Genomic DNA, 52,678 nt, shown 5'->3' with positions numbered 1-52,678 from the left:
CTGTTCGTGCATAATTCCCCGCGGGTCGCCCCTCCCCGGGCGCGGGGGGTGGGTTGTGTAGACCGTTTGCTCGTGGACGGGGGTCTCTATTTCGCCCGCCCGGCGGTTTGGGTCTCGACTCCGCTCGACCAGCGGTGAATGAGGCACGACCAGCAGTCGGGCTCTCAGTCCAGACAGAATTCGTTCCCTTCTGGATCGGCCATGACGATGTGGCCGTGCCCCATCGGGGGAGCGGGCTCTACGCGACGAGTTCGCGACGCACCGAGCGCTACGAGGGCGGCGGCGCGCGCTTCGAGCGTCGACATCCGCTCGTCACCGACGAGGCCGGGAGCAGCACGCACATCCAAGTGGATGCGATTCTTCGCGACTTTGCCTTCGGGGACCTGTTGGAAGAAGAGGCGGGACCGAACGCCGGCGGGATCTTCAGCAGCCGAATTGGAGTTCCACTGCTCGACCGGAATACCTGCTCTTGCCAGGAACTCGTCCCAGGCAGCGAACGGATCGTCGGGGTCGGAATCAACGCCTGGCGGCCCGGGAACGACGTAGCCGAGGGCGGCGCACCAGAATTGGGAGAGGCCGCGTGGATCGTGGGCGTCGAACGTGATCTGTATGTCGGGACTCGGCGGAACGCTCATGCGGTTCAGCGTAGGTCGCCCGAACGGTGCGTGGGCCGCGTCGCCGATCTGGGCCCGTAAACTGGAAGCATGTCGTTAACGGTGATCGGTACCCCGCTGAGCCCCAGTGCGGTCAGAGTGCTCCTTCTCGGCTCCGGCGAACTCGGTAAGGAGGTGACGATCGCACTGCAACGGTTCGGTGTGGAAGTCGTCGCCGTGGATCGCTACGCCGACGCGCCTGCGCACCAGGTGGCGCACCACGCCGAAGTGATCGACATGACCGACGCGGCGCAGGTGCGCGCCGTGATCGACAAACACGATCCGCACTATGTGCTCCCGGAGATCGAAGCGATCGCCACGGAGGCCCTCGAAGACGTCGAACGTGATGGTGTCGCCGAAGTGATCCCGAGTGCCAAAGCCGTGTCGGCGACGTTGAACCGTGAACGGATCCGTCGCCTGGCCGACGAAGAACTCGGGCTGCCGACGTCGCCGTACCTGTTCGCCGGATCGCTCGAGGAGATGCGTCGGGCGGTCGAGAGCGTCGGCTATCCGTGCGTGGTGAAGCCCGTCATGTCGTCGTCCGGAAAGGGGCAGAGCGTTCTGGAGGGACCCGACGACGTCGATGCGGCGTGGGAGGCGGCCCGCTCCGGGGCGCGAGTAAACAACGACCGGGTGATAGTCGAAGGCTTCGTCGACTTCGACTACGAGATCACGCTGCTCACCGTGCGTGCCATCGATCAAGAGACGGGCGAGCTCGCGACCTACTTCTGCGATCCGATCGGCCACCGCCAGGTATCCGGCGACTATGTCGAGAGTTGGCAGCCGCAGCCGATGAGCGAGACCGCCTACGGCACAGCACGTTCGATCGCAGCGCGGATTGCCACGGCGATGGGGTCCGGGCGCAGCGAGTTCAGTGGTCGCGGCGTGTTCGGCGTGGAACTGTTCGTCCACGGCGACGAGGTGTACTTCTCCGAAGTCAGTCCACGGCCGCACGACACCGGCCTGGTGACGATGGCGTCGCAGCATCTGTCCGAGTTCGAGCTCCACGCCCGCGCAGTCCTTGGACTGCCTGTCGACACCGGGGCGGTGGCCCCGGGCGCATCCGCGGTGATCTACGGCCGCCACGACGCCGAAGCGATCAAGTTCGCGGGTGTCGCCGAGGCGCTGGCGGATCCGGCCGTCGACATCCGACTGTTCGGCAAGCCCGAGAGCTTCGCGCGACGCAGGATGGGTGTCGCAGTGGCGACGGGACCCGACACCGAGATCGCGCGCCAGAAAGCCACCTGGGCAGCCGAGACCGTTCAGCCGTTGCTCGCCGACGCCGACGCGGACGCGGCAGATGCGATAACGAGCGACGGGAAGACCGCCGCCATTCCCCGACCCGACCGCAGGCCGTCGCCCGCGACTGTTCCGCCCGCGCCTGTTCCAGCACCGCCTCGGGGCACGCACCCCGGGCCTCCGCCCGCGCCGCGTCCACATCCTGGGCCTCCGCCTCCTCATCTGAGGCGCCCGGGGCCCGGCCGGCCCGGCCCGGGCCCGACCGGTCCGGCAGGTCCGCGACCGCAGGGGCCGCCTCCGCAAGGACGGCCCCCGCAAGGTCCTGCTCAACAAGGTCCTGCTCAGCAAGGTCCTGCTCCGGGACCTCGGCCACCGCATCCCCAAGGGCCGCCAGGACACTGATCCTGAGCATTTACTGAACAATTCGGTAACACCTACATGTTGAACCATCGATAGACGGGTAAGGGTGAAAGAAGACTCCGTCTACGCGCTGCGATTCACAACGTATTGCGGCTAGGTGAAACGAAAGGTATTCAACATGAGGAAGACCCTGACACGTGCAGCGGCGAGTATCGCCGCAGTCGGCGCCGTCGGCGCCGGTACCCTCGTCGCAGCTCCGCAGGCGCATGCTGCCGATCCCGGTGACCTCCAGATCATCGGCGGCGTGAACTGCACTTTCAAGGCGTGGGGCCCCAACTGGTCCGACGGCCCGCAGTGGCAGATGCACCGCTGGATGGGCGTGACGAACACCGGGGACTTCACCATGCACAAGGTGACCGTCACCGAGTTCGGCGGTCCGACCAAGTGGGTTCCGGCGAGCAAGGAACGCAAGACCAAGGTCGGCGATCTGCAGAAGGGCCAGACCGCGGTCCTGTTCTCCACCAAGTGGAAGGGCTGCTGGCCGTCCTCGATCTCCGGCTACACCATCAGCGAGCAGGTCGAGAACCCGCTGAACAACGCAGGATTCTGGCAGAATGTCCGCCGGGCCGCGCCCAAGGGCGGGGACAACGCGAAGATCGTCGAGCCGCCGAATGCCGATACCTCCGACGAGTAGCAACGAGAAAAGGATCCGCCCCGACACGATGTGTCGGGGCGGATCTTTGTAGGGGACCCCTGCGCGGAGCCGCTACTTCTGAATCTTGTGCGGCTCCGCAGCGGCCAGCATGTCGTCGCGCTCGACGACCTTGATGCGCTCGCGGCCCACCGCGGCGCCGAGAGCGCGCTCGTGTTCGTCGAGGCGGTACCAACCGTCCCACGTGGTGAACGGGACGCCGCGCTCTTCCAGGAGTGCGACGATCGCATCCTCCTCGGGCGTCTCGGGTGTGTTGAGCGTGTCGGCTTTCATGTCCTCGAGGATGCACTCGACGGTCTCATTCGCATCGCCTTTGGTGTGGCCGATGAGACCGACTGGACCGCGCTTGATCCAGCCCGTCGTGTACAGCCCGGTCAGATGCTTGCCGTCGTCGAATACGCGGCCTGCCTCGTTCGGGATCACGCCGGCCTGATCATCGAACGGAATCTCCGGGAGGTTGTCCGACAGGTAGCCGACCGCACGGTAGATCGCCGTGACGTCCCACTCGCGGACCTGGCCGGTCGGCTTCACATTGCCGGTGCCGTCCAATTCGGTGCGCTCGGTGCGCAGACCGACGACCTTCCCGTCCTCGCCGAGCACCTCGACCGGGTTCTCGAAGAAGTGCAGGAACAGCTTGTGGATCGCGTCCTGCTTCGGCTCGCGGATCGCGTAGTTCTCGATGATCGTCGCGACCTGGTCGGTGATCTTGCTGCTGCGTCGAGCGACGGCGGAGCCCTCGTCGTACTCGATGTCTTCGGGGTCGACGATGACCTCGATGTTCGGCGAGTGATCGAGTTCCTTGAGTTCGAGCGGAGTGAACTTGGCCTGTGCGGGGCCCCGCCGACCGAACACGTGGACCTCGATCGCCTTGTTGGCCTTGAGGCCTTCGTAGACGTTGTCCGGGATCTCGGTGGGGAGCAGTTCGTCACCGGTCTTGGCGAGCACGCGGGCCACGTCGAGGGCGACGTTGCCGACACCGATGACGGCGACCTTCTCCTCGTCCAACGGCCAGGTGCGGGAGAAGTCCGGGTGGCCGTCGTACCAGGCGACGAACTCGCCTGCGCCGTAACTGCGCTCGAGGTCGACACCCGGGATCTTCATGCCGCGGTCGTCGGTGGCGCCGGTCGAGAACACGACGGCGTCGTAGTGCTTGCGCAGATCGGCCAGCGTGACGTCGGTGCCGTAGTCGATGTTGCCGAGCAAGCGCACCTGCGGCTTGTCGAGCACCTTGTGCAGGGCGTTGATGATCCCCTTGATGCGCGGGTGGTCGGGCGCGACGCCGTAACGGATCAGCCCGAATGGTGCGGGCATGCGTTCGTAGAGGTCGATGCTCACGCCGCGCTCGCCTGCGGTGTCCGACTTCATCAGGGCGTCCGCGCAGTAGATGCCAGCCGGTCCGGCGCCGACGATCGCGACCCGCAACGGGCGGTTGGTGTCAGTCATGAGCTCGTGTTTTCCTCAGCTTTATGGAACCTTGTCCCCTCTACGTTAAATCGTGGGCGTGCCGGACCAAAATCTGTAAGTGAGGCGAACCTCAGTAGGCGGGCGGTGATCGAAACTCTTGACGCGTGGCGCGCCGTGTGCCGTCGTCGTGCCAGGGCAGACGCGTTGCGCGCCCAGAACAGACAGGTCATAGACTCGGAAGTCATGAGCGCGAAGCCAGCCGACCCTGCACCACAGGACGACCCGCCGAACCCCGAACACGAACCCCGGTCGTGGCGGGCGGCTCTGCCGTTCATCATCGCGTTCGTTCTCATCGTGGTCGTCGTCGCATGGATCGCGCTGTCGCACCTTGTCCGCCCGTCCGAGGAGCGCGTCAGCGAGGACACGAAGGTGCAGTACGTGGTCAACGACCTGTACAGCGCCCGGAACTCGCTCAACTACGACCTGTACCGCAGCGCTCAGTGCGAGGCGAACGTCGCGTCGAAGGATTTCCCGACCGCGGCGCAGTTCGCCGAAGCCAACCGGGGACCGCTCGAACGTGACGGGAAGGTCGTCGTCCCCGAGATGGATGTCGAGGTGACCGGCTCGCGCGCGGCCGTCACTGTCCATGAGCACCGCGAGAACACTGAAGACAAGAAGACGACGACGGATCTGATCGTCGTCAAACAAGGCGACGACTGGAAGGTGTGCGCATCGTGACCTACGCAGGCGACATCACCCCACGCGAGGCGTGGGATCGGCTGACCGACAACCCGCGAGCCGTTCTCGTCGACTGTCGGACCCGGGCGGAGTGGAGCTTCGTCGGCGTCCCGGACGTGAGCCCCCTCGGCAAGCAGACGGTGTTCGTCGAGTGGGTCGACTTCCCCGACGGCGCCCGCAATCCCCAGTTCGTCGACGACCTCCGGTCTGCGGGAATCACCGACGAGGACGAAGTCCTCTTCCTGTGTCGATCGGGCCAGCGGTCCATCGGTGCCGCAGAGGCGGCGACAGCCGCCGGGATCGGCGCGTCGTACAACGTGCTGGACGGTTTCGAGGGCGCCGTGGACGCGTCCGGGCATCGTGGTTCCGTCGGGTGGCGGGCGCAAGAACTTCCCTGGCGACAGTCGTAGAGGAGCAGCGAACAGTGAGCAACGAACTTCCAGATTGGGTGTCGCCGGAGACCGTCGCGGTGCGGGGCGGCCTCATGCGGTCCGGCTTCTTCGAGACGTCCGAAGCCCTCTACCTCAACAGCGGTTACGTGTACGAGTCCGCGGAGGCCGCCGAGCGCGCGTTCACCGGTGAAGACGAGCGCTTCGTCTACAGCAGGTACGGAAATCCGACCGTCGCGATGTTCCAGGAGCGACTGCGTCAGATCGAGGGCACCGAGGCGTGCTTCGCGACGGCGAGCGGTATGGCGGCCGTGTTCGTGGCGCTCGGCGCCCTGTTGAAGAACGGCTCGCGTCTGGTCGCCGCCCGAAGCCTGTTCGGCTCGTGCTTCGTGATCTGCAACGAGATCCTGCCGTCGTGGGGCGTCGAGACCGTCTTCGTCGACGGTGACGATCTCGCACAATGGGAGGCGGCGCTGTCCGAGCCGGCAGATGCGGTGTTCTTCGAGACGCCGTCGAACCCGATGCAGGCGGTCGTCGACATCCACAAGGTGGCCGAGATGGCACACGCTGCCGGAGCGAAAGTGGTGCTCGACAACGTGTTCGCGACGCCGCTGCTGCAGCGCGGTCTGGAACTCGGAGTCGACGTCATCGTGTATTCGGGAACCAAGCACATCGACGGCCAGGGCCGCGTGATGGGCGGGGCGATCCTCGGCACCGAGGAATACATCCAGGGGCCGGTCCGCGAGTTGATGCGGCATACCGGTCCCGCGTTGAGCCCGTTCAGCGCGTGGGTGATGCTCAAAGGCCTCGAAACGATGAAGATCCGGCTCGACCAATCGGTGTCGGCCGCTCTCCGGATCGCCGAGTTCCTCGACGCCGACCCGCGCGTCGCGCGCACGATCTACCCGTTCCTGCCGTCGCACCCGCAGTTCGACCTCGCGACGTCCCAGATGTCCGGCGGCGGCACCGTCATCACGTTCGAGTTGGCGGGAAGCCCGGCTCAGACCGGCAAGGAACGCGCTTTCGAAGTCCTCAACGGACTCAGCGTCATCGACATCTCCAACAACCTCGGCGATGCGAAGAGCCTGATCACGCATCCGGCGACCACCACGCACCGCGCGATGGGGCCCGAAGGCCGTGCAGGCATCGGCCTGACCGATTCGATGGTCCGCCTCTCGGTCGGTCTCGAAGCGGCCGACGACCTGATTCGGGACCTGGACGCCGCGCTGGGCTGAGCTGCGGCCGTCAGTCGAGGCCGAGAGTGCCCAAGACCGTGCGGAACTTCGCGTCGGTTTCGGCGACCTCTGCATCGGGGTCCGAGCCTGCGACGATGCCGCCGCCGGCCCACGTCGTGACACCGGTGTGGTCGGCGTCGAGTTCGAGGCAACGGATCGACACAGTCCACTGGCCGTCGCCTGCGGCGTCGCACCAGCCGACGGCGCCCGCATAGAAGTCGCGGGAGCCTTCGAGATCGGCGATGAGCGCGGCTGCCTGGTCGCGCGGTGTCCCGCAGACCGCGGGCGTCGGGGACAGCAAGGCGGCGAGATCGAGGGCGGTGACGGACTCGTCGGCGAGCTCGCCGCGGATCGGCGTCGCCAAATGCCAGACCGTTGGTGTCGACTCGATCCGGGGTTCGTCTGGCACGATCAGTTCGCGACACAGCGGCGACAGCGCGGCGACGATCGAGTCGACGACGAAGGCGTGTTCGCGCAAGTCCTTATCGGACGTACGCAAGCGCTCCACTGCGGCCCGGTCCGTCTCGGGGCCGACACCGCGCGGTGCGGTGCCCGCGAACGGGTGGCAGGTGACGACACGGCCGGACCGTCGGACCAGTAGTTCGGGACTGGCGCCGATCAACCAGCGCCCGCGCCGTCCGGCAGCGGGGTCCAGCGGTACGGCGAACGCAGTCGTCGACGTGGTGGCCCCGGCGGCGAAGCGTCCGAACAAGTCGATGGGATCGATCGGCCGGTCGAACGTCAACTCGGCGGCACGGGCCAGCACGACCTTCTCCACCCGGCCGCTGTCGATCGCGGTGAGAGCCGACCGCACGCGCTCGGCGTGATCGGCGGCAGGTGTCGTCGACGATGACGCGATGCGGGCCGGTAGCGGCGACAGTGGTGCGGGCGCAGCGGGCGAGCCCGCGCGAGCGACGACGTCGAACGACTCCGGTGCGATGAGAGCGGCGTCGCCGGACGGAGTGAAACCGAAAGCGCCGGTGACCGCGCTGACCGAACCCGAAGCCAGTGCTTCGCGGGCCGCATCGACCGTCGAGAACTCACCGAGCCGGCCGGTGCCCCGCCACGAGGCGTCTGCGGTCGCGAACAGGGAACTCGGGAGAATCACTCCGCCAGGTTACTCGGCGGATCCTCCCGATCATGACGCTCGGCGGGCTGTTGGGACGTGACGTCCGGCACGGGTGGAGCAGTCGGCGGTGCAGCACGGTCGGCGATACCGCCCGCAGTGTCCTGCGCCCGTCTCACCGCACCGTCGCCTGGTTCGAGCGCGACCGATGCGGCCGACGCCTCGAGGGCTGCAACGGCATCCTCGACCTCGGCCAACGGCTGCTGCTTCGCCGATGCGGGCAGCGACCAGATCGTCACCAGACGTTGGTCGAGTTCTTGCGCCGACACCATCAGGCGGGCTCTGTCGTCGATCTGCGCGACTCCGCTCATACCGATCGTGTCGTCGAGGGCTCTCACCGCGTCACGGATACGTCGGTGCAGGCGGGCCTCCGGATCGTGCGAGCCGCCCCACGATGCGGGTACCGCGACGTCGACCCCGGGAATGGCGGCGTTCGCCGCCATAGCCGACTTCGATGACCGTGCGAGCGAGAACACGAACACACCCGCGCCGATGACGACGAGTAGGACGATCACCAAGAGCAGGATTGCGACGGTCGTCATGCGGGTCTCCGATTCCGTGAACTGCACTGGTTCACTGTCTTCCCCAGATCAGGTAGGCGAGCACGCAGGCGACGACGATTCCCGCGATCACGGCGGCCGCGATCTTCACCTTGCTCCAGGGTCGGTCACCCTGGACTTCGCCGGTGAGGCCGTTGACGAACACCTGGAACGGCTTGCCGTCGTAATTGACCGTGAGCAGCCACATCGGCAGCAGCAGATACATGAACTGCAGCATCCCGTACGCGGTGTTCTTGTTGCCGATGCGCTGGTGGTCACCGCCGATGTCGCGGCGGATGCTGAAATCGATCTGATCGTCGATGCGAGGGCGCGCATTCCGGGAGAAGACGTCCTGTGGGTCCCGGTCGTACGTCCGTGACAGATGGCCCGCCACGAACTCCGGCGTATACGGAACAGCGGCTTGGATCGGCCACGGTTCCAGGTCGCGGATCCGTGACCCGTCCATTCCCGTATTCGATAGTTCCGGCAGATCACGGATGTTGTTGCGGACGACGCCCGACGCGGGGCGCCACCGGATGCGGGTCTCGGTATGCCGATTCTCGCCGGATCCGACGACAACCGTGTACGTGTCGCCACGCTGCCCGTGATAGCTCGTCGTGGTGTCGGCGTCGTACGAGTAGTAGGAGAGGTACACGCTCGTGAACGATCCGAGTGTCCGGTACTTCTTGAACTCGCGCGGCGCGAACCACCGGCTGTTGATCCATTTCTCGATCGACTCCCGCGCCTGCGGTTCGCCGACGTGCAACGGCACGATCGCGTCGAGTGCGAACCGCTCGGGCGAGTTCTGGACGTCGTCCCGTTGGATGGGCGTCGCACAGTACGGACACCGGGTCGCGGTGAGGCTGCCGTTGAAGATGGTCCGACCCCCGCAGGACTGGCAGAGGACCTCGTGCTCGTCGCCGCCGACCGACGCGAGCCCGACGGATCCCGCCGCGAGCTCAGACATCGCCGTCTGGAGGTCATGTTTGACGATGACGGCCGCGGGGTCGAGTTCGATCGGGTACGCCCGACCGCATGCCCCACACGACAGATCCTGCCGTTCCGGGGAGAACGTCAGCGGAGCACCGCACGACCCACACGGATACGTGCGGGTCTGCTCGGTGACGTGCTGCCGAGCCCGATCGGACGCGCTCGGCACATGCGGCGTCGGAGACGGCTGGCCCTGCGCGGGCAACGGCGGCGGTCCCTGCGGCTGTGCGTTCTGTGGATGGGGGTGGGGGTCTTGCGGCGGTAACGGAGGCGGCTGCGTCATGTCACTGAGTGGGCGGAGTCGGCGGTGCGGGAGGTGCGGGCGATGCAGGCGGCTCCTGAGACGGCAGCGGCGGCGGACCCGACGGTGCGAAGAGCGGCGCGAGCGCCGCGACCTGACCGGCTGCCGTCCATGCGGCCATGCCGGTCGCCCAGACGAGGGTCGTCGGGGTGATCGAGCCACGCAACTGGTCGACGGTGTAGGGGCCGGCGGCCGCACCGTTCTGCTCGATGTGGAACGTCTGCGCAGTCGGAATCGGTGGCGGGCCGCTCGACGACGGCTGCTGTTGCTGCTGGTTGAACTGGTTCGCGAACTGTCCTGCCATCGCCAGACCCATGCCCGCACCCATCATGTCGCCCATCGCGCCGCCGCCCGGATTCTGTGCGGCGGCGAGCATCGAGTCGGCTGCCTTCCCCTGCTGATACTGGTTGAGGTCGCCGACGTTGTTGAGGAATCCGCGTTCCTCGACACCGCGAGCCACACCGCGGGTCATCGCCTCGGTGATCTCGTCGGGCAGCGAGATGTTCATGGTGACCGAGTCGACGTGGAGGCCGAACTCGTCGTCGACGCGCGTCTGAACGTATTCGCGCAACTTGTCGCTCAACTCGACCTGCTTGCCCTGTAGGTCAATGGCGCCGACGCCGGTCTCGAGGATCATGTCCGAGAACGCCGTCGAGATGACCCGGCGCAGAAGTTCGGCGATCTCGTCGGCGTTCACCTGACTGTCGGCGCCGATCACCTCTCGCAAGAAGATCGCCGGATCGGCGATCCGAATGACGCACAGGCCGTTGGCGCGGACCTGAACCATCCCGAAATCGGGGTCCCGCAAGGTGATCGGGTTCGGGGTGCCCCACCGGAGGTCGGTGACCGGCCGACGGTTGATGAAGTAGACCTCGCTGCGGAAAGGGCTGTTGAACCCGTGCTTCCACCCCTGGATCGTGCTCATGATCGGCAGGTTCTCGGTGGTCAGCTCGTAGTGCCCGGGCGCGAACGAGTCGGCGAGCTGCCCGCGGTAGACGAAGACGGCCTGTTGGCCCTCGCGCACGATCAGCTGCGCACCGTTCTTGATCTCGTTGTTGTAGCGCGGGAACCGCCACGCGAGGGTCGAGCGCGAATCGTCGACCCATTCGATGATGTCGACGAGTTCTCCGCGCATCCTGTCGATGATGCCCATGGTGTCTCCGTTCAGCTCGGTGAGGTCAGGCGGCCTTGGCCGCGGTGATCGATTCGTCGGCGACGAGCTTCCGTGCCAGGTCGGATGCGGTGGACTCGACCGTCACCGTCGACCTGCCGAAGTCGATGCCGACGAGCTGGAAGCAGTAGGTCTTGTCGACCCGAGTCACCGCGCTGTGGCGGTAGGTCTCGGCCTTGTCGTTCCGGTCGTGGCCCGAGTCGGGACGCCACTGGCCGGCCGTCAGATCACTGAACTGGGCTCCGCACGTGTCGGCCAGACCGATCATCGCGTGGATGGGCTCGGCGTCCTTGCCGTCATCCATGGCATCGCCGTCGTCGTCTACCTGGGCGATCGAGCGGTCGTCGGACTCCGGGACGAGCATCAGCGACTGCGATCCGTTGAAGTCGCCGGTCTCGATCCGCCAGCCGGCGGGGACGTCGACGTCGACGCTCACACCGTGGCCGAGGGCCACCGTCTCGTGGTGCGCCTCGTCGGAGTCGTCCGAACTCCACGGCGCGACGACGAGCAGGACGACACCGACCACCGCGACAGCGATCACGGCCACTCCCGCAACCAACAGCCCGGTCCGGGACTTGCGGGGCGGCAACGGCGGATACGGGTTCTGAAAGTTCTGGGGGTAGGGGGCGTATTGCTGCGGTGGGTATTGCTGCGGTGGGTATTGCTGGGGCGGGTATTGCTGGGGTGGGCCCTGCTGCGGTGGGTATTGCTGCGGCGGACCCTGCTGGGATGGGTGTTGCTGGGATGGACCCTGTTGGGGCGAGAACTGCTGCGGGGGAGGGTAACCGGGTCGCTGGGCGTTCGGGCCCCAGGGATTCGTCACGGTTCGGCCTTCCACGTCAGTCAGGGGCGCCGTCGGGCGACGCCGGATCAGTACCCACGACTCTATCCGCCCGGTGTGGTGCACGGAGCGGCGTCGACACCGACCGAATGACGGCGATTGCGCGCACCGTGCATTTAACCCTCGACTGAACGGCGACGGTAGGGGAACGTTGTGCACGGGTCACGAGTACCAGCGACAAGCCCCGGCTCGCTGGACAGCAACCCTCCGCCACGGTGGGGTGCTCCGGGTGACGACCCGGCCCGCGTCGACCGACGCAGGCAAGTGTGGAACCTCAAGGAGTCTTGTCATGACCGCTGTTCTCGATGCACCCGTTTGCCGCTGGACTCATATCGGCGCCCTCGCGTCGGTGATTGGCGCCGACGTCACGGTGCCGATCGCCGGATCTGCCCCCTTGCCGTATGCCAACCTGGACTATGCGGCGTCCGCGCCCGCGCTCACCTCGGTGGCCGAACAGACAGCGAATGCACTCACCGAGTACGCGAGCGTTCACCGCGGTGCCGGGCATCTGTCCCAGATCACCACCGCCCGTTACGAGCAGGCGCGGGAGACGGTCCGCGCGTTCGTGGGCGGGCGCGCCGACGACACCGTGGTGTTCACCCGCAACACCACCGACTCGATCAATCTCGCCGCGTCCATCACCCCCGGCGACGTCGTGGTCCTCGACATCGAGCACCACGCGAACCTGCTGCCGTGGGCAAGGGCGGGCCGCGTGCGCGTCGTGTCGTCGAAGCCCACCGTGGACGAGACGATCTTCGCGTTGGACGCCGAACTCGCCGCAGCGCCTACCTCGCTCCTCGCGGTTACCGCGGCGTCGAACGTGACCGGAGAGGTTCTGCCGATCGCCAGGCTCGCTGGGCTGGCGCACCGGCACGGCGCACGGATCCTCGTCGACGGAGCTCAGCTCGTCCCGCACCGCGCCGTCTCGATCGCCAGCTTCGGTATCGACTACCTGGTGTTCTCCGGGCACAAGTTGTATGCGCCGTTCGGTGCAGGCGTGCTCGTCGGACGTTCGGACTGGCTCGACGCCGCGGAGCCGTACCTCGCGGGCGGCGGCGCGAGCGCTGCCGTGGACCTCGACCACACCGACTGGCATACCGGGGCCGCTCGACACGAGGCCGGATCGCCGAACGTGCTCGGCGCTGTCTCGATCGCTGCCGCCGCCGAAGCGTTGTGGGACATCGGGTTCGAGCGCATCGGTGAACATGAGGAAACCCTGGTGCGCCGTCTCGACGACGGCCTCGACGCATTGCCGCATGTCCGCCCGCTACGGGTCTTCGACGATGCCTACGGCCGCGTGGGCATCGCCAGCTTCGTCGTCGACGGCTACTCGCCGCGTCAGGTGGCCGAGTATCTCAGCACGCAGCACGGCATCGGTGTACGTGACGGAAAGTTCTGCGCGCACCCGCTGCTCGCCAAGCTCGGATACCCCGACGGTGCGGTGCGTGCCAGTTTCGGAGTAGGTGTCGGATCCGACGACGTCGACCGACTTCTGGCGGCGCTCGCGGAATTGGCGACGCCGCACCACTGACGGGGTTCGACGAGGGCCGGATGCGTGTCGATGGACACACATCCGGCCCTTCTTGCTGTCGTCTGGGGCCCGATCTGTCGGGAATCACGCCCGTCATGGGTGCATACGCGTGTTTCGGTCGCTTTCGGCGGGGTTGCCGACGGGGCGGACGGTAGTCATCCTTGACCGGCAGTTAGTTGTAGTGCGCAAGTAAATGGAGGGGCGATGCCGTCGGCGGAACACATCGATGACGTGTTTCTGGCGTTGGGCAAACTCGTTCGGATCCGTGCGCGAGCAGCCTCCGCGTCAGACGGCGGTTCGGAGACCGCGGCCAAGCGGGCGCTGTTCGTGTTGCGTCACGGCCCGATCCGGACGAGTGAACTCGCGGCGGCGATGTCTGCCGACACGTCGACGACGAGCAGACATGTCGCTCGTCTGGTCGAGGACGGCCTGGTTCGACGTGAGCCAGATCCGGACGACGGGAGGGCGTGCCTGCTCGAACTGACCGGCGAGGGGATCGAACGGGTCGGCGAACTGTCGGCGCGGAGACGTCAGGTCATCGGCTCGTTCGTCGCCGACTGGCCAGACGCGGACTTCGGCACGTTCGCCGAACTCCTCACCCGGTTCGTCGACTCGGTCGAAGCGCACACGGCCACAGAAGACGCGAAAGGCGACCAGAAATGACGGACTCCACCCCCGGGGACTTACCCGGCAGGGGACTGACGCATCGTCAGATCCTTACCGTGCTGGCCGGTCTGATGATCGGCATGTTCTTGGCAGCACTCGACCAGACCATCGTGTCGACGGCGATCCGAACGATCGCCGACGACCTGAACGGGTACGACATGCAGGCGTGGGTGACCACCGCGTACCTGGTGACATCGACGATCGTTACGCCGCTCTACGGCAAGCTGTCGGACATCTACGGGCGAAAGCCGTTCTTCCTGGCGGCGATCACGATCTTCATCATCGGTTCTCTCGCATGCAGCATGGCGACGTCGATGTACGAGTTGGCGGCGTTCCGCGCGGTGCAGGGCTTGGGAGCGGGCGGTCTGATGACGCTGGCGCTCACGACCATCGCCGACATCGTGCCACCGCGCGAGCGGGCGAAGTACCAGGGCTACTTCCTCGCAGTGTTCGGGACCTCGAGCGTGCTCGGCCCGGTGCTCGGCGGCCTCTTCGCGGGGGCGGACCAGATCATTGGAGTCTCCGGATGGCGGTGGGTGTTCCTGGTGAACGTGCCGATCGGCGTCATCGCGCTCGGCGTCGTATACAAGGTGCTCAACTACCCTCAGCAGAGACTCGTGGGTCACCGCACCGACTACTGGGGCGCCACCGCAGTGGCCGTCACCGTTGCGCCCGTGCTCATCGTCGCCGAGCAGGGGCGCGAATGGGGGTGGACGTCGGGTGCGGCGATCATCTGTTACGCGATCGGCCTGGCCGGGCTCGTAGCCTTCATTCTCGTCGAGAGGGCAATGGGCGACGAGGCGATCATCCCGTTGCGCGTCTTCTCCAACCGAATCTTCAGTCAGGGCGTGGCGATCTCGGTGGTCGTCGGCGCGGTGATGTTCGGCGGCATCTCGATGTTGCCGCAGTACTTCCAGGTGCTCCGCGGGTCAAGCCCCATGGTGGCCGGCCTGCAGATGCTCCCGATGGTGCTCGGGATGATGTCGGCATCGATCCTGTCGGGCCAGTTGATCTCGCGGACCGGCCGCTACAAGATCTACCCGATCATCGGGTCCGTCCTGATCACTGCGATGGCGTTTGCGCTGCACTTCGTGAGTACGCAGACACCGCTCTACCTCGTGATGCTCGCGGCCGCCGGTCTCGGCTTCGGTCTGGGCAACCTGATGCAGCCGATGATGCTGGCGATGCAGAACATCCTGCCGATGCGTGACGTCGGTATGGCGACCGGTACCGCGACGTTCTTCCGCCAGATCGGCGGGACCCTCGGTGTCGCCGTGTTCTTCTCCCTGCTGTTCTCGACGATGGGCGTCAACATCACCGAGGAGATGACCGAGGCCGCGAAGCACCCCGAGTTCAAGGCCGCCGTCGTCGAAGCCGCCCGTAGCGACGACCAGGACGTCGCCGGATTCGGGAGGGCGCTCGCCGCGGCCGGTCAGGACAACGCGGCGGGCGACGCGACCGACACGAGCAGCGTCATGTCGGACACGACGATCATCGAGAAGTTGCCCGACGACATCTCACATCCGATCAGACAGGGTTTTGCCGACTCGATGGACAAGGTGTTCCTATCGGTCTCGATCCTGTCGTTGCTGTCGATCATCGGCACCGTCACGTGGACCGAGGTCCCGCTGCGGACTCGAGCTCCGAAGCCCGACGAGGAGTCGGAGATCCCGGCCCAGGAGTGATCGGCAGGCAGTGCATAGAACGGGCCGTGTACCAGGTTCCAACGGAAGTGATTCCGCGGGAACTGTGTACACGGCCCGTTCAATGAGCGAGCGTCGCGAAGTGGGCGTGGCCCGCTTCGAGGATGATCAGGCGCTGTAGCGCTCCACGGCGGCCTGCGCGACCTTGAGGGCCTCGTCCTTCCCGACCCAACCGCCCGGAGTGACCGACTTACCCGGCTCCAGATCCTTGTAGCGCTCGAAGAAGTGCGCGATCGCCTTCAGCTCGAACTCGTTGACGTCGCTGATGTCCTCGATGGCATCCCAGCGTGGGTCGCCTGCCGGGACGGCCAGCAGTTTGTCGTCTCCGCCTGCCTCGTCAGTCATCCGGTACATGCCGACGATGCGCGATTTCACAATGACCCCCGGGTAGACGGACTCGGGTAGCAGGACCATCGCGTCGAGAGGGTCGCCGTCCTCGCCGAGGGTGTGGTCGATGTACCCGTAGTCGGCCGGGTAACCCATCGACGTGTACAGGTACCGATCCAAGTAGACTTTGCCGGTCTCGTGGTCGATCTCGTACTTGTTGCGAGCACCCTTGGGGATCTCGATGGTGACTTCGAATTCCATGCGTTCTGACTCCTTCTCGTCTAAGACTCAACGTCACAGTCGACGGTGCGCGACCGGCGACAGACACGTGCAACGGGACACAACGATACTGTTAGTTCTGTTCCGTGCAGTCCCCAGACCGGAGGTTCCGTGGCCCAGCCGACACCACCGATGGTGGTCCCGCCTGCCTCGCAGCCGCCGAAGCGGCGTCGCCGAGGCTTGCGCATCGCCCTCGTCATCGTCCTTGTCGTACTGCTCGCGGGCGGCGGAGTCGCAGGTTGGTGGGCCTATACACACCGATCCGACCCGGTGCCCGACGGCACGCCCGCGCAGCCGTCGCCGGTCGCGGTCGCCCCGGTCATCAAGCCCGTGCCGTCGAACGCGCCGACGCCGACCGCAGCCGGAGTGCGCAAGCAGCTGGCCGAGCCGGTCAAGGACAAGGCGCTCGGCGAGTTCACCGGGCAGGTCTCCGATCCGACCACCGGAGCCGTGCTGTGGGGAGACGGGGCGGGCGAGGCGCGCACGCCGGCGTCCAACGCGAAGATCCTCACCGCGGCGGCCGTCCTGCTGACCCTCCCGCACGATAAGACGATCACTACGAAGGTCGTGCTCGGCGACGACGGTCAAGCGGTGCTCGTCGGCGCCGGTGATCCGACGCTCGCGACGGCGGGTGAGGACGATGAGACGTTCTACACCGATCCCGCCCGAATCGCCGACCTCGCCGATCAGGTCCGGGCATCAGGGCAGCGAATCACGTCGGTCGCGTACGCGACTCCGGGTTTCGAAGGGCCGAACATGGATCGGACCTGGGACAAACGCGACATCGAAGGTGGCGACATCGCACCGTTGTCGTCGCTGATGGCCGATGCCGGGCGACGCGACCCTCTCGACGAGTACTCGCCGCGCACCGACGATCCCGCAGCCGACGCCGGTCGCGCCCTCGCCGATGCACTGGACGTGCACTCCGAGGTCAAGTCGGTCGATGTCCCGTCCGGCGCTCGGACCGTCGCCACCGTCCAATCGGCGCCGTTGGTGACCCGGGTCGGCGACATGATGCGGTTCAGCGACAACGTCCTTGCCGAGATGTTGTCGGTGGAACTCGCGGAGGCGACCGGACGCGAGCCGAGCCTGTCCGGCGGAGTCGACGCGGTTCTCGCCGCGCTCGGAAAGGCCGGATTCGACGTCGGCGACGTCGCCCTGCGCGACACCTCGGGGCTCTCGTACGGCGACAAGGTACCTGCGGCGGTCCTCGACCAGGTGATGTCGGCGACGGTCGCCGGAGACAACTCGGCGAAACTGCGGTCCCTGCTCGACACACTGCCCGTCGCGGGCGGAACCGGCACCCTCGCCGACCGATTCGATCCCAAGGACAACGCGGGAGCGGGGTGGGTACGAGCCAAGACAGGAACACTGACGGGCGTCACATCGTTGACCGGGATAGTGCAGACCGTCGACGGCCGTGTGCTGTCGTTCGCATTGATGTCCGGCGGCACGTCTCCGGAGGACGCGCGTCCTGCGGTCGACCAGGTCGCAGGCGCCCTCCGGGAGTGCGGTTGCCGTGGTTGACGAGACCGCAGAATCAGGAGCATCGATGCAGACAGCTGTGACAGCCCAGGACACGCCGACGACATCGGACGACGCCTCGTCGAGTGAGGCGCTCCCCGTCGACATCGACTGGGCGACGGCGGCGTCGGTCGGGCGCAAGGTGGCCCGACCCGGGCCCCGGATCACCCGGTACACGAGTGTGCAGGCCCGCGTCGAGCTCATCGACGCCGCAGTACGCGCCGAGTCACCGGTTCGCGAAGTGACCGGACTGGCCGACGGCCTGCCCGTGCCGAGTGCCCGCGTCGTCGATCGAGCAGGCTGGATCGACGCCGCCGCCGACTCGATGCCCGCGATGATGGCCGACGATGCGGAGTCCGCGACCGGCTGGTCGGCGAAGCTCGCCGGTGTGCAAGCAGGCGGGATGCTCGCATTTCTGTCCAGCGCGATCCTCGGCCAGTACGACCCGTTCAGCGTCGACCCGGAGACCGGGGAGCCCGGAGTCCTGCTGTTGGTGGCGCCGAACATCATCGGCGTGGAACGGCAGTTGCGCGTGGTGCCGTCGGATTTCCGTTACTGGGTGTGCCTTCACGAGGTAACCCATCGTGTCCAATTCTCGGCGAACCCGTGGCTCGCCGGATACATGCGCGACAACGTCGCGGGTCTGGCCGACGGCGACGAGGACTCGGTGACCGAGATGCTCGGCCGAGTCACCGAGAGCCTGCGCGGCGGCAAGCCCCGTGAGAAGGGCGTGATCGGCCTGATGCAGCTTCTGCAGTCGCCGGAGCAGTTCGCGGCGTTCGAACGAATGCTGTTGCTCGGCACCCTGCTCGAAGGGCACGCCGACCACGTGATGGACGCCGTCGGCCCGGCCCATGTCCCGACCGTCGACGCCATCCGCAAGGCGTTCGACGCTCGCCGGTCCGGACCGCGGAACCCATTGCAGCGGCTGATCCGCGCCCTGATCGGAATGGACGCCAAGATCGCCCAGTACGTGCGCGGCAAGGCGTTCGTCGACGAGGTCGTCGGGACTGTCGGCATGGAACGCTTCAACACGATCTGGACTTCGCCTGAGACCCTGCCTCTCGCGAACGAGATCGACGACCCGAGCGCATGGATCTCCCGAGTGCTGTGAGCCCCCGCTCGACCAGCGACAGCAGCAGCGGGAGCGCGGCGGAGCGCGCACTGGTCTCTGCGGTCCGTGCTTTCGCGGCGAAGCATTTGCACGCCGATCACGTCTGCGTCGGACTCTCCGGCGGCGCGGACTCGCTCGCGCTGACCGCGGCAACGTTGCGTGCAGGGCTGAACGTCCATGCGATCGTCGTCGATCACCGGCTGCAGGAGGGGGCGGCTCAGGCCGCTCGGGACGCGGCGGAGACGGCCTGCGATCTCGGCGCGACGGCCGAGGTCGTATCGGTCACGGTCGACGGTCCGGGCGGAACCGAGGCCGCGGCACGAGACGCGCGGTACGGCGCTCTCGACACGGCGCGAGCCGGCAGGCCGGTCCTGCTCGGCCACACGCTCGACGATCAAGCGGAGACCGTCCTCCTCGGCCTCGGCCGAGGGGCGGGCGCGCGCTCGCTCGCGGGCATGCGGGAGTGGTCGGAGCCGTGGGGGCGTCCGCTGCTGGGGGTCCGCCGCGCACAGACCCGCGCTGCGTGTGTCGGCTGGGGCCTTCCGGTGTGGGACGACCCGCACAATGACGACCCGCGATTCACACGCGTCCGCGTTCGCGGCGAAGTGCTGCCGCTCCTCGAAGACGTGCTGTCCGGGGGAGTGGCGCAGGCGTTGGCGCGGACGGCGATACAACTCTCCGACGACGCGGACGCACTCGACGCGATCGCCGCACGCAGACTTGACGGTGCACGGAGCGGGGACTGTCTCGACGTCGACACTCTGCTGCGCGACGCGCCCGCGATCCGCACCCGTGTCGTCCGACTCTGGCTGCAGTCCGTCGGCGTCGACGCTCCGACCTACCGCGTCGTGCGGTCGGTGGACGCCCTGATCGACGAGTGGCACGGGCAGGGGCCGATCGCGATCGGCGGCGACTCGCGCAGTCGGCTCGTCGTAGCGAGGCGCGCTCGGGAGCTACAGGCGAGACGCATTCCGCGATGACGGTGCCGTCATGCTCGGACGCCGTGCGCCGAGAGCTCGGGAGCCGATGTCTCCTTGTCGGCGCAGGCGTGACAAGCTAGACGGCGTGGCACGCGACGACAACGGCTTGGGTTCGGAAAGCGGTTACGGCGGAGACATCGAATCCGTCCTGATCGACGAGGGACAGATACACGCACGCACGGTCGAGATGGCGCAGGCCGTCGGCGAACGGTACAAGGACGCCGAGGAAGACCTCGTCCTCGTCGGCGTCCTCAAAGGTGCGATCATGTTCATGACTGATTTTGCTCGCGCACTGCCGATTCCGTCTCAGATGGAGTTCATGGCGGTGTCGAGCTACGGATCGTCGACGTCGTCGTCGGGCGTCGTTCGGATCCTCAAAGACCTGGATCGGGACATCGCCGACCGGGACGTTTTGATCGTCGAGGACGTCATCGACTCCGGACTCACCCTGTCGTGGCTGATGAAGAACCTCGCGACTCGTTCCCCGCGGTCGCTCGAGGTCGTCACTCTGCTGCGCAAGCCCGACGCGATGCGTGCCGTCATCGACGTCGCGGACGTCGGCTTCGACGTCGGCAACGAGTTCGTCGTCGGCTACGGACTCGACTACGCCGAGCGATACCGCGATCTGCCGTACATCGGCACCCTCCACCCGGACGTCTACTCCGAGTAGAACCGTGGACTCCGACCAGGTGTCACGCAGGGGGAACAACGACGGGTCCTCGAACGTTGACCTGTAGCCTCGTATTCGTCAGTCGACGGGAAGGACTAGGGGTTCAGTGGCACGGCCCGGCGCTCTCGCCGTTCCGCGTCGAGCACCCTCACGCGAATATCCATGAACCGTAAGAAACTGTTCCGCAACCTGGCCATCGTGGCCGTGATCCTGCTCGCCCTCTGGGGCTGGAGCGTGCTGCGGAACTCCGACCGCGAATACGCGGGCATCGACACCTCGGTCGCGATGACGCAACTCGACCAGAAGAACGTGAAGTCGGCACAGATCGACGACCGTGAACAACGTCTGCGACTCGAGCTCAAGAAGCCGATCAAGGTCGACGACGCCGAACAGACCAAGGTGACCACTCAGTACCCGTCCGGGGTGATGCCGCGGATCTTCACCGCCGTGCAGGATTCGGGCGCGCAGACCTACCAGACGAACATCACCAAGGATTCGGGGATCTGGCAGTCGATCCTCATCTTCGTCCTGCCGATGCTGATCCTGTTCGGTCTGTTCTTCTTCTTGATGAGTCGAGTCCAGGGCGGCGGACGCGGCGGCGTGATGGGCTTCGGCAAGTCCAAGGCCAAGCAACTCACCAAGGACATGCCTAAGACGACGTTCGCTGACGTCGCGGGCGCCGACGAGGCCGTCGAGGAACTCGACGAGATCCGCGACTTCCTGCAGAACCCGGCTCGCTACCAGGCACTCGGCGCGAAGATCCCGAAGGGCGTCCTCCTCTACGGACCGCCCGGAACCGGTAAGACCCTCCTGGCGCGCGCCGTCGCAGGCGAGGCGGGCGTCCCGTTCTACGCGATCTCCGGATCGGACTTCGTCGAGATGTTCGTCGGTGTCGGTGCGTCCCGTGTACGCGACATGTTCGAGCAGGCTAAGGAGAACAGTCCCTGCATCATCTTCGTCGACGAGATCGACGCCGTCGGCCGCCAGCGCGGCGCGGGCATGGGCGGCGGCCACGACGAACGCGAGCAGACCCTCAACCAACTGCTCGTCGAGATGGACGGATTCGGTGAACGCGCGGGCGTCATCGTGATGGCGGCGACCAACCGACCCGACATCCTCGACCCGGCACTGTTGCGTCCGGGTCGTTTCGATCGGCAGATCCCCGTCTCGAACCCGGATATCGCCGGTCGTAAGGCGATCCTCGCGGTCCACGCCAAGGGCAAGCCGATCGCGCCGGACGCCGACCTCGACGGGCTCGGCAAGCGCACTCCAGGGATGTCGGGCGCCGACCTGGCGAACGTCATCAACGAGGCCGCGCTCCTCACCGCTCGCGAACACAAGAACGTGATCACCGGCGAGATCCTCGAGGAGGCGGTCGACCGAGTGGTCGGCGGCCCGCGCCGCAAGAGCCGGATCATCAGCGAGCAGGAGAAGAAGACCGTCGCCTATCACGAGAGCGGTCACACACTGGCCGCGTGGGCGATGCCCGATCTCGACCCGATCTACAAGGTCACGATCCTGGCCCGTGGACGGACCGGCGGTCACGCGCTGGCGGTCCCCGAGCAGGACAAGGATCTGATGACTCGCTCGGAGATGGTGGCGCGACTGGTCATGGCGATGGGTGGCCGTGCTGCGGAGGAACTCGTCTTCCACGAGCCCACCACCGGTGCGAGCTCGGACATCGACCAGGCCACGAAGATCGCGCGAGCCATGGTCACCGAGTACGGCATGAGCGCGAAGCTCGGCGCCGTCCGGTACGGCCAGGAGCAGGGCGACCCGTTCATGGGTCGCGGGATGGGCAACACCGTCGAGTACTCGTCGGGCGTGGCAGCCGAGATCGACGCCGAGGTCCGCGAGCTCATCGAGGCTGCGCACACCGAGGCCTGGGCCATCCTGAACGACTATCGGGACGTCCTCGACGTACTGGCCGGTGCACTGTTGGAGAAGGAGACGCTGGTCCGCAAGGATCTCGAGAAGATTCTCGACGGCGTCGACAAGCGGCCGCGCATCACCAAGTTCGACGTCTTCGGTGATCGGACGCCGAGCACCAAACCGCCGATCAAGACTCCGGGCGAGTTGGCGGTCGAGCGCGGTGAGCCGTGGCCCCCGGTTCCCGAGACCGTCAAGCCGGAACCGACCTGGCAGGATGCGAACGGCGCGCAGCCGAACGGTGTTCCGGTTCCGCCCCAGTACGGACACCCCGAGAACGAGCAGCCGCAGAACGGTGCTCCCCAATACGGTCAGCCCCAGCAGCCTCCATACGGGCAGCCGCAGTACGGTCAGCCGCAGTATGCGCAGCCCCAGTACGGTCAGCCCCAGTACGGTCAGCCCCAGTATGGACAGCCGCAGTATGGTCAGCCCCAGTATGGACAACCGCAGTACGGGCAACCCCAGAACGCTAATCCCCAGCAAGACGCTCCTCAGAGCGGTCAGCAGCCGGCGCCGGGGTATCAATACCCGGGTACGCGACCGGATTACGGCGCCCCGCGGGACTGGTCTGCGCCGGGCTGGCCTCCAGAGGAGTCGCAGGGGCCCGCGGATCAGACGGGTGAGGAGCGACGATGACGCGTGCCGACGATGTGCAGGTCGGGATAGACCGGATCGACCGCAGCGGTGGTTCGATCGGCGAGTTCGATCAGGCGCGTGCCGAAGCGGCCGTCCGTGAACTGCTGATCGCGATCGGCGAGGACCCCGAGCGCGAAGGACTCAAGCGGACACCGCACCGGGTGGCCAACGCATATCGGGAGATGTTCGCCGGTCTGTACACCGAGCCCGACGAGGTCCTCGCGACGGTCTTCGACGAAGGCCACGACGAATTGGTCCTCGTGAAAGACATCCCGATGTACTCGACATGCGAGCACCACCTGGTCTCGTTCCGTGGCGTCGCGCACGTCGGTTACATTCCGGGCGAGTCCGGCCAAGTGACCGGCCTCTCGAAGCTCGCTCGCGTCGTCGATCTGTACGCGAAGCGACCGCAGGTGCAGGAACGTCTCACCAGCCAGATCGCCGATGCGTTGGTGCGCAGACTCGACCCGCGCGGCGTCATCGTCGTCATCGAGGCCGAGCATCTGTGCATGGCGATGCGCGGGATCCGCAAGCCCGGCGCGACCACTACGACGTCGGCGGTGCGTGGGCTGTTCAAGACGAGCGCGGTCTCCCGCGGCGAAGCTCTGGACCTGATCACGCGGTGATGGCGGGCCGGGATCTCGATCGCACCCTTGTGATGGGGGTGCTGAACGTGACCGCCGATTCGTTCTCGGACGGCGGACGGTATCTCGACGTCGACGACGCGGTGCGGCACGGACTCGAATTGGCTGCCGCAGGGGCGGACATCGTGGACGTCGGAGGCGAGTCGACTCGACCCGGTGCGATTCGCGTCGATTCGGGTACTGAAGTCGAGCGTGTGACGCCGGTGATCGCCGCACTGGCCGCGGAGGGCGTGCGGGTCTCGGTGGACACCATGCGTGCGTCGGTCGCGGCAGCAGCACTGGAAGCCGGGGCAGGCATCGTCAACGATGTGTCCGGCGGACGGGCGGACGTCGACATGGGCCGAGTCATCGCCGACACGAAAGCCCCGTGGGTCCTCATGCATTGGCGGCCGGCGGGCGACGAGCCGACGACCGACCGGCACTTCACACATCGGGTCGAAGACGAGGGCGGCTACCGGGACGTCGTCGCCGAGGTATCCGGTGAACTACTCGGGCAGGTGGACGCAGCGGTCGCCGCGGGCGTCGACCCCGACCTCATCATCTTGGATCCCGGCCTCGGCTTCGCTAAGACCGCTGAGCACAACTGGGCGTTGCTGCATGCACTTCCGACGCTCGTCGGACTGGGTTTCCCGGTCCTCATCGGTGCATCCCGTAAACGATTCCTCGGCTCGCTGCTGGCCGCAGACGGCGTGGACCGTCCGCCGGCCGGACGCGAGGTGGCGACCGCTGCGGTCTCCGCTCTGTCGGCGGCAGGCGGCGCCTGGGGCGTGCGTGTGCACGACGTGGCCGCGAGCAGGGATGCGATCGAGGTGGCCGCCGCATGGCGACGCGGAGGACGGAGAGGAAGCCATGGCTGACCGGATCGAGTTGCGCGGCCTGCACGTCCGCGGCAATCACGGGGTCTTCGACTACGAGAAACGCGACGGACAGGAGTTCGTCGTCGACGTGACGCTGTGGATCGACCTGCAGGATGCGGCGCGCAGCGACGATCTGGCCGACACCGTCGACTACGGTGTTCTCGCGCAGTTGGCGCACGACGTCGTGGCCGGCCCGTCGCGCGACCTCATCGAGACAGTCGGCGGCGAGATCGCCGACGCGATCATGGCGCACGAGGATCGGGCCTGTGCGTGCGAGGTGACCGTGCACAAGCCGTCGGCACCGATTCCGTTGACGTTCGACGACGTCGCTGTCGTGACTCGTCGTTCGCGGAAGCCTCGCGGGGCGTGATGACGTCCCGGGCGGTGTTGTCTGCGGGGTCGAACATCGGCGACAGCGTCGGTCTCCTTCGGTCGGTTCTCGACGCTGCGGGCGACGATCTGGTCGCGACGTCGGACGTCTATCGGACCGCGCCGTGGGGCGGCGTCGAACAGGACGATTTCGTCAATGTCACGCTCATCGTGGCAGGGGATCGGACACCGCGAGAGTGGCTCGAATTCTGCCGAGAGTGCGAGCGTGCCGCAGGCCGGGTCCGTGACGTTCGGTGGGGTCCGCGAACCCTGGACGTGGACGTTGTCCACGTCGACGTCGACGGCGAACCGGTGACCTCCGATGACCCGGAACTGACCCTGCCGCATCCGCGCGCCGGACAGCGAGCGTTCGTGCTGGTCCCGTGGCTGCAGATCGATCCAGATGCGGAGCTTGCAATCGAAGGGGAGCGACGCAGGGTCGTCGACCTGATCGCCGATTTGGACGGCGCCGAGGTAGCAGGCGTCCGACGAGCGGAGGCCCTGCGATGACGGCGCGCAGACCGGGTCCCGACGATCCGGTTCCCGGCGGTCGGACCCCCGGCGACGAGGACGACCGCCTCGGCATGACCAAGGTCCGGGATCTCGTGATCATCGCGCTCGTCGCGGCGGTCGCGCTGTGGATCCTGATCCGCTACAACTACGGCGCATTCCCGTCGTTGCCGTGGCCTGCGGGCGTCTTCTTGTACTTGCTGGCGGCGATCGAGTTCGTCATCGGGTTCATCGTGCGCGCTCGCGTCGCCGGACGTGACATCGGCCGCGCACGAGGGCAACTGCATCCGATCGCGGTGGCCCGTGTGATGGTGCTCGGTAAGGCGTCGGCGATCCTCGGAGCGATCGCGGCAGGCGGTTGGGTCGGAATCCTCGTGTTCTTGATGACGAACGGCGTTCTCGACGCGGCGCGCGCTGACCGACCCGCCGCCATCGTCGGTGCGATCGGCGGTGTGCTCTTGGCGGCCACCGCACTGTGGCTCGAACACTCGTGTCGCGCCCCCGACGACCCGGACGGCGAGCGCGACGCGTCCGACCCCGCGCCCGCCTAGCATCCACGTCCGACGTTCCCGACTCTCCGAGGTCCGGTGACCGGTCGCGGTCCGACGTGCCGGTAAGTTGGCTGCATGACCGAAGAGACGGACAGCGGACAGACGCGGGGATCTCGACCGTCGACGGGCCAGTGGGCGATCGCATTGTTGATCGTATTGGCGCTCATCGCCAGCCTGCTCATGGTGTTCGGAGACAACCTGTCGATGCAGGCGACGCTCGCGGTGATCGCAGCCCTGTGGGCGGCGGTGATCGGCGCGGTGCTGGTCACGAAGTACCGAAGGCAGGCCGACACCGCCGAGAACCGCACGCGGGATCTGCGTCTGGTTTACGAGTTGCAGCTCGAGCGGGAGATCGCGGCTCGTCGTCAGTACGAGTCGGACGTCGAGTCGTCTATCCGACACGAGCTGTCGGAGGAGTCGAGCCATGAGCTCGAGGAGCTGAAGGCGCAAGTTCTTGCACTTCGGTCGAGCCTGGAACAACTGCTGGGCAAACCGCTGCCGGAGTCGCGGATCGCGATCGGGTTGGAGCGTCCGCGTGAGCTCAGTTCGGGTCTGACGGGTGCGTCGTACGCCGACGTGACCGATGACCATGCCGCCGCCGAACGGGATTTCGCAACGACTGCGCCTCAGACCGACGACGGACGTCACGTTCCCGAGCCCGCTGTCGATCCCGAGCCGGTCGAGATGACCGAGATCATCCCGGTTGTCACCGACGATCCGGCCGACGTCGAGCCGGAGCCAGAACCGGAACCTGAGCCCGAGCCGGTCGAGGTGCCTCGGCCCGCGCCGCAGCAGTGGCGTCCCCGTCCTGGCCCCCAACCGCAGGCACCCCAACAGCAGGTACCCCAACCGCAGGCGCACCGACAGCAGGCGCCACAGCAGCAGGCACCGCACCAGCAGGGGCGTGTCCCGCAGCCTCCGCCAGTGCCTCAGGCTCCGCAGCGTCCGGGCGCTCCGCGCTTCGCCGCGGGCCCCCAGGCACCGGGCCCGCATCAGCGCACGCCGTTCGGCGCAGGCGCTTACGAGCCGCCGTCGGCGCCCTTCCGAGCGCAGCAGGGGCCGCCGCAGCAGTACGCCGAGCAACACCAGGCTCCGCAGCGGCCGGAGGAAGTCGAGCCGGAGGCCGTCGACGATGGTGCGCATGCGGCAGGGCGGCCGGCGAGTGAACTCCTCTCTCGGCTCCGCGAGGGCTCCGGAGGCCGTGGGCCGGCGTCGGGCGGGCACCGTCGCCGTCGCGATTAGAACCGTTCCGACTCTGCGATCTGACCCAGCGAGCCCGATGACGCTGTGACCGGGTGAACCCGGTCACAGCGTTGTGGCACCTGCTGCTCGCTGGGCCTATCGTGGGCTGCGGACGTCTGGTACCCGGAGCGCGCGGAATGTGCGTTGGAGGGACTGGAACGACAATGGAGGCAACGGTGGAATCACCGAGGGCACCGGCTCGCCTACGCGTCGGCATCATCAGTGCGGGACGTGTCGGCACTGCACTCGGCGAAGCGCTCGCGGCCGTCGGGCACCGTGTCGAATCCGTCCGCGCCGGATCGCCGCAGTCTGCGGCTCGAGCGGCAGACCGGCTGCCCTTCGCTAAGATCCGGGACCTGGCAGGCGTGGTCGCCGACTCCGAGTTGATCGTCATTGCAGTCCCCGACACCGAACTCGCCGACGTCGCCGATGACATCGCCGGGCTGGTGACGCCGGGAACCATCGTCGCCCACACGGCCGGCTCTTACGGCGTGGAGATCCTGGATCCGGTCGCGAGATCGGGTGCGATCGTGCTGGCGACGCACCCCGCGATGACATTCGTCGACTCGCCTGAGGACACCGTGCGTCTGGCCTCGGCGTGCTTCGGAGTGACCGCCGCAGACGAGGTCGGCGACGCGATCGCGATGGCACTGGTTCTGGAGTTGGGTGCGACACCGGTCCGGATCGCGGAGACCAGCCGAGGGCTCTACCACGCCGCGCTCGCGCACGGCTCCAACAATCTGAACGCCCTGATCACCGACGCGGTGACTGCCTTGCGGGCGGCGATCAACGGTCCAGCGGGCGACGCCGCTGATAACGCAACCGTTGACGGCGGCGGTGTCGGACTCGCCGAGCAACTGCTCGCACCGCTCGTCACGGCGTCGCTGGAGAATGTTCTGGCGCAGGGCCGGTCGGCGTTGACCGGTCCCGTGGCACGCGGCGACGTCGGTACCGTCGCCCGTCATCTCTCCGAACTGTCCGACGTCCACGAAGGCATCGCCCGCGGCTACCGTGTCCTCGCCGCCCGTGCAGCGGCCCAGCACGACGCCGATCCCGCCCTTCGTCACCTCCTGGAGGCACAGCCGTGACCGACGCACCTCTATTCACTCCGGGCGAGCTCACCGTCCACCGTGACCCCGCCGATCTGCGCCGCGTCACCAGGGCGTTGCGCGGCACGGGCAAACGTGTCGCTCTGGTGCCGACGATGGGTGCGCTGCACGACGGACACCTGCAGTTGGTGCGCACGGCGCAGCGGACGGGCAACACAGTGGTCGTCGTGTCGATCTTCGTCAATCCGCTGCAGTTCGGTGCGGGGGAGGACCTCGACGCCTATCCGCGGACCTTTGACGATGACGTCGCCAAGTTGAAGACGGCGGGCGTCGAGTTGGTCTTCGCGCCCACCGCGGCTCACATGTACCCGAACGGGCCGCGCACCACCGTGCACCCGGGGCCTACGGGCGACATCCTCGACGGTGTCTCTCGGCCCGGGCACTTCGCTGGGATGCTCACCGTGGTCGGAAAGCTGCTCAACATCGTCGGGCCGACTGTGGCGTACTTCGGCGAGAAGGATTATCAGCAGCTCGTGTTGGTCAACCAGATGGTGAACGACCTCGACATGGATGTCGACATCGTCGGGGTGCCGACGGTGCGTGAAGCCGACGGACTCGCGCTGTCTTCGCGCAACCGGTACCTGTCCCCGGACGAGCGAGAGATCGCGACGGTGCTCTCGGCCGCGCTGTTGGCGGGCACACACGCCGCGGCGGGTGGACGCGACGCGGTTCTCGCTGCCGCCCAAGCAGTACTCGACACCCAGCCACAGATCTCCGTCGACTACCTCGAACTGCGCGGCCTCGGTCTGCAGGAGGCCCCGGAGATGGGCGACGGTCGTCTGCTCGTCGCAGCACGACTCGGGTCGGCACGACTGATCGACAATGTCGGCGTCGCGATCGGCACCGGATTCATCGGAAAAGAAGAGGGATGACGCATGTTCAGAACCATGATGACGTCGAAGATTCATCGTGCGACGGTGACGCAGGCCGACCTGCATTACGTCGGCTCGGTGACGATCGACCAGGATCTGCTCGACGCCGCAGATCTGCTCGAAGGCGAGCAGGTGACGATCGTCGACATCGACAACGGCAACCGTCTCGAGACGTATGCGATCGCCGGCGAGCGCGGTAGCGGTGTGATCGGTATCAACGGCGCTGCAGCACATCTCGTTCACCCGGGCGACCTGGTGATCATCATCGCCTACGGCATCCTGGACAGGGACGAGGTGCGCGAGTACTCCCCGCACGTCGTGTTCGTCGACGCGGACAACCGGCCGATCACGATCGGCGCCGATCCGGCCGACGTGCCGGAGGGCTCGGGTCTGAAGGACCCGAGGCAGCTCGCGCGGGTCTGACGTCTCGATGCTCCTCACCGTCGACATCGGGAACACGAACATCCACCTCGGCGTGTTCGCAGGTCTCGGCGATAACGCAGAATTGGTGCGCGACTGGCGTATTCACACGCAGCCGAACTACACCGCAGACGAGCTCGCCCTGACGTTGCGCGGACTGCTCGGTCCGGACGTCGAGCAGGTGACTGCGGCAGCCACCCTCTCCACCGTGCCGTCCCTCCTGCGGGAGATGCGGGTGATGCTGCCTCGATACTTCGGGAAGGGCCCTCACATCCTTCTCGAGCCGGGGGTGCGAACCGGTGTCCCGCTGCTCGTCGACAATCCGAAAGAGGTCGGTACCGACCGGGTCGCGAATGCATTGGCCGCGCACGGGAACTACCCGGATCGTCCCTGCATCGTCGTCGCGTGCGGTACGGCGACCGTCGTGGACGCGGTCTCGGCGAAGGGCGAGTACCTCGGCGGTGCGATCGCCCCGGGGATCGACCTGGCGATCCAATCCCTCAGTGACCACACGGTGACGGTGCGCAAAGTGGAACTCGCGCCCCCGCGCAGCGTCGTCGGGAAGAACACTGTCGAGGCCTTGCAATCGGGAATCCTGTTCGGCTTCGCCGGCCAGGTCGACGGCCTCGTCGAACGCATCAAACGAGACGTGCCCGGATTCGACGGTCCGGACGTCTGCGTCGTCGCCACCGGTTACCTCGCGCCGCTGATTTTCGACGAGTGCCGAAGCCTCACAGTGCATCACCCGCATCTGACACTCGACGGGCTACGGCGAGTGTATGAGCGATCACGGCGCCGCTGACACCCTCGCTCGACGGCGGATCCCGGCGAGTGAGGTGGAAGGCAGCCACGCGCCGGGGCCGTCTAGGCCTGGCCGCGGGCGGCTCTGAGGCATCATCGACTCATGTCCGAACTCATGAGACGCCGGGTGAGTCACGATGCCTAGGCCCAGCGAGGCGCGCGAGGCGGCCGCGCCCACGACACCCGTCCAGCGCGAACGGGCTCGTCGCATCCTCCGTGTGGCGGCCCGACTCGGGGCGGACCGAGGCCTCGACTCGGTGCGAATGGCCGATGTCGCCGCGGAAGCGGGCGTCTCGCTCGCCACTCTGTACCGCTACCATCCGACGAAGCATCACCTCTTCGCCGCACTGATGCTCGAGTATGCGCGAGAACTCGGTCCCGATCAGTCTCATGCCGAAGACGACCCGGTCGAGGCGGTTGCCGAGATGATGGCCGACGCCTGCCGGAGCATGCTGGCTCGGCCCCTCCTCGGGCGCGCGATGATCGTGTCGATCAACGCGATCCGCGCCGAATCGCAGACCACCGGATTCGATCTGCGCGGTCGGATCCTCGCCGCCGCGGGCATCACCGAGCCGACGCCGGACGACCTGCAGCTCACCGGGATCGTCGAACAGACCGCATACGGCGTCCTCTCGTGGGCGGTGATGGGGGAGCTCACGCCTGACGAAGCGCAGGACAGCATGCGCCGGGCCTGCCGACTCCTTCTCGCTCCGTGGCGCAGCTGATCGGTATCAGATGCGCACTAGCATCTTTCCGGTGTTTGCGCCGTTGAGCATGTCGAGAAACGCCTGTGGGGCGTGTGCGAGTCCGTCGACGATCGTCTCGTCATACCGCAGACGGTCCTGTGTCAGCCATGCTCCGGTCTCGGCGAGGAAGTCCGGGCGGCGAGCCGCGCTGTCGCCGACGATGAAGCCGCGCATCGTCAGACGTTTCGTGACGAACTGGTACATGTTGTCCGGGCCCGACGTGCGCCCGGTCGTGTTGTAGTTCGAGATGGCGCCGCACGCGGCGATTCGCCCATTGTCGTTCATCGACTCGATGGCGGCCTCGAGATGGTCGCCGCCGACATTGTCGAAGTAGACGTCGATACCGTCGGGCGCGGCGTCCGCCAGCTGCCGACGGACGTCGCCGTCGTGATAATCGAATGCGGCGTCGAACCCGAGATCGTCGACGAGGTGGCGGACCTTATCGGCATTCCCCGCGCTTCCGATCACGCGCGGCGCACCGCGGAGTTTGGCCATCTGGCCGACGATGGAACCGACGGCGCCCGCCGCCCCGGAGACGAACACTGTGTCGCGAGGGCCGAACGACGCGATGTCGAACAGGCCGACATAAGCGGTGAATCCAGTGAGTCCGAGCACGCCGAGGTGAACGCTCGTCGCCAGCCCGTCATCGGGGAGCGGGAGTGCCGAGGACGAGTCGAGGACCGCGTACTCCCGCCAACCGAGGCCGTGGGACACTCTGGTGCCGACGGGTAGCGCGTCGGAGCGGGTCGCGATCACCTCGCCGACGGCTCCGCCGGTGAGCGGCTCGCCGAGTGCGAACGGCGGGACGTACGACTTCGCGTCGTTCATCCGTCCCCGCATGTATGGGTCGACGCTCATGAACTCGTTGCGGACCAGTACCTGATCGGCGTCGAGGTCGGGGACGGCGACGGTGGTCGCTTCGAAGTCGGTGAGGGCGGGTTCGCCCACAGGACGAGCCGCGAGATGGATCTCAAGGGATTGCGTGGGCCGTGCGTCGGACATGTCGCTCCAGTTCTCGTACGTGTGAAACCTCCTCCACACCTACTCCGACCGCGCGAGCATCAGCAGCCTTGGCGTCGGTGAGATGTCGCGCACGGGATACGGTTCGGTGCATGGAGAAGCATTACGCCGACGTTGTGAGATCGGGCGATGTCCATCGTCTCGGGGAATACGCCCTCACGCAGGAGTCGATCATCGCCTTCGCCGAGCAATGGGATCCGCAATGGTTCCACGTGGACCCCGACGCCGCGGACAACGGTCCGTTCGGGGGCCTCATCGCAAGCGGCATCCAGACTCTGGCGATCTATCAGAAACTCGCCGTCGAAGCCGTGTTCGACAAGTTCCACGTCCTCTGCGGGAAAGAGGTCACAGACGTCCGGTTCTGGCAGCCTGTACGACCCGGCAGTGTGATCACCGGGACGATGACGACCACGACGGTTCGCCCTGAAGCGGGCCGCGGGCGAGCGCTCGTCGCCTACGACGTGGAGCTGACCGACAAGGACGCAGGTGTCGTTCTCACCGCGGTGATGACCGTGTACATAAAGCTGCCCGAGGACCACCTGGGCTCCTAACGCCACCGACCGCTCAGCGCAGCGGGTTCGCCAGCAGCAGTTCGCAATTGCGGTCCGCTGCCGTTCCGGCCCGGTCCTCGAGATGGATGTCGTTGAGCGAGAACTCGCGGTACAGACTTGCCAGGCCTTGCTGTGTCAGGTTCGACGGGTCGGCGGTGTACGGCCCGTCGGCTTCGATCAACGGCGTGAAGACGCTGATCGTGCCGTCCTTGTTGTCGGCCACCTCGATGATCCGCGCGAGCTGGGGGAAGTCGATGTGGCTTGCGGTGTTGATCTCCCAGAAGCTGTGCTCAGGCGTCGAGCCGCGGTGCGGTGTCACGGCGTTATTATGGGTGTGGCCGTTGACCCAGGCGATCACATTCGGGTGCGCCTTCAACCGTTCGACGAGGTGCTTCCCGTCGAACTGGGCTTGCCCCGGCGTCTCTGGATTGGGCAGTCTCGCGGTCATCGTGGTGGACGTGTGATGACTGAAGACGATCACCAGGTGGTCGGCGTGCGCACGGATCTGCTTGGAGATCCAGTCCAGTTGCTTCTGGCTGATGGAGCCGTCGGCGATGCCGAGACTGTTCGTCGTGTTCATGGCGATCCCGAGTACGCCGGGAGCGATCTGGAATCGGTACCAGCTGGGGCCGTCGGGGTCGGCGAATCCGTGTCCGACCGGGCCTGCGCCGGTGATCGACGGGTCGAAGTGTCTGCGAACGAACTCGCGTGGGGAATAGGGTCGTCGTCGCGGGTCTGCCGTCGCGGGAAGGAGGGGGCCGGTGGCCTTGAGCTTCGCGAGCAGCGGTACGACAGACGACGGGGCGCTACCGAGCGCGTTCGCGATCGCGCCGACGGTCGGGTCGGTGCCGGGCAGATCGAATTTCGCGTCGCCGAGATACAGCCAGTCGATCAGGTTGTTCGGCACGGTGCCGACCATCTGGTCGTCGTGGTTGCCGAAGACGGAGTACCAGCGCATGTTCAGGCCGGGGCTGACGTGGGCGCGGATCGCTGCGTGCAGAAGCCCGGGGACGGTGGGGAACCCGCGGTCCTTGTACTGGTCGGGGGTGTCGATTTCGGGGCGGTAGTACATCGCCGATCCGTCCGATTGAACGCCTTCGAACCGAGTCGGATGCCCGGTGTTCGGGGTGATCTTCCCGCCCGCGAGGAGTCGTTGGTACCACTCGAGCTCGACGATCTCGTGGTTGTCGGTGTTGTCGCCGGTAGAGACCACGCAATCGAACGCGCGAGCCGTGAACGGCCCGCCCGAGAGTGCGTTGATGCGTTTGACGAGTGCGACGGCGGCCTGCGTGCCGAGCGCCTCCTGCGGGCGGTATGCGGGTCCCTGCAGGGGATGGACGTATTCGAAGCGCGCGGGGCTCTGGACGTCGGTGATATGGATGTCGGTGAGCTGGACGAACGATGCCAGACCGGTCCGAGTCGAATCGCGTCTCGGTCTCGCGGCGGCGAGTTCTTCGCGCACGTACAGGGGCCAGCCTCTGCCTTCGACGAGTTTGCGGTACCCCTTCTTGTCCGGGCGTCCGGCGACTCCGACCTTCGCGAGGGTCGTTCCGGCGGCGTCGGCCGACGACGTGGCTCCGGGCTCGGCGTGGACCAGGCCGGCACTGATCGACGACGCGATCGAGGATGCCGCGACCGCCCCCGCGGCTGCAGCGCTTGAACGCAAGAACGAGCGGCGAGACATACTCATGGAACCGACTGTAACGTGTGACACTGCAACGTGTGACACTGCCGAATCGGCCGGGTTCCTGATCGATCGATCTGCAGCGGCCCAGATCGTGGACTGCACTCCGGGGGCGGCGACGGCGATTCTGCTCACTCGCGCGCAAAACTCTGGAAGACGACGCACTGGTGTGGCAGAGTCCTCGTCGTGATCAAGAGCTGTCAGGAGTGTTGTCAGGACTGACGTCCCGCTGTGCGTGGACGGTCCTGTGTCTCGACCTACCCGCTCGTTCGATCACCATCCGAGGAATCCCTCATGACTGTTGTGATATCTGCACCCGTGTCCGCTCCCTTTGTTCCGGTACCGCTGTCAGTTCAGGCCGACCGTTTTCGTCAGGCGCTCGCCGACGGGGCGATCGCCGTCGACCTGCGTGACGCCGCATCGCACCGACGGTTCGGTGCACTGCTCGGCGCCTTCGCGGTGGACTCCGCCGAGGCGCTCGATCTCCTGAGTCCCGATTCGCCGTCGGCGCTTCGGACGGCGACCGCGGACGCCCTGTGGGTGCTCGTCTCCGAAGACGGGCACGACGCCGAGTTGCTCGCCTGGCATCTTCAAGCACGAGGAGTCATCGGGGCGCGTTTCGTCGTCGGCGGTCATCGCGCGTTGCGTGAACGCGGGGTCAGTGGCTCGGTCGGCGCCGACGCACTCGGCCTGTACGACCCGCGTTGACGATTGGCTCCCGACGGCTGCGGCCAATTACCCTAGTCGGGTGAGCCAGCACCAGAGTGACGAGCAGATCCGCGAGGACGATCAGACCCCCGAACAGCTGCGCATCCGCCGGGACAAGCGCGAGCGCATTCTCGCTGAAGGGCGCGAGGCGTACCCCGTCGAGCTGGCTCGTACGCACACTCTCGCCGAGATCCGTGCCGAGTACTCCGACCTCGAGGCCGGTATGGAGACCGGTGTTCAGGCCGGTGTCGCGGGACGCGTGATCTTCATCCGCAACAAAGGCAAGCTCTGCTTCGCCACTCTGCAGGAGGGGGACGGCACCAAGCTGCAGGCGATGCTCTCGCAGGCCAAGGTCGGCGAGGACGGCCTCGCCTCGTGGAAGGCTGACGCCGACCTCGGCGACATCGTCTTCGTCCACGGCGAGGTCATCTCATCACGAACGGGCGAACTGTCGATCATGGCCGACGAGTGGCAGATGGCGTCGAAGTCGTTGCGCCCCTTGCCCGTTGCGCATAAGGAGATGAACGAGGAGTCGCGGGTCCGTCAACGGTACGTGGATCTGATCGTCCGCCCCGAGGCTCGCGAGACCGCACGGACCCGCGTCACTGCGATGGCTGAACTGCGGCGGTTCCTCACCGAACGCGACTTCCTCGAGATCGAGACGCCGATGCTGCAGACGCTGCACGGCGGTGCGGCGGCTCGTCCGTTCGTCACCCATTCCAATGCCTTCGACATGGACCTGTACCTGCGGATCGCGCCGGAACTGTTCCTCAAGCGCGCCGTCGTCGGCGGTATTGAGCGAGTCTTCGAAGTGAATCGCAACTTCCGGAACGAGGGCGCCGACTCGACGCACTCGCCCGAGTTCGCGATGCTCGAGACCTACCAGGCGTACGGCACCTACGACGACGCCGCCGTTTTGACGAGGGAACTCGTCCAGGCCGTCGCGCTCGGGGCGGTCGGCACGTTGACTCCGACGATGCCGGACGGGTCTACCTACGACCTGTCGGGCGAATGGAAGTCCGTGTCCATGTACCCGTCGCTGTCGGAGGCACTCGGCCGCGAGATCGTACCGCTCGAGACGAGTGTCGACGAACTGCTGGCGATCGCCGCCGAGGTCGGACTCGAGGTTCCGAGGGACAAGGGCTACGGCCATGGCAAGCTTGTCGAGGAACTGTGGGAGCACATGGTCGGCGACAACCTCGACGAGCCGGTGTTCGTCCGCGACTTCCCGGTCGAGACATCGCCGCTGGTTCGCGCCCACCGCAGCATCCCGGGTGTCGTCGAGAAATGGGACCTCTACGTCCGCGGCTTCGAACTCGCCACGGGCTACTCCGAATTGGTCGACCCGATCATCCAGCGTGAGCGTTTCGTCGACCAGGCTCGCCTCGCCGCCGCGGGCGACGACGAGGCGATGGTCCTCGACGAGGAGTTCCTCGCTGCGATGGAGTACGCGATGCCGCCTACCGCCGGAACCGGCATGGGAATCGACCGACTCCTGATGGCGATCACCGGCCTGGGTATCCGCGAGACCGTTCTCTTTCCGCTGGTGAAGCCGATCCAGTAGGCCTGCCCATCACCCCTGGGTCGAGTCGTAGTACGTCCAGGGCTCGTGCGAGACGACGCTGCCGTCGGGTGCCAGGATCTCAAGCGCGTCGGGGCGGACGTGGTAGGCGTAGCCGTTGTTGAAGGCGTGATAGCCGCTGCTCGCGTAACGCGCGGTCGGGACCACGAGGGTCTCACCGGTCGACTTTGCGAGTCCCTTGTACGTGTAGTCGACCGCGTGGCCGGGATTCTGGCAGATGACGATCTGCGACGATGCCGACTCAGCCTTGACGAAGGTCTGGGCGGCGCATGCGGGCCCGCCGGGGAAGCCGTCCCCATAACCGGGGTCGGCGGCGGCCTGTCCGGTGCCGAGGACGGCGCCTGCGGCGAACAGTGCGGTAGCGGCGGTCAGGCCTGCGGTGCGGATTCGGTTGCTCATATGTGTCTCCTCATTTCGCTCGCATGATCTGCTCGTGATTCCAGTGTGTGCCCGAGAATCCGCGGTGTCGTTCGTCCGAACTACACCGCGGATCGCGGTCACCGCTGGTAGTAGTACGTCCACGGCTCACTGGAGACCACCGAGCCGTCGGGGGCGGTGATCAGCAGTCGGTCGCGGTGCACGTGGTACGTGTAGCCGTTGTTCACGGCGTGGAATCCAAGCGAGTCCTGGGTGGCGCCCCAGATGTCGACGGTGTCACCCGTCGTCGTGGCCTCACCCTTGTACGCCCAGCCGGTCGGGCCTTGCACCGGGCAGATCACCACCTCGGAGACCGCCGAGGACGCCATCACCTGGACTGGCCCGTTGCAGTAGGGTCCGCCGGGGAATCCGTCCGCCGAAGCCTCGCCGGCGCCGACCAGAGTGGCGGCGGACAGACCTGCGGCAGCGATCCCGGCGATCGCGATGCGGGTGGCGAGAATGTGAGTACCGCTCGTGTGGTTCGTGAGCTTGCGCATGATGAACACGTCCTCTCGCAGGCGGCGGCAGCGGCCGGCCGATCGATGCCTGCGGATCGGGGTTGGGTCAACGTCGACCGCTACTGGGTATGTCGGACAGTGTCCGACGCCACGTTAGGTCGCTGTCGTTCAAACAGATGAACGACGACGGCGAGCTCAGGGAAGAAGTCGTGCGCGACGCGCGTTGACGACCGCTTCGAAACGGGTCGCCGCGTTCAGCTTGGTCATCAGCGACTTCACATAGTCCTTCACCGTGTAGACGCCGATGCCGAGGTGGCCGGAGATCGCCCGGTTCGACAACCCCGCACCGAGCAGTCCGAGGACGTCCTGCTCGCGCGCAGTGAGATGGACGGTCGGCTCGTCGGCGGGGTTCTGGTGCGCGAGATCTGCGGCGATCTCCAACATGCGCGCTCGTACCGACTCGTCGCCGACGGAGTCTGCGAGTGCCCGCAACTGCATGTACGAGTCGTGGACCCGGGTCCGCCAGGCTGCGAGATCACGCTCCTCGTCGTCAGTGCGCAGGGTGGACAGGACGTCGGAGACCGCCAGCTGTTGTTCCACGGACCGCGCTTCGTCCACGACGGCGTCGAGCGCGGAACCGAGTTGTTCCTGCGCGGTCCGTCGTGCGGCGTACAGGACGCCGATCTGTCGCCGACCGACGATGATCGGCGCCGCCACGATGGCTCGGAGGGCTTCGGCTCGGATGATCTCGTCGTAGGTGTGCGTGATGAGCGGCGAACGCACGTAATCGCCGATGGCCTCGGCGCGGGCGCGTCCGACTACTCGGCCACCGAGGCCGTGGCCCGGGTCCAGGTTCGCGCCCCGCAGCGGACCGACCAGGTCTCCGTCGAACGAGAACAGTTCGATGCTCGGAGCATCGCCGGGCAGGACGCGACCGGCGAACGCGAGGGTCGCACCGGTTCGCCGCCGCAGTTGCGCGAGCGGACGGCGCAGCGTGCGGGCCAGTTGTTCTGCAGGAGCACCCCTCTTCAGAGGGTTGCCGGTGTCGGTCGTCACATCCATCATTGTGTCATCCCGCAGGTCGAGTGAGTGGAGGACGGGCATGAACGACGCTGCACGAGAAGGCGCAGACCTGCAGGTCGCCGACTGGCTGGACGTCTACGGGGCGCCGGACGCGAGTGTGGCGAACCTGCTGTGCGACCGCCACGATCGGGACGCGGTCGCGTTCACTCTCGTCGAGCCGGACTTGTCATCGGTTGAGTTCAGCTACGGGGAGCTCGCGGACGAGTCACGGCGCATGGCGACGGTTCTTGCGGCACACGGCGTGGCGCGCGGAGACCATGTCCCGGTCCTGCTCGGCAAGCGCCGCGCGCTGGTCGTGACACTTGTCGCGCTGTGGCGGATAGGTGCGGTGCACGTTCCGCTGTTCACCGCGTTCGCCACCGGTGCGATCGCTCTGCGAGTCGAGGGGGCCGATGCGCGGATCGTGGTGACCGATGCGTCCCAACGCGACAAGGTCGACCCGATCGGCGCAGTGACCGTTCTCGATGTCGACGACCTGGTCGCCGAGGCGGAGGCTGCGCAGCCGTCCACCGACGATGCGGCGGTGGGCGGCGACGGCGTGTTCGTCCAGTTGTATACGAGCGGGACGACGGGGAAGCCGAAAGGAGTCCCGGTGCCGATGCGAGCACTGGCGTCTTTTCAGGCGTACCAGCACTTCTCGCTCGACGTCGCCGAGGACGACGTGTTCTGGAACGCCGCCGATCCCGGCTGGGCGTACGGCCTCTACTACGCGGTGATCACGCCGCTCGTCACCGGGCGCACGAGCCTGTTGTTCAATGCGGGGTTCACCCCGGACTCGACGGTCGAGGTGCTCAAGAAGTTCGGTGTCACCAATTTCGCGGGCGCGCCCACCATTTTTCGAGCACTGCGCGCGCATGCAGACACGGCGGGAGTGGCATTGCGTCGCGCTTCGTCGGCAGGCGAACCGCTGACGCCCGATATCGTGGAGTTTGGCCGCACGCAGCTCGGATGCGAAGTGCGCGATCACTACGGTCAGACCGAGATCGGCATGGTGATCGGCAATCACTGGAACGTCGACGTCGCGATGCCGCTGAGGCCGGGGTCGATGGGCCAGCCGATGCCGGGCTATGCCGCCGGAATCGTCGACGGACAGATCGCGATCGAGGTGAAGGCCAGTCCGGCGCTCTGGTTCACCGGCTACGACGCAGCACCGGAGAAGACTGCGGAACGCTTCACTGACGACGGCGCCTGGTACCTGACCGCCGATACCGGAAGAGTCGACGACGAGGGCTACTTCTCGTTCACTGCGCGCGACGACGACGTGATCCTTGCGGCCGGGTACCGCATCGGGCCATTCGATGTGGAGAGCGTCCTGGTGACGCACGCGTCTGTCGCCGAGGTGGCGGTTGTCGGGCGACCGGATCCAGAAGGGATCCGCGGCGAGGTGGTCGAGGCGTTCGTCGTCCTGAATGCCGGTTTCACCGGCGACGATGCGCTCGCGACCGAACTACAGGCGCTGGTCCGTGACGAGTACTCGAAGCACGCGTACCCGCGGGCCGTCCACTTCGTCGAGTCGCTGCCGAAGACGCCGAGTGGCAAAGTGCAGAGATTCGTTCTGCGCGCGGAACAAGCGTGACGCTAGTCCACCGTAATCGAAAATAAATTTGTTAAAAGTGTTGTATAGATCACTCTCACGTTCTACTATTAGAACATACATTCGATTCTTGCCGAATCGGCAGAACGGGGGAGTCATGTCGGTCAACGGGTGGTCTGATGTCGACCTGGCGCCAGTCGGAGTCGGCGGTAAGGCTGGCAGCGCGGTCCTCAATGCTCTGTATGCGGGCGAGGGGTACCTCGCGTTTCTGCGGTTCCAAGCGATCTACGCGATGCTGGTCGAGGCTGCCGGTTCGGCGGGGGTCGCGCTGGACGCAGCCGACCGTCGGGTGGTCGATGTCTTCGCAAGCGTCGCTCGTGAGGTGTCGACGGCACTATGCGTCGCGGCGAGAACTGCGGACCGGCAGGTCGATCTCGCAGTGGAGGCGTCCGAGCGGCTGCCGCAGGTAGCGCGACTCATGCGTGACGGTGTGATCAGCGTGGCCGCGTTCGGCGATGTAGTGCTGCAGACGACCGGGGTGCAGGACGCCGACCTGGTTGCAGCCGTCGATGCCGCCACCGCTGCCGAATTATCGGAGATGGGAGGGGTGTCTCGCAAGGACGCAGCCGACACCGCTCGCCGCATGGTCGCCGAGACCGATCCGGGCGGTCTGCGTGAACGTCGGCAGGCGCGGGGCAAGGGTGTCAACGTGTCGCACGACGTCGACGGCTCCGACGTCACGATCGCCACCACTCCGGAGGACGCAGCCCTGATCGATGCGAGCGTGAACTCTGTCGCCGATCGGGTGTGCGAGAACGATTCGCGCTCATGCGGCGTGCGCCGCCACGACGCAGCTGTCGCGCTGCTGACCGGTGGCGAATACGGTTGCACCTGCGGTGTTGCCGACTGCGGTGTCGTTGTGTCGCAGGAAGAGGTCGCCGCCCGCTTCGCCAAGATCGTCGTCCACGTGGTCGCCGATGCGGGCACGATCGCGGGCGATGCGGACAAGGCAGGCTGGCTGGACGGTTTCGGGGTCATCGACCCGCACCACGTGCGGGAGATCGCCACACGTCGTGACGCGGTGCAGCGGCCTCTCGACGTCGCGGGTCTGGCAGACGGCGCCGCGCAGGCAGGTAATCCGTACCGCCCGACGGCCGCTTGTGACGTAGCGATGCGTGCGGTGTTCGGCATGTGCGTCGAGCCCGGTTGCGGGCGCCCGGCGTGGCGATGCGACCTGGACCACGTGTGCGAGTTCAACCATGACGATCCGTCGGCGGGCGGCGCGACTTGCCTGTGCAACCTGAACCCGAAGTGCCGTTTTCACCATTTGTGCAAGACCTTCGGGGAAGGGTGGATCGACGATCAGATCACCGACGCGAATGGGGTGATCTGGACGGAGATCACGTCGCCGACCGGATACACGGTGCGCTCACGAGCGCGGAACCATTGGCTGGTTCCAGGCCTCGGCCTCGTGCCGTGCAGTCACGGCACGCCGTCCGCTCCGGGCGCGGTCGACCACGGCGATCAGCCGATGCGGTCTCGGTCGCGCACGACGGCCAAGCATGCGTATCGCAATCGCATCCGGTCGCACCGACGGTACGTCCAGGCATGCGCCGATGCTGCGCGGAAGGTGGAGTTCGAGTCGGCGGGCCCGCCACCGTTCTGACCCGTGCTGTGTGCGACGCGTCAGGCCAGTTCCCGCTTGAGTACTTTGCCCGATGGGTTCCGAGGAAGCGCCTCTACGAACTGGATCGAGCGTGGGATCTTGAAGTTCGCGAGATGCTCACGCGCATACTCCAGCACGTCGTCGGCGGTCACCTTCGCGTCGGCGGTCGTCGTGACGAACGCGCGTCCGACCTCTCCCATCCGCTCGTCGGGGACGCCGATCACGGCGACCTCAGCGACTCCGTCGACGCGGGCGATGACCTGCTCGACCTCCGCCGGATAGACGTTGAATCCGCCGCAGATGTACATGTCCTTGAGTCGGTCGGTGATCGTCAGATTGCCTCGTTCGTCGAGAGTCCCGACGTCACCCGTGTGCAACCACCCATCGGGGTCGATCGCAGCGGACGTCGCCTCGGGGTCGTCGAGATAGCCACGCATCACCATCGCTCCGCGTGTCAACACCTCACCCTCGTCCGACAGCTTCACCTCCATGCCCTTGTATGCGCGGCCGCACGTCGTGGCGACGGTGACGTCGTCGTCGCCGGCGCGGCAGGTCGTGATGAATCCACTCGTCTCGGTCTGCCCGTAGGCGGTCAGCACGGCCGCGACACCGAGGTCGGCTTGGATGCGTTCGATGAGGACGACCGGAACGATCGTCGCGCCGGTCACCACCAGACGCAACGAAGAGAGGTCGTAGTCGGAGCGGGACGGATCGTCCAGGACGGTCTGGAAGATCGTCGGTGCGCCGGGGAAGACGGTCACTCGCTCGGCGTCGATCAACCGCATGGACTCGGCTGGAGAGTAGACGGCGAGCGGGAGCATCGTGACGCCGAGCAGTAGCGACGGCAGGATTCCCGCCTTGTAGCCGAACGTGTGGAAGTACGGATTCACCATCAGATACCGGTCGGCGTCGGTCAGTTCGCCGTTCGACGCCCATGCGCCCGCGCCCGCGAGGGTGTGCCGGTGCTCGGCCAGGACGCCCTTCGGTGCGCCGGTCGTTCCAGAGGTGAACAGGATGTCGGAGAGATCATCCTCGGCGACCGCGTCCGCCCGCAATCGAGCTGCGGCCAACGACTCGTCGGATACCTCAAGGAATCGGTCCCAGGTGATTGCGCCCGCTTCGTCGATGCCCGAGTCGAGTGGGATGCCGACCACCGTTCGGCCGGTCGCGATCGGCGACGCGATTACCTCGGCCAGCCGGTCGATACCCGCAAACCCACCCGATGCCACGATGACCTTCGCGGCCGCTCGATCGACGATGTCGGACGCCTCGCTCACCGTGTACCGAGTGTTGAGCGGTACGAGCACGGCACCGGCATAGTGCGTGCCGAGCGCGGCGATCGGCCAGTGGTGGCTGTTCGGCGCCCACACCGCGACCCTCTCACCCGGCTCGACGCCCGCGTCGATCAGACCCGCGGCGAAGTGTCGCACCCGGTCGGCCAACTCGCTCCAGGTGAGCCGCACGGGGTCGGCCCACTGTTCATCGATCACAGCGGTCTTCTCGGGCCAGAGTTCTTCGGCTCGGTGCACAGCGGCCGGAGTGGTCTGCGGTGCGAGAGTAGGAAGGGGCGTCGGAGGCATGAACAAAACCTAGCAAATGCTTGCTAGGTTAAGCTAGATGCCATGACGACGATCAATCTTGCCGATCGGGCCGTCGACCTCGGCGAATGGGCTGCGCGCACGCCAGATGCGGACAGTGTCTTCGAGAGCGCGGTCCGCGACTGGCTCGCCGAGAACCTCGTGGGCGGCTTCGCAGACCTACGGGGCCGCGGTGGCCCGGGCAGCGAACACGAGTTCTTCGCCGAACGTCTCGAATGGGACCGGCATCTGGCTGCCGCCGGGTGGACGTGTCTCGGCTGGCCCGTCGAACACGGCGGGCGTGGGGCGACGATCGGGCAGCGGATCATCTTTCATCGCGAGTATGCGCGTGCCGCTGCGCCCGCGCGCGTGAACCACCTCGGCGAAGAGTTGCTGGGCCCGACGCTCATCGAGTACGGCACGCCAGAACAGCAGAGGCGGTTCCTTCCGCACATCGTCGACGTGACCGAACTCTGGGCGCAGGGCTACTCCGAGCCAGGTGCAGGAAGCGACCTTGCCGGCGTCGCGACCTCAGCGGTGCTCGACGGCGACAACTGGGTGATCAACGGTCAGAAGATCTGGACTTCACTCGCTCATCTGTCGCAGTGGTGCTTCGTGATCGCCCGCACCGAAAAAGGATCGGCCAGGCACAAGGGCCTGAGTTTCCTCCTCGTTCCGCTCGACGCCGAGGGCGTGACGATCCGCCCGATCCAGCAGATCACCGGAACGTCCGAGTTCAACGAGGTGTTCTTCGACGACGCGAAGACCTCTGCCGGCCTCATCGTCGGCGAGCCCGGCGACGGCTGGAAAGTCGCGATGGGACTCCTGCAGTTCGAACGCGGTGTGTCCACCCTCGGCCAGCAGGTCGGATTCCGGCGCGAACTCGACGATCTGATCGCGGTCGCGAAGCGCAACGGCGCGATCGACGATCCGGAGATCGCCACGCGCTTGCGTCGCGCCAAGGTCGGACTCACCGTTATGGAGGCGAACGCGCGTCGCACCCTTGCTGGGGACATCGTCTCCGAGGCGAGTGCGGCATCGGTCACGAAGCTCCTCTGGGGCAACTGGCATCGCGACCTAGGCGAGCTTGCGACGGCGGTCGTCGGAGCCTCCTCACTCCTCGGCCCCTCCGCGACGACCGAGGGCCGCGCCAACGACATCGCCGATCCCGAACACGTGGAGCTCGACGAATGGCAGCGACTCCTGCTGTTCAGTCGCGCCGACACCATCTACGGCGGATCGAACGAAGTACAGCGCAACATCATCGCCGAGCGAGTCCTCGGCCTACCCCGAGAGGCACGCCCGTGACAACCCCACCTAAAACCTCGACCCCGTCTCCCCTCGCGACCCCACCCACCGAGGTGCCAGGCCACGATCTGCTCAAGGGCAAAAAGGTCGTCGTGACGGCGGCGGCAGGCACCGGCATCGGGTTCGCCACCGCACGTCGCGTTCTCCTCGAGGGCGGCGACGTCCTCGTCTCCGACTTTCATGAGCGCAGGCTCGGCGAGACAGTCGACAAACTGGCTGACGAGTTCGCCTCCGATCGCGTGGAGTCACACATATGCGATGTGTCGAGCACCGAGCAGGTCGACGGGCTGATCGCCGCAGCAGCCACGAAACTCGGCCGTATCGACGTCCTTGTGAACAACGCGGGACTCGGCGGGGAGACTCCCGTCGCCGACATGACCGACGAGCAGTGGGACCGCGTCCTGGACATCACGCTCAACAGCACGTTCCGTGCCACCCGGGCGGCACTGCGCTACTTCCGCGAGGCCGGTCACGGTGGAATTCTCGTCAACAACGCGTCCGTCCTCGGGTGGCGTGCACAGCGCGGGCAGGCGCACTACGCGGCGGCGAAGGCAGGCGTCATGGCGCTCACCCGCTGCTCGGCGGTCGAGGCCGCCGACTACGGCGTCCGTATCAACGCGGTCGCGCCGTCGATCGCGAAGCATCCGTTCCTGGCGAAGGTCACCACCGACGAACTGCTCGACGAACTCGAATCCCGGGAGGCGTACGGCCGAGCCGCGGAAGTTTGGGAGATCGCGGCGACCATCGCGATGCTCGCCAGCGACTACACCACCTATCTGACCGGCGAGATCGTTTCGATCTCCAGCCAGCGCGCCTGACGTCGCGCATCAACATCAAAGGAGTCTCAGACGTGACCGCACCGCAGGCCTACATCGTCGACGCCGTCCGCACCCCGGTCGGTAAACGCAGGGGATCGCTCGCCGCAGTCCACCCGGCCGATCTCGGCGCCCACGTGATCTCGGCGATCGTCGAACGCACCGGCATCGATCCGCACGCGGTCGACGATGTGATCTTCGGTTGTGTCGACACGATCGGACCGCAGGCAGGCAACATCGCCCGTACCGCGTGGCTCACCGCAGGCATGCCGCTCGGCGTTCCCGGAACGACTGTCGACCGGCAGTGTGGATCCAGTCAGCAGGCCATCCACTTCGCGGCGCAGGCCGTGATGAGCGGGACTCAGGACGTCGTCCTTGCCGGCGGCGTGCAGAACATGAGCGCCATCCCGATCAGCCAGGCGATGATCGCCGGACAGGAACTCGGCTTCACGACGCCGACCGCGGAGTCGCCCGGGTGGAACAAGCGCTTCGGCGACGCCGAGATCAGTCAGTTCGTCGGCGCCGACATGATGGCCAAGCGGTGGGGCATCTCGCGCCGCGACATGGAGGAGTGGTCGCTGCAGAGCCACCAGCGGGCCAAGGCTGCGATCGCCGCCGGCCGCTTCGACAACGAGTACGTACCGCTCGGCGACTGCGTGGTCGACGAGTGCCCGCGCGAGACCTCGCTGGAGAAGATGGCCTCGCTCGACGTCCTCGCCGAAGAGTCTGACCTTACTGCTGCCGTGGCGTCGCAGATCTGCGACGGCGCGTCCGCGACTCTCGTCGTGTCGGAGACGGCGCTCAAGGAGTACGGGCTCACCGCTCGTGCCCGTATCCATCACATCTCGGTGCGCGGCGACGACCCGGTGATGATGCTCTCGGCGCCGATTCCCGCGACGAAGCACGCATTGGCGAAGGCGGGGCTGAACATCGACGACATCGACGTCGTCGAGATCAACGAGGCATTCGCTCCCGTCGTTCTGGCCTGGCTCAAGGAGACCGGAGCGGACCCCGCTCGGGTCAACGCGAACGGCGGCGGGATCGCATTGGGGCACCCGCTCGGCGCCACCGGCGCCAAGCTGTTCGCGACATTGTTGAACGAACTCGAGCGGACCGGCGGACGTTATGGACTCCAGACGATGTGCGAAGGCGGCGGCACCGCCAACGTGACGATCATCGAACGTCTCGGCTGAACCCACGACGAGTGCCACACTGCGGGCGATCACCTCGAAGGTGATCGCCCGCAGTGCTTTTCGCCGTTCCAATCCTTGTCGGCATCGACGCTGGTATGGCATCACGTGCAGTCGGGAAGGTTCGGGAATGTGACATTGACAACACCCAAAACCAGTGTAATCGTTATCAGAGACAGGGGAACTCGACGCGAGGAGCGGGCAATGGGCAGGTTGGACGGCAAGGTCGCATTCATCACTGGAGCGGCACGAGGCCAGGGGCGCAGTCACGCGATCCGATTGGCGCAGGAAGGCGCCGACATCATCGCACTCGACGTCTGTGCGCCGATTCCGAGCGTGGAGCGGCTCTACCCGGGTGCGTCCGACGACGATATGGCCGAGACGATCGACAAGGTCAAGCAGTTCGGAGGGCGCATCGTGTCGGCGAAAGCCGACGTGCGCGACTACGACGCCGTCGCGAAGGTCGTCGCCGACGGCGTGACCGATTTCGGCGGAATCGACATCGTCAGCGCCAACGCGGGCATCTTCGTCTTCGGCGACCCGTCGCATCTGGTCAGCGAGAGCGACTGGGACGAGGTCCTCGACATCAACCTCAAAGGTGTCTGGCATACGTGCAAAGCCGTGACCGTGCCCATGATCGACGCGGGAAAGGGCGGGTCGATCATCATCACCAGTTCGACAGCGGGAATCAAGGGCACACCGAATGTCGCGCCCTACACGGCGAGCAAGCACGCCGTGGTTGGACTCATGAAGACACTCGCGCTCGAATTGGCGCCCCACTCGATTCGAGTCAACACCATTCACCCGACCGGTGTGGCCACCGACATGATCCTCAACGAAGCGGCGTTCAAGCTGTTCCTGCCGGATGAGGAGCATCCGACCAAGGAGCAGGCGGCTCCGGTGTTCACCACGACCAACGCACTGCCGGTTCCGTGGGTCGAAGCGTCCGACATCAGCAACGCGCTGCTGTTCCTGGCGTCCGACGAAGCCCGGTACGTCACGGGCAACGAACTCAAAGTCGACGCAGGTTACTGCATCAAGTGATGCGGGAGAGCTGACGGATGACCGAGCTTCTAGAGAATTCCGACGAACTCGATGGGGAGGCGATTGCGTCTGCGTGGGCGGACCGCTTCACCGAAGGACTTCGGGCGGGTCAAGGCGCACCGTCCCTGTTCGTCGACGACGCGTGGTGGCGCGACCTGCTCGCCTTCACCGGCGACCTCCACAGCAGGCAGGGTGTAGCGGTGCTGGATCAGCAACTCGCCCGTGCCCGCGGCATCCTTCTCGGGTCAGTGCGCGTCGCGGCTCCACCGGAGTTCGCCGCTGTGCTGCCGGGCGACGACGGCCTCGTGACAGCCTTTCTCACGTTCGACACCACCGACGGCCGAGGTCAAGGCCTGGTCCGTCTCGTCCAGTCGGATGGTCTCTGGCGTGCGGTGTCGTTGTTCACCACGCTCGAAGAACTCCGTGAGTTGCCGTTCGCGGCCGGTGGCGCGCGTCCGGACGGCAACTCGGTGGACGGGCGGACGTGGCACGCACGGAGGGCGGCGGAACACGATCTGGCCGACGGCGAGCCGGACGTCCTCATCGTCGGGGCCGGACACAGCGGTCTGGGGCTCGCCGCGTACCTGCGTGCGATGGGCTTGCGCCCCTTGCTTATTGACCAGAATCCACGAGTCGGCGACAACTGGCGGCGCCGCTACGAATCGCTGGTTCTCCACGACCCCGTTCATTACGACGAGATGCCGTTCTTCCCGTATCCACAGACGTGGCCGGTGTTCGCACCCAAGGAGAAGATGGGCGATTGGCTCGAGCTGTATGCGTCCGCTATGGAACTCGACGTCTGGTGTTCTACGACTGTCGAGGACGCCGAACGCGTCGGCGACCGTTGGCGGGTAACGCTGCAGAGCGTCGCCGGTGATGGCAGCGAGAGCGGGCGAACGGTGGCCCCCGCGCACGTCGTCCTCGCGACCGGCGTCAGCGGTACCGTCCCGCTCACGCCGCAGGTCCCCGGCGAGTTCGACGGACCAACGATGCATTCGAGCGGCTACCGCGGTGGTGGTTTCGGCGGAAAGCACGTCGTGGTGGTCGGTACCGGCAACAGCGGACATGACGTAGCCCAGGACCTCGTGGAGCACGGCGATCGAGTGACGATGATCCAACGTGGGCCGACCTACGTGGTCAGCGCCAGTGCGGTCGGTGAGGTGATGATGGGCGCGTCCTACTCCGACACGTCGCCGCCGACCGCGATCTCCGACTACCTCGGTGCTTCGTCGCCGCATCTGTCGGCGGCGACGACTGCGGGGCTGCAAGCAGCGACTGCGGCGATGGCCCAGCACGACGCCGAACTGCATCGAGGTCTCGACGCCGCAGGTTTCGCGCTCTCGCGCGGCGACGACGGGACTGGCTCGATGCGGCTGTTCCTCGGCCGAGGCGGCGGCTACTACATCGACGTCGGCTGCAGCCGGTACATCATCGACGGCACTATCGCGGTCCGATCCGGTGTGTCGGTCGAAGGCTACGAGGGGTCCGACGTCGTGCTGTCGGACGGCTCTCGGGTCACCGCTGACGCCGTGGTCCTGGCGACCGGATTCGGCGGAATGGAGAACACGGCGCGGGCGATCTTCGGCGACGACCTCGCGCAGACGTGCGGACCGGTCTGGGGACTCGACGACGAGGGCGAGGTGAGGGGCGTTTGGCGGCGCACCGAGCAACCGGGCTTCTGGTTCGCAGGCGGCAATCTCGGCTTTGCGCGCATGTACAACCGCTATCTCGCGTTGGCAATCGGCCAGGACCACCTGGCCGCCAGAAACTAGAAGGGCAACGACATGACGATCGACGAACTCCTGCAGACCGAAGAGATCCGGCAGCTTCGCATCGGATACTCGAACTATTTCGACGGCCACGACGTAGCGGGCCTCACGACGCTGTTCTGTGAGGACGCGGTGTGCGAGTTCCCGGCGGAGTACGGCGGAGACTGGGTCGGCCGTGACACGATCATCGCGAACTTCACCCGGGAACTCGACCGACTGGGCGAGCCGTACGACACGATGCACGTCGTCACGAACCCGTGGATCACGTTGACCGGACCCGACAGCGCCCACGGCCGCTGCTACCTCATTGATCTGCTGACCAGACAGCAGGCCGGTAGCGGAAACGTCACGACCAAGGGCGGCCACGCGAACCCGCTCTTCTATCTGGGCATGTACGAGGACGACTACCAGAAGGAGGACGGTGTCTGGAAGTTCGCGCGCATCAAACTCCCGTTCTTCTGGCCGGATCGGACGTTCGAGTCGGTCAAACACCCGGACTGACTCGGCGCGGCCTCCCGGCCCGGTCGGGCCCCTGTGATTCGCCACACGATGCCGGTACGATGGGATGAGTTTCAGAATTTGTCTCAACCGAGGGCAGTTCGTCATGAAGTGGAGGGTCCTATGACCAAGCCTGCAGAAACCGTGGTGCGAGCCGGCGACAAGGTGTCGTCCGAGTCGCACAGCCTCACCGAACTGCTCGATATTCAGAAGGCTGCGTTTCTGCGGGATGGCAAGCCTGACGCACAGACGCGCGTGGACCGCATCAACCGGCTCGGCCAGATGCTCCTCGATCACGCAGACGAGATCACCGAGGCGCTCAACGAGGACTTCGGTACCCGCCCGAAGGAACTGTCCATCGCGGCAGACGTCGCAGGCTGCATGATCGACCTCACCCACCAGCGGCGAGATGCCGAGAAGTGGATGAAAGAGGAGAAGGTCTCGCCGCTGCAGGGGATCCTCGGCTACAAGCAACGTCTACGCCACGAACCGCTCGGCGTCGTCGGAATCATGGGACCGTGGAACTTCCCGCTGCAGTTGACGATCGTTCCTGCGGGGTCGGCGTTCGCCGCAGGCAACCGCGTCCTCGTGCGTCCCTCGTCTGTCACGGCGAAGACCACCGACGTCATCGCGCGAGTGGCCCCCGACTACTTCTCGATCGAAGAGTTCGCGGTCGTCACCAGCAAGCACGGCGGTGGCGCAGACTTCGCCAAGCTCGACGTCGACCACATGTTCTTCACCGGATCGCCCGAGGTCGGAAAGTCGGTCGCGCAGGAAGCGGCGAAGCACCTCACTCCGGTCACTCTGGAACTCGGTGGCAAGAACCCCGCGATCGTCGACCCGGTGCAGGACATCACCGACGCCGCGAACTTCCTGGCCGATGCCCGCATGATCAACGGCGGGCAGGTGTGCCTGTGCCCGGACTACGTCTTCGTCCCGGAGAGCAAGGTCGGCGAGTTCACCGAGAAAGTGATTGCGCGGTGGACCGAGAACTTCCCGACGATCCTCAAGAACGGCGACTACACCTCGACGGTCAACGAGAAGAACTACAGCCGGATCGTCGGCCTGATCGACGACGCGGTTGAGCTCGGTGCCACGAAGCATCAGGTGATCCCGGCAGGCGAGCAGTTGCCGGACGCGGATGCCCGCAAGATTCCCCCGACGGTCCTGACCGGCGTCAAAGCCGGAATGAAGGTCGAGGAGGACGAGGTCTTCGGCCCGGTCCTCACGGTCTACCCGTACCGCAACCTGTCCGAGGCGATCGACAAGATCAATTCCGCCGGCCATCCCCTCACGCTCTACTGGGTCGGTTCTGACAACGAGAACCTGCAGCGCGTTGCCGACAACACTCGAAGCGGTTCGATCAGCGGCAACGACTTCGCGCTGCACCTGCTCTCGAGCGGGCTTCCTTTCGGCGGCGTCGGCAAATCCGGAATGGGTAGCTACCACGGCAAATTCGGCTTCGACACGTTCAGCCACGCACGCGCGGTGACGGTGTCGACCATGCCGATCAGCTTCGCCCAGATCATGACAGCTCCGTTCACCAAGAGCGACAAGCGTCTGACGAGCATGCAGATGAAGATGTGGCGTTTCCTCCAGGGGCGGGCCTCGCGGAAGTCCGCCAAGCGCTGACCCGCTGGCCCGACCAGCGTTCTCCGTTCCAGCCCTGTCAGCCGACTCCGCTAAACCAAGCACTTGCTAGGGTGAACCGGTAGTCAGCTGAAGGAGGCGTAGTGGCGGCGAAGTCGACCGTATCGGGCTCGGCCCGACGAGACGAACTTCTCGGGATCGCAGGTGAACTGTTCGCCGAACGTGGACTGCGGTCGACGACGGTTCGAGACATCGCCGACGCGGCGGGCATTCTGTCGGGGAGTCTTTATCACCATTTCGACTCGAAGGAGTCGATGGTCGACGACCTCCTGCGCAGCTTTCTCGATTCGCTGTTCGACCGGTACCGCGAGATCGACGCCGCAGGTTTGAGTGCGGCGGACACGTTGCGCCAGTTCGTGATCGCGTCCTTCGAGTCGATCGATACACGGCACACCGCTGTCGCCATCTACCAGAACGAGGCACGCAGGCTGAGCGGCCAGGATCGTTTCTCGTACATTCACGAACGGAACGTCGAGTTCCGGAAACTCTGGGAGTCGGTCCTGGAGCGGGGCGTCACCGACGGCGACTTCCGGAGCGACCTCGATGTCGAACTGGTCTATCGCTTCTTGCGTGACACGGTGTGGGTCGCGGTCCGCTGGTACCGGCCGGGCGGTCCCAAGACGATCGACGACATCGCGGCGCAGTACCTCTCGGTCGTGCTCGACGGCGTGCTGCCGCGCTGAATCGACGGATTAGTCACGTGCCGACGCGGTGACCGTGAACTTGGCGTTCCGCGCGATCTGCCGTGTCGGTCCGACGAGACGTTCGAGCGGTCCGCGATAGCGCAGGTGCGAGTTCCAGACGCACCACAGTTCGCCGCCGCTCTCCAGGACTCGCGCGGCATCGGCGAACAAGTGGTGCGCGATCCCGGTGGACAGCGACGCGGCGCTGGGGAACGGCGGGTTCAACGCGATGAGCCGTTGCGACCGCGCTGGGACTGATTCGA

52 protein-coding genes and 1 riboswitch are annotated in these 52,678 nt (G+C 66.4%); of the genes, 37 read left to right on the top strand and 15 right to left on the bottom strand.

Annotated features, from left to right (window positions below; all coding sequences use genetic code 11):
* Positions 1–164: 164 nt before the first annotated feature.
* Positions 165–635: a VOC family protein gene (locus ACTIMF_RS12440; protein WP_442350605.1), complete on the bottom strand. Its 471-nt coding sequence runs from the start codon at positions 633–635 to the stop codon at positions 165–167.
* A 69-nt stretch (positions 636–704) separates the two neighbouring features.
* Between ACTIMF_RS12440 and purT the strand changes: the two genes are divergently transcribed.
* Together purT and ACTIMF_RS12430 are read left to right on the top strand one after the other, a co-directional pair.
* Positions 705–2,294, top strand: coding sequence for a formate-dependent phosphoribosylglycinamide formyltransferase (gene purT / locus ACTIMF_RS12435; RefSeq protein ID WP_442350604.1), 1,590 nt, complete (start codon positions 705–707; stop codon positions 2,292–2,294).
* Positions 2,295–2,430: 136 nt separating this feature from the next.
* Positions 2,431–2,946 (top strand): hypothetical protein, encoded by a 516-nt coding sequence (locus ACTIMF_RS12430; RefSeq protein WP_442350603.1) that lies wholly within the window; start codon positions 2,431–2,433, stop codon positions 2,944–2,946.
* Positions 2,947–3,018: 72 nt separating this feature from the next.
* On the opposite strand, the gene ACTIMF_RS12425 is transcribed toward ACTIMF_RS12430, so the two are convergent.
* A complete protein-coding gene (locus ACTIMF_RS12425) occupies positions 3,019–4,407 on the bottom strand; it encodes an FAD-dependent oxidoreductase (RefSeq protein WP_442350602.1) in 1,389 nt (462 codons plus the stop codon).
* Between the two features lie 204 nt (positions 4,408–4,611).
* Between ACTIMF_RS12425 and ACTIMF_RS12420 the strand changes: the two genes are divergently transcribed.
* From ACTIMF_RS12420 to ACTIMF_RS12410, 3 genes are read left to right on the top strand one after another with little or no spacing between them, the layout of a single operon-like run.
* Entirely contained in the window at positions 4,612–5,106 is a 495-nt protein-coding gene (locus ACTIMF_RS12420; protein WP_442350601.1) for an Rv0361 family membrane protein, read from the top strand.
* On the top strand, positions 5,103–5,516 hold the full coding sequence (locus ACTIMF_RS12415) for a rhodanese-like domain-containing protein (protein ID WP_442350626.1): 414 nt from the start codon (positions 5,103–5,105) through the stop codon (positions 5,514–5,516). The genes ACTIMF_RS12420 and ACTIMF_RS12415 overlap by 4 nt, the downstream gene beginning before the upstream one ends.
* Before the next feature lie 14 nt (positions 5,517–5,530).
* Positions 5,531–6,730 carry an O-succinylhomoserine sulfhydrylase gene (locus ACTIMF_RS12410; protein WP_442350600.1) on the top strand — a complete coding sequence of 400 codons (1,200 nt, stop codon included), beginning with the start codon at positions 5,531–5,533 and terminating at the stop codon, positions 6,728–6,730.
* A gap of 10 nt (positions 6,731–6,740) precedes the next feature.
* On the opposite strand, the gene ACTIMF_RS12405 is transcribed toward ACTIMF_RS12410, so the two are convergent.
* From ACTIMF_RS12405 to ACTIMF_RS12385, 5 genes are read right to left on the bottom strand one after another with little or no spacing between them, the layout of a single operon-like run.
* Positions 6,741–7,838 carry an isochorismate synthase gene (locus ACTIMF_RS12405; protein ID WP_442350599.1) on the bottom strand — a complete coding sequence of 366 codons (1,098 nt, stop codon included), beginning with the start codon at positions 7,836–7,838 and terminating at the stop codon, positions 6,741–6,743.
* Positions 7,835–8,398 (bottom strand): hypothetical protein, encoded by a 564-nt coding sequence (locus ACTIMF_RS12400; RefSeq protein ID WP_442350598.1) that lies wholly within the window; start codon positions 8,396–8,398, stop codon positions 7,835–7,837. Before ACTIMF_RS12400 ends, ACTIMF_RS12405 begins: the two co-directional genes overlap by 4 nt.
* A gap of 31 nt (positions 8,399–8,429) precedes the next feature.
* The gene (locus ACTIMF_RS12395) at positions 8,430–9,668 is read right to left on the bottom strand and encodes a Trm112 family protein (RefSeq protein WP_442350597.1); all 1,239 of its coding nucleotides are present in this window, start codon (positions 9,666–9,668) and stop codon (positions 8,430–8,432) included.
* A 1-nt stretch (position 9,669) separates the two neighbouring features.
* Complete coding sequence (locus ACTIMF_RS12390; protein WP_442350596.1) at positions 9,670–10,839, bottom strand: SPFH domain-containing protein; 1,170 nt, start codon at positions 10,837–10,839, stop codon at positions 9,670–9,672.
* Between the two features lie 25 nt (positions 10,840–10,864).
* Positions 10,865–11,398 (bottom strand): hypothetical protein, encoded by a 534-nt coding sequence (locus ACTIMF_RS12385; protein WP_442350595.1) that lies wholly within the window; start codon positions 11,396–11,398, stop codon positions 10,865–10,867.
* A gap of 460 nt (positions 11,399–11,858) precedes the next feature.
* Positions 11,859–11,971, top strand: a riboswitch (SAM riboswitch).
* 16 nt (positions 11,972–11,987) lie between these two features.
* Between ACTIMF_RS12385 and ACTIMF_RS12380 the strand changes: the two genes are divergently transcribed.
* The 3 genes from ACTIMF_RS12380 to ACTIMF_RS12370 all read left to right on the top strand — a co-directional run bounded on the left by ACTIMF_RS12380 (position 11,988) and on the right by ACTIMF_RS12370 (position 15,580).
* Positions 11,988–13,229: an aminotransferase class V-fold PLP-dependent enzyme gene (locus ACTIMF_RS12380; protein ID WP_442350594.1), complete on the top strand. Its 1,242-nt coding sequence runs from the start codon at positions 11,988–11,990 to the stop codon at positions 13,227–13,229.
* Between the two features lie 204 nt (positions 13,230–13,433).
* On the top strand, positions 13,434–13,892 hold the full coding sequence (locus ACTIMF_RS12375; RefSeq protein WP_442350593.1) for a MarR family winged helix-turn-helix transcriptional regulator: 459 nt from the start codon (positions 13,434–13,436) through the stop codon (positions 13,890–13,892).
* On the top strand, positions 13,889–15,580 hold the full coding sequence (locus ACTIMF_RS12370) for an MDR family MFS transporter (protein ID WP_442350592.1): 1,692 nt from the start codon (positions 13,889–13,891) through the stop codon (positions 15,578–15,580). The genes ACTIMF_RS12375 and ACTIMF_RS12370 overlap by 4 nt, the downstream gene beginning before the upstream one ends.
* Before the next feature lie 126 nt (positions 15,581–15,706).
* Here the strand turns inward: ACTIMF_RS12370 and ACTIMF_RS12365 are convergent, their stop codons facing one another.
* Entirely contained in the window at positions 15,707–16,186 is a 480-nt protein-coding gene (locus tag ACTIMF_RS12365) for an inorganic diphosphatase (RefSeq protein ID WP_442350591.1), read from the bottom strand.
* Positions 16,187–16,336: 150 nt separating this feature from the next.
* Between ACTIMF_RS12365 and dacB the strand changes: the two genes are divergently transcribed.
* From dacB to ACTIMF_RS12285, 16 genes are all read left to right on the top strand, one after another.
* Positions 16,337–17,731, top strand: coding sequence for a D-alanyl-D-alanine carboxypeptidase/D-alanyl-D-alanine endopeptidase (gene dacB, locus ACTIMF_RS12360; protein WP_442350625.1), 1,395 nt, complete (start codon positions 16,337–16,339; stop codon positions 17,729–17,731).
* 25 nt (positions 17,732–17,756) lie between these two features.
* Complete coding sequence (locus ACTIMF_RS12355) at positions 17,757–18,842, top strand: zinc-dependent metalloprotease (RefSeq protein WP_442350624.1); 1,086 nt, start codon at positions 17,757–17,759, stop codon at positions 18,840–18,842.
* Positions 18,821–19,822, top strand: a complete 1,002-nt coding sequence (gene tilS / locus ACTIMF_RS12350) for a tRNA lysidine(34) synthetase TilS (protein WP_442350590.1) — start codon at positions 18,821–18,823, stop codon at positions 19,820–19,822. The genes ACTIMF_RS12355 and tilS overlap by 22 nt, the downstream gene beginning before the upstream one ends.
* Positions 19,823–19,907: 85 nt before the next feature.
* Complete coding sequence (gene hpt, locus ACTIMF_RS12345; RefSeq protein WP_442350589.1) at positions 19,908–20,492, top strand: hypoxanthine phosphoribosyltransferase; 585 nt, start codon at positions 19,908–19,910, stop codon at positions 20,490–20,492.
* 162 nt (positions 20,493–20,654) lie between these two features.
* Positions 20,655–23,057, top strand: coding sequence for an ATP-dependent zinc metalloprotease FtsH (gene ftsH / locus ACTIMF_RS12340; RefSeq protein ID WP_442350588.1), 2,403 nt, complete (start codon positions 20,655–20,657; stop codon positions 23,055–23,057).
* The gene (gene folE, locus ACTIMF_RS12335) at positions 23,054–23,683 is read left to right on the top strand and encodes a GTP cyclohydrolase I FolE (protein WP_442350587.1); all 630 of its coding nucleotides are present in this window, start codon (positions 23,054–23,056) and stop codon (positions 23,681–23,683) included. The genes ftsH and folE overlap by 4 nt, the downstream gene beginning before the upstream one ends.
* Positions 23,683–24,558: a dihydropteroate synthase gene (gene folP, locus ACTIMF_RS12330; protein WP_442350586.1), complete on the top strand. Its 876-nt coding sequence runs from the start codon at positions 23,683–23,685 to the stop codon at positions 24,556–24,558. Before folE ends, folP begins: the two co-directional genes overlap by 1 nt.
* A complete protein-coding gene (gene folB / locus ACTIMF_RS12325) occupies positions 24,551–24,928 on the top strand; it encodes a dihydroneopterin aldolase (protein ID WP_442350585.1) in 378 nt (125 codons plus the stop codon). The genes folP and folB overlap by 8 nt, the downstream gene beginning before the upstream one ends.
* Positions 24,928–25,437, top strand: coding sequence for a 2-amino-4-hydroxy-6-hydroxymethyldihydropteridine diphosphokinase (gene folK, locus ACTIMF_RS12320; protein WP_442350623.1), 510 nt, complete (start codon positions 24,928–24,930; stop codon positions 25,435–25,437). The genes folB and folK overlap by 1 nt, the downstream gene beginning before the upstream one ends.
* The gene (locus tag ACTIMF_RS12315; RefSeq protein WP_442350584.1) at positions 25,434–25,988 is read left to right on the top strand and encodes a DUF3180 domain-containing protein; all 555 of its coding nucleotides are present in this window, start codon (positions 25,434–25,436) and stop codon (positions 25,986–25,988) included. Before folK ends, ACTIMF_RS12315 begins: the two co-directional genes overlap by 4 nt.
* A 75-nt stretch (positions 25,989–26,063) precedes the next feature.
* Entirely contained in the window at positions 26,064–27,230 is a 1,167-nt protein-coding gene (locus tag ACTIMF_RS12310; RefSeq protein WP_442350583.1) for a DUF6779 domain-containing protein, read from the top strand.
* 176 nt (positions 27,231–27,406) lie between these two features.
* Positions 27,407–28,318, top strand: a complete 912-nt coding sequence (locus ACTIMF_RS12305; RefSeq protein ID WP_442350582.1) for a Rossmann-like and DUF2520 domain-containing protein — start codon at positions 27,407–27,409, stop codon at positions 28,316–28,318.
* The gene (gene panC / locus ACTIMF_RS12300) at positions 28,315–29,211 is read left to right on the top strand and encodes a pantoate--beta-alanine ligase (protein ID WP_442350581.1); all 897 of its coding nucleotides are present in this window, start codon (positions 28,315–28,317) and stop codon (positions 29,209–29,211) included. Before ACTIMF_RS12305 ends, panC begins: the two co-directional genes overlap by 4 nt.
* A gap of 3 nt (positions 29,212–29,214) precedes the next feature.
* Complete coding sequence (panD, locus tag ACTIMF_RS12295) at positions 29,215–29,634, top strand: aspartate 1-decarboxylase (RefSeq protein ID WP_442350580.1); 420 nt, start codon at positions 29,215–29,217, stop codon at positions 29,632–29,634.
* Positions 29,635–29,641: 7 nt separating this feature from the next.
* Entirely contained in the window at positions 29,642–30,433 is a 792-nt protein-coding gene (locus ACTIMF_RS12290) for a type III pantothenate kinase (RefSeq protein WP_442350579.1), read from the top strand.
* 136 nt (positions 30,434–30,569) lie between these two features.
* Positions 30,570–31,157 (top strand): TetR family transcriptional regulator, encoded by a 588-nt coding sequence (locus ACTIMF_RS12285; RefSeq protein ID WP_442350578.1) that lies wholly within the window; start codon positions 30,570–30,572, stop codon positions 31,155–31,157.
* A 6-nt stretch (positions 31,158–31,163) separates the two neighbouring features.
* Here the strand turns inward: ACTIMF_RS12285 and ACTIMF_RS12280 are convergent, their stop codons facing one another.
* Complete coding sequence (locus ACTIMF_RS12280) at positions 31,164–32,180, bottom strand: NADP-dependent oxidoreductase (protein WP_442350577.1); 1,017 nt, start codon at positions 32,178–32,180, stop codon at positions 31,164–31,166.
* 110 nt (positions 32,181–32,290) lie between these two features.
* On the opposite strand from ACTIMF_RS12280, the gene ACTIMF_RS12275 reads away from it, so the two are divergent.
* Entirely contained in the window at positions 32,291–32,749 is a 459-nt protein-coding gene (locus tag ACTIMF_RS12275) for a MaoC/PaaZ C-terminal domain-containing protein (protein ID WP_442350576.1), read from the top strand.
* A 13-nt stretch (positions 32,750–32,762) separates the two neighbouring features.
* Here the strand turns inward: ACTIMF_RS12275 and ACTIMF_RS12270 are convergent, their stop codons facing one another.
* Positions 32,763–34,439 (bottom strand): TIGR03767 family metallophosphoesterase, encoded by a 1,677-nt coding sequence (locus tag ACTIMF_RS12270; protein WP_442350575.1) that lies wholly within the window; start codon positions 34,437–34,439, stop codon positions 32,763–32,765.
* A 288-nt stretch (positions 34,440–34,727) separates the two neighbouring features.
* Here ACTIMF_RS12270 and ACTIMF_RS12265 point away from each other — a divergent pair, with 288 nt between their 5' ends.
* Both ACTIMF_RS12265 and lysS read left to right on the top strand, forming a co-directional pair.
* A complete protein-coding gene (locus ACTIMF_RS12265) occupies positions 34,728–35,141 on the top strand; it encodes a rhodanese-like domain-containing protein (RefSeq protein ID WP_442350574.1) in 414 nt (137 codons plus the stop codon).
* Between the two features lie 40 nt (positions 35,142–35,181).
* The gene (lysS, locus tag ACTIMF_RS12260) at positions 35,182–36,705 is read left to right on the top strand and encodes a lysine--tRNA ligase (protein WP_442350573.1); all 1,524 of its coding nucleotides are present in this window, start codon (positions 35,182–35,184) and stop codon (positions 36,703–36,705) included.
* 9 nt (positions 36,706–36,714) lie between these two features.
* Here the strand turns inward: lysS and ACTIMF_RS12255 are convergent, their stop codons facing one another.
* The 3 genes from ACTIMF_RS12255 to ACTIMF_RS12245 all read right to left on the bottom strand — a co-directional run bounded on the left by ACTIMF_RS12255 (position 36,715) and on the right by ACTIMF_RS12245 (position 38,660).
* Positions 36,715–37,122 carry a hypothetical protein gene (locus ACTIMF_RS12255; RefSeq protein ID WP_442350572.1) on the bottom strand — a complete coding sequence of 136 codons (408 nt, stop codon included), beginning with the start codon at positions 37,120–37,122 and terminating at the stop codon, positions 36,715–36,717.
* 98 nt (positions 37,123–37,220) lie between these two features.
* Positions 37,221–37,637, bottom strand: coding sequence for a hypothetical protein (locus ACTIMF_RS12250; RefSeq protein WP_442350571.1), 417 nt, complete (start codon positions 37,635–37,637; stop codon positions 37,221–37,223).
* A gap of 156 nt (positions 37,638–37,793) precedes the next feature.
* Entirely contained in the window at positions 37,794–38,660 is an 867-nt protein-coding gene (locus ACTIMF_RS12245; protein WP_442350570.1) for a LuxR C-terminal-related transcriptional regulator, read from the bottom strand.
* Between the two features lie 40 nt (positions 38,661–38,700).
* On the opposite strand from ACTIMF_RS12245, the gene ACTIMF_RS12240 reads away from it, so the two are divergent.
* Together ACTIMF_RS12240 and ACTIMF_RS12235 are read left to right on the top strand one after the other, a co-directional pair.
* Complete coding sequence (locus tag ACTIMF_RS12240; protein ID WP_442350569.1) at positions 38,701–40,257, top strand: AMP-binding protein; 1,557 nt, start codon at positions 38,701–38,703, stop codon at positions 40,255–40,257.
* A gap of 88 nt (positions 40,258–40,345) precedes the next feature.
* The gene (locus ACTIMF_RS12235; protein ID WP_442350568.1) at positions 40,346–41,881 is read left to right on the top strand and encodes a DUF222 domain-containing protein; all 1,536 of its coding nucleotides are present in this window, start codon (positions 40,346–40,348) and stop codon (positions 41,879–41,881) included.
* 20 nt (positions 41,882–41,901) lie between these two features.
* On the opposite strand, the gene ACTIMF_RS12230 is transcribed toward ACTIMF_RS12235, so the two are convergent.
* The gene (locus tag ACTIMF_RS12230; protein ID WP_442350567.1) at positions 41,902–43,461 is read right to left on the bottom strand and encodes a FadD3 family acyl-CoA ligase; all 1,560 of its coding nucleotides are present in this window, start codon (positions 43,459–43,461) and stop codon (positions 41,902–41,904) included.
* A 42-nt stretch (positions 43,462–43,503) separates the two neighbouring features.
* On the opposite strand from ACTIMF_RS12230, the gene ACTIMF_RS12225 reads away from it, so the two are divergent.
* From ACTIMF_RS12225 to ACTIMF_RS12190, 8 genes are all read left to right on the top strand, one after another.
* On the top strand, positions 43,504–44,766 hold the full coding sequence (locus ACTIMF_RS12225) for an acyl-CoA dehydrogenase family protein (RefSeq protein WP_442350566.1): 1,263 nt from the start codon (positions 43,504–43,506) through the stop codon (positions 44,764–44,766).
* On the top strand, positions 44,763–45,584 hold the full coding sequence (locus ACTIMF_RS12220; RefSeq protein WP_442350565.1) for an SDR family oxidoreductase: 822 nt from the start codon (positions 44,763–44,765) through the stop codon (positions 45,582–45,584). Before ACTIMF_RS12225 ends, ACTIMF_RS12220 begins: the two co-directional genes overlap by 4 nt.
* 32 nt (positions 45,585–45,616) lie before the next feature.
* The gene (locus ACTIMF_RS12215) at positions 45,617–46,774 is read left to right on the top strand and encodes an acetyl-CoA C-acetyltransferase (protein WP_442350564.1); all 1,158 of its coding nucleotides are present in this window, start codon (positions 45,617–45,619) and stop codon (positions 46,772–46,774) included.
* A gap of 201 nt (positions 46,775–46,975) precedes the next feature.
* A complete protein-coding gene (locus ACTIMF_RS12210; RefSeq protein WP_442350563.1) occupies positions 46,976–47,815 on the top strand; it encodes a mycofactocin-coupled SDR family oxidoreductase in 840 nt (279 codons plus the stop codon).
* Between the two features lie 17 nt (positions 47,816–47,832).
* The gene (locus tag ACTIMF_RS12205; protein WP_442350562.1) at positions 47,833–49,587 is read left to right on the top strand and encodes a flavin-containing monooxygenase; all 1,755 of its coding nucleotides are present in this window, start codon (positions 47,833–47,835) and stop codon (positions 49,585–49,587) included.
* Positions 49,588–49,599: 12 nt separating this feature from the next.
* The gene (locus ACTIMF_RS12200) at positions 49,600–50,085 is read left to right on the top strand and encodes a nuclear transport factor 2 family protein (protein ID WP_442350561.1); all 486 of its coding nucleotides are present in this window, start codon (positions 49,600–49,602) and stop codon (positions 50,083–50,085) included.
* A 120-nt stretch (positions 50,086–50,205) separates the two neighbouring features.
* Complete coding sequence (locus ACTIMF_RS12195) at positions 50,206–51,714, top strand: aldehyde dehydrogenase family protein (RefSeq protein WP_442350560.1); 1,509 nt, start codon at positions 50,206–50,208, stop codon at positions 51,712–51,714.
* A gap of 101 nt (positions 51,715–51,815) precedes the next feature.
* On the top strand, positions 51,816–52,415 hold the full coding sequence (locus ACTIMF_RS12190; protein WP_442350559.1) for a TetR/AcrR family transcriptional regulator: 600 nt from the start codon (positions 51,816–51,818) through the stop codon (positions 52,413–52,415).
* Positions 52,416–52,424: 9 nt separating this feature from the next.
* Here the strand turns inward: ACTIMF_RS12190 and ACTIMF_RS12185 are convergent.
* Positions 52,425–52,678 (bottom strand): methyltransferase (locus ACTIMF_RS12185; RefSeq protein WP_442350558.1); only part of this gene is annotated, 254 nt, incomplete at its 5' end.

Source organism: Gordonia sp. (in: high G+C Gram-positive bacteria) (assembly GCF_052106715.1).
In the GTDB taxonomy this organism is placed as follows: domain Bacteria; phylum Actinomycetota; class Actinomycetes; order Mycobacteriales; family Mycobacteriaceae; genus Gordonia.
This window is presented reverse-complemented; position numbering and strand designations above follow the sequence as displayed.

Bases quoted from the DNA above. Each gene is read 5' to 3' on its own strand.
- ACTIMF_RS12440 (WP_442350605.1), bottom strand. From the start codon at position 635: ATGAGCGTTCCGCCGAGTCCCGACATACAGATCACGTTCGACGCCCAC.
- purT (WP_442350604.1), top strand. From the start codon at position 705: ATGTCGTTAACGGTGATCGGTACCCCGCTGAGCCCCAGTGCGGTCAGA.
- ACTIMF_RS12430 (WP_442350603.1), top strand. From the start codon at position 2,431: ATGAGGAAGACCCTGACACGTGCAGCGGCGAGTATCGCCGCAGTCGGC.
- ACTIMF_RS12425 (WP_442350602.1), bottom strand. From the start codon at position 4,407: ATGACTGACACCAACCGCCCGTTGCGGGTCGCGATCGTCGGCGCCGGA.
- ACTIMF_RS12420 (WP_442350601.1), top strand. From the start codon at position 4,612: ATGAGCGCGAAGCCAGCCGACCCTGCACCACAGGACGACCCGCCGAAC.
- ACTIMF_RS12400 (WP_442350598.1), bottom strand. From the start codon at position 8,398: ATGACGACCGTCGCAATCCTGCTCTTGGTGATCGTCCTACTCGTCGTC.
- ACTIMF_RS12395 (WP_442350597.1), bottom strand. From the start codon at position 9,668: ATGACGCAGCCGCCTCCGTTACCGCCGCAAGACCCCCACCCCCATCCA.
- ACTIMF_RS12390 (WP_442350596.1), bottom strand. From the start codon at position 10,839: ATGGGCATCATCGACAGGATGCGCGGAGAACTCGTCGACATCATCGAA.
- ACTIMF_RS12380 (WP_442350594.1), top strand. From the start codon at position 11,988: ATGACCGCTGTTCTCGATGCACCCGTTTGCCGCTGGACTCATATCGGC.
- ACTIMF_RS12375 (WP_442350593.1), top strand. From the start codon at position 13,434: ATGCCGTCGGCGGAACACATCGATGACGTGTTTCTGGCGTTGGGCAAA.
- ACTIMF_RS12370 (WP_442350592.1), top strand. From the start codon at position 13,889: ATGACGGACTCCACCCCCGGGGACTTACCCGGCAGGGGACTGACGCAT.
- ACTIMF_RS12365 (WP_442350591.1), bottom strand. From the start codon at position 16,186: ATGGAATTCGAAGTCACCATCGAGATCCCCAAGGGTGCTCGCAACAAG.
- dacB (WP_442350625.1), top strand. From the start codon at position 16,337: ATGGTGGTCCCGCCTGCCTCGCAGCCGCCGAAGCGGCGTCGCCGAGGC.
- ACTIMF_RS12355 (WP_442350624.1), top strand. From the start codon at position 17,757: ATGCAGACAGCTGTGACAGCCCAGGACACGCCGACGACATCGGACGAC.
- tilS (WP_442350590.1), top strand. From the start codon at position 18,821: ATGGATCTCCCGAGTGCTGTGAGCCCCCGCTCGACCAGCGACAGCAGC.
- ftsH (WP_442350588.1), top strand. From the start codon at position 20,655: ATGAACCGTAAGAAACTGTTCCGCAACCTGGCCATCGTGGCCGTGATC.
- folE (WP_442350587.1), top strand. From the start codon at position 23,054: ATGACGCGTGCCGACGATGTGCAGGTCGGGATAGACCGGATCGACCGC.
- folP (WP_442350586.1), top strand. From the start codon at position 23,683: ATGGCGGGCCGGGATCTCGATCGCACCCTTGTGATGGGGGTGCTGAAC.
- folB (WP_442350585.1), top strand. From the start codon at position 24,551: ATGGCTGACCGGATCGAGTTGCGCGGCCTGCACGTCCGCGGCAATCAC.
- folK (WP_442350623.1), top strand. From the start codon at position 24,928: ATGACGTCCCGGGCGGTGTTGTCTGCGGGGTCGAACATCGGCGACAGC.
- ACTIMF_RS12315 (WP_442350584.1), top strand. From the start codon at position 25,434: ATGACGGCGCGCAGACCGGGTCCCGACGATCCGGTTCCCGGCGGTCGG.
- ACTIMF_RS12310 (WP_442350583.1), top strand. From the start codon at position 26,064: ATGACCGAAGAGACGGACAGCGGACAGACGCGGGGATCTCGACCGTCG.
- panD (WP_442350580.1), top strand. From the start codon at position 29,215: ATGTTCAGAACCATGATGACGTCGAAGATTCATCGTGCGACGGTGACG.
- ACTIMF_RS12290 (WP_442350579.1), top strand. From the start codon at position 29,642: ATGCTCCTCACCGTCGACATCGGGAACACGAACATCCACCTCGGCGTG.
- ACTIMF_RS12285 (WP_442350578.1), top strand. From the start codon at position 30,570: ATGCCTAGGCCCAGCGAGGCGCGCGAGGCGGCCGCGCCCACGACACCC.
- ACTIMF_RS12280 (WP_442350577.1), bottom strand. From the start codon at position 32,180: ATGTCCGACGCACGGCCCACGCAATCCCTTGAGATCCATCTCGCGGCT.
- ACTIMF_RS12275 (WP_442350576.1), top strand. From the start codon at position 32,291: ATGGAGAAGCATTACGCCGACGTTGTGAGATCGGGCGATGTCCATCGT.
- ACTIMF_RS12270 (WP_442350575.1), bottom strand. From the start codon at position 34,439: ATGAGTATGTCTCGCCGCTCGTTCTTGCGTTCAAGCGCTGCAGCCGCG.
- ACTIMF_RS12265 (WP_442350574.1), top strand. From the start codon at position 34,728: ATGACTGTTGTGATATCTGCACCCGTGTCCGCTCCCTTTGTTCCGGTA.
- ACTIMF_RS12255 (WP_442350572.1), bottom strand. From the start codon at position 37,122: ATGAGCAACCGAATCCGCACCGCAGGCCTGACCGCCGCTACCGCACTG.
- ACTIMF_RS12250 (WP_442350571.1), bottom strand. From the start codon at position 37,637: ATGCGCAAGCTCACGAACCACACGAGCGGTACTCACATTCTCGCCACC.
- ACTIMF_RS12245 (WP_442350570.1), bottom strand. From the start codon at position 38,660: ATGGATGTGACGACCGACACCGGCAACCCTCTGAAGAGGGGTGCTCCT.
- ACTIMF_RS12240 (WP_442350569.1), top strand. From the start codon at position 38,701: ATGAACGACGCTGCACGAGAAGGCGCAGACCTGCAGGTCGCCGACTGG.
- ACTIMF_RS12230 (WP_442350567.1), bottom strand. From the start codon at position 43,461: ATGCCTCCGACGCCCCTTCCTACTCTCGCACCGCAGACCACTCCGGCC.
- ACTIMF_RS12225 (WP_442350566.1), top strand. From the start codon at position 43,504: ATGACGACGATCAATCTTGCCGATCGGGCCGTCGACCTCGGCGAATGG.
- ACTIMF_RS12210 (WP_442350563.1), top strand. From the start codon at position 46,976: ATGGGCAGGTTGGACGGCAAGGTCGCATTCATCACTGGAGCGGCACGA.
- ACTIMF_RS12205 (WP_442350562.1), top strand. From the start codon at position 47,833: ATGACCGAGCTTCTAGAGAATTCCGACGAACTCGATGGGGAGGCGATT.
- ACTIMF_RS12200 (WP_442350561.1), top strand. From the start codon at position 49,600: ATGACGATCGACGAACTCCTGCAGACCGAAGAGATCCGGCAGCTTCGC.
- ACTIMF_RS12195 (WP_442350560.1), top strand. From the start codon at position 50,206: ATGACCAAGCCTGCAGAAACCGTGGTGCGAGCCGGCGACAAGGTGTCG.